Below are 57,671 nucleotides of genomic sequence, written 5' to 3' on the forward strand. Positions count from 1 at the left end.
AATGAAATGTCTTTGCGTAAGTTTGAATCCAAGTTCATGTACAATATTGACAAAGATTTTTCGTACGCATTTAAAGGAACTTCGGTATTTTCTGAGATTAAGAAAGAGTTGCATTCTATAGGAGTTGAAATAGAAAAACGAGAAAGTATAAATTATCAATTAAAGTATATTTTATGGAGCCTCTTTATTCAGCCTTCAAAATACAGAACCAAGAAGTCGATTGATGGATCTAGATTTTTTGATAATCTACATTTTTATGTAGCAGATACCTATTTTAGGTTAGTTGTTTTTTATTATATTGCTAATATGCTAAATATTAACCAAGTAAATGAATTTAAGATTGAATTCAACTAAAGTATTAATATTTCAACGATGTCTACCATATTAAAACAATAATAATAAGTATACAGCGTTGAAAAGTCTGGAGTCTATAATTAATCACACACCGTCATTGAAATTCAATTCAATAAATCAACATCATGCGGAATTATTAAATTTATATACAATGATCGAATGGGCCTACTTTTGGGTAATTATAGACATTTCCAATGCTCTAAAAATAATTTCTACTTCATCATAATCCCATTTATTTCTCCTTCCCAAACTCATTTCTTCTTTCAGCGCATAAACTAAATTATACGCCGGGGAGGATAAAAATGCAGGAAAGCAGATACATCCGCTGGTTCAGTGAAACCACGATAGAAGACGTGCCGCTTGTGGGCGGAAAGAATGCATCGCTTGGGGAAATGTACAGGGAACTTACCGGCCAGGGAATTAAGATCCCGAATGGCTTTTCAGTTACGGCCGAGGCCTACTGGCATTTGCTTGAGGAGGGCCAAATCCTTGATAAACTGAAAGCATCCCTGGAGGGCCTGGACATCTCGGACGTTCGGGACCTTGCCCTCAGGGGAAAAGAGGCCAGGGACCTGATCCTTGAGGCCGGGATTCCGGATGGGCTCTGGAGAGATATTAAAAACGCTTACGATCAGCTCTGCGAGGAATACGGGCCTGACGCTGATGTCGCTGTCCGGAGTTCGGCGACGGCCGAGGATTTGCCCACGGCCTCCTTTGCGGGGCAGCAGGAGACTTACCTGAACATCCGGGGCTACCCGTCCCTCAGGGATGCCTGTATTCGCTGTTTTGCATCCCTCTTTACGGACCGGGCGATTTCTTACCGGGTCACGAACGGCTTCGACCACTTCAAGGTAGCTCTCTCAATCGGGGTCATGAAAATGGTCAGGTCCGACCTCGCCTCAAGCGGGGTTATCTTTACCCTGGATACCGAAACCGGTTTTAGAGACGTCGTCTTTATCACGGGGGCCTATGGACTCGGGGAAAACGTTGTGCAGGGGCAGGTCAACCCTGACGAGTTCTATGTTTTCAAACCCACCTTCCGGGAAGGCTTCAGGCCCATCATACGGAAAAAGGCCGGGAGCAAAGAAATAAAAATGATTTATGGGCGGGGGGACTCGAAGGTGCTTACCCGGAACGTCGAGGTCCCGGAGGCTGAACGGGTGCGCTTCTGCCTGGACGATGAGGAGGTTCTGACCCTTTCCGGCTATGCTATTGCAATTGAAAACCACTACTCGAAAAAGTACATGGAGTCCAGGCCCATGGACATCGAGTGGGCCAAGGACGGGCAAACCGGGGAACTCTTTATAGTGCAGGCCAGACCCGAGACCGTCCAATCTCAGAGGCGGATGGACGTCCTTGAGACCTACGTGCTTGAAGAAAAGTCCGAAATCCTGGTCCGGGGGAGCAGCGTGGGAGACAGAATCGCCACTGGAAAAGCCCACGTTATCACGGACGTCTCGGATTTGCCCTCCTTTCGGCCGGGGGAAGTCCTGATTGCCGATACCACAACCCCGGACTGGGAGCCGGTCATGAAAACGGCTGCTGCTATTGTTACGAATAAGGGAGGACGGACCTGCCATGCGGCCATCGTGAGCCGGGAACTGGGGATTCCGGCGGTCGTTGGAGCGGGAGATGCAACCGAAGTCCTCAAAAACGGCATGGAGCTTACCGTGAGCTGTGCGGAAGGGGATGCGGGGTTTGTGTATGAGGGGGTCCTTCCTTTCAGGATAAACTCCCTGAGCCTGACGAAACTCGAACGGCCCAAGACCGAAATCATGATGAACCTCGGAAACCCAGACGAGGCCTTTGGTTTCTCCCAGATCCCGAACGACGGGATAGGGCTTGCCCGCCTGGAGTTTATCATAAACAGTTTCATCGGGGTCCACCCTATGGCCCTCGTCCACCCGGAAAAAATCAAGGATCCTGAAGTACTCCGGAAAATCGAGGAATTGACCCGGGGCTACGAGAGCCGGGAAGATTATTTTGTTGAGCGCCTTTCCGAAGGAGTCGGGACGATTACGGCCGCCTTTTACCCGAAACCCGTGGTTGTCCGCCTGAGCGATTTCAAGACCAACGAGTACGCGAGCCTCCTTGGGGGAAGCTATTTTGAGATGGAAGAAAACAACCCCATGATAGGTTTTAGAGGAGCTTCCCGCTACTTTGACGAGCGCTACAGGGAAGGCTTTGCTCTCGAGTGCAGGGCCATGAAAAGGGTCAGGGACGAGATGGGTCTGACGAACCTTATCCTCATGATTCCTTTCTGCAGGACCCTTGAGGAAGGAAAAAAGGTTCTCGCCGAGATGAAAAAAAACGGGCTTGTGCGAGGAGAAAACGGACTTTTAGTCTATGTAATGTGCGAGATTCCAAACAACGTCCTTTTAATCGACGAGTTCAGTGAGCTCTTTGACGGTTTTTCCATAGGCTCCAACGACCTGACTCAGTTAACCCTGGGGGTTGACCGTGACTCCGAACTCCTGGCCGCCGAGTTTGACGAGCGGGACCCCGGGGTCATGAAAATGATTTCCCTGGCCGTGCAGGGCGCAAAAAGAAATGGAAGGCACAGCGGGATCTGCGGGCAGGCCCCTAGCGACTATCCGGAGTTTGCGGAGTTCCTTGTAAGGGAAGGAATCGAGTCCATATCCCTTAACCCTGATTCCGTGATGAAAATCACCTTGAAGGTGCTGGAAGCGGAAAAGAAGCTTGAGAGAAGTTAATGAATGTTTTGAGTTTGTTTTCCCGGTTTTTATTTTTATAATATTAAGTTTGTGCATAACTATATATAATATTAAGTAGGAATTGTATTGGTGCTTACGTGCAAACAATCTCACAGTAGCGCACAGGTGTCAATATTTCAGAGTATATTTGAGTGGCTTCTTATTATCATATCCAGGATTTAGAAAAGGAGGACAGAAGAGATGACTTGCCTGAAAACCTGCCCGGAATGTGGTTCCAAACTTGAAAACCAGTCTTTTGTTGAATATCAGTATTGTAAGGTCTGCGGATACTGGACAAAAAAAGATACGGTAAGGCTTGAACCTTTCCTGATCCTGGAATGATGTGGAACATGACAGATTCTCCCGATACCTGCGTAGATGTGGGTGCATAACCTCTGTGTCGTCCATATTTTCTCCTGTTCAGCAAATCGCGGAATGTTAAAAAACAGAAAAACGAAAGCTTCCTCCATTGTTAAATATTTTGTGCAGACCTTTCCGGCTCTCAAGACCCGGATGATATGCTTGTTATTTTAGATATTATCGATGATTCATCCCCTTGACCCCTTTTTTGAATGCAAGGTTTTTTTAGAGGTTGCTCTTTCTAAACTTTCGGTATGTCGGATTTTTCTTACAAAATCTTTGACTATGGTGTAGCCGCCTTCAAATCCCATTTCCTGAATTTCCCGGTATAGTTGAGCAGCGGTAAAAGGCCCTCCGTTTACTTTTCGGATAATATATTCCCGGTATGGGTCAAGTTTGCTCTTCCTATACCGGTTTTTTGCTTTTGGGGGCTCCTCTGAATTGATGTACTTCTTGACAGTTTTTCGGGCATGGCCTGTCTGTCTGGCTATTCCACTGATGTTCCAGCCTTTTGAGTTCAGGTCCTGTATCAGAATCCATTCATCAATTTCAAGCATTTCAATGTCCTCTTTTTTTTGAATGTGCCTGATAAGAATAAGAAGCTTCCGGATATTCCTGGTTTGAGATGATATGGGTTCGGGGTATTTGGTCAGTAGAATCCGGAGTTTGGTGGAGGTTCCTGAATATCAGGAAACTGGGGGTGAGAAAAAGGATTGCTGATTATATAAAAAAGGAAATCGAAAGGCTTCACTCCATCCCTGGAGCAAACCCAATCAATAAAATAAAAAAGAAAGCTGCAAAAACAGCTTTTAATTTTGTTTAAATATTCTGGTGGTCAGCCGACTTCAGAAACTTCATTCCTCCGGGAGTGGGCCTGAATCCAGATCATTCAACCAGTAATAGATGATCTCTTGCAGTTCAGCTGTCGTTATTCGCTTACCCCCATCCGAACGGGGATCAATCCAGGAAATCCAGTTGGTCTCTGACTGTACACAAATATAGTTTTCTTTTGTTTCACAATCACTTTCTCCTGCATTGCTAACTGTGAGCGATACCGTATAGTCCCCTGAGCTAGAGTAAACATGTAAAGGATTTTCTTCAGTGGACACATCTCCATCTCCGAAATTCCATTCCCAGTTAAAAGGACCTCCTGTTGAAAGTGAAGTGAATTTAACTGTTAGAGGAGCTGAACCTCCTGTTTTATTTGAGCAGAAGTCTGCTTTGAGAATCATTTCATCTTTTACCCTAACTTCACTATCTCCGCCTGTATCCGTTGTCACTCCTGCTCCATTTACCTCTATGAGAGTATTGCCTGTGATATGATAACTTCCTTCTTCGGCATCTTCCGGGATGAAAACCGAATATTCCACGATTTTAACAGTACCTGCCTCAAAAGAGGTCATAAGCCAGACCCATTCAGTGGAACTGCCTGTGGTTCGCCTGGAATTAGCGTCATCGTTTTTGGATGTTAGAATCCAACCCTCAGGCAAAGTTTCTTTTAAATTAAATGAGGAGAGAGCTTCATTCAGGGTAAGCTCTACAGAAACATTGAATGTATCTCCCGGTTTTACTTCCTGATCCGGAATATTTCTGTTTGAAGTCAAGGGGGATTCAGAAATAGCTTTTTTTACCCTAACTTCACTATCTCCGCCTGTATCCGTTGTCACTCCTGCCCCATTTACTTCTATGAGGGTATTGCCTGTGATATGATAACTTCCTTCTTCGGCATCTTCCGGGACGAAAACTGAATATTCCACGATTTTAACAGTACCTGCCTCAAAAGAGGTCATAAGCCAGACCCATTCAGTGGAACTGCCTGTGGTTCGCCTGGAATTAGCGTCATCATTTTTGGATGTTAGAATCCAACCCTCAGGCAAAGTTTCTTTCAAATTAAATGAGGAGAGGGCTTCGTTCAGGGTAAGCTCTACAGAAACATCGAATGTCTCTCCCGGTTTTACTTCCTGATCCGGAATATTTCTATTACCTGTTAGCTCTCCAGCGGCCATGGAAGGTGTTGTGAACGTACTAATCAAAAGTATCAGAATACCTGCTACATCTATTAAGGTCCTGACCCATCTCCTCTGTTTCATATAAGCATTAATCTTCATACAATCCCTCCTTTCTAAGATTAAGCTGGCTCATTTATCCGCAGGCACATTATTCTGCCAGCAGTTTGCAAGGTATAGTAATCTAAGGGTTGTCATTTCAGCTCCTGTTTCTGGAACAGTTTCATCATTTTGCCAGGTATTTGCCGCTTTTAGCAGTTCAAGAGTTGATATTTTATCTCCCTCTTCCGAATCTGGATCGTTCCAGGGGTTCCAGTCAGAGGCTACGGGATTTACGGTAATCTGATCGGAGGCTGTTTTTTCTGTGTAACCTGTAAGAGAGGCTTTTGAGGAAATTGTATACGTTTGAGACCCTGAAACTACGGGAGCTTTATAGGTGGATACGAAATTTCCATTTGAGTCGGTTGTCCCACTTGAAGGAGTAAGACTACCTCCATTTACCGAAATTATCACTGTTGCTCCATATACAGGAGTATTCCCGGTAGAGGTGACATGCGTGGTTACTTCGGTACTCGATTCGGAATTCACAAGATCCTGAGCTTTAGATATTGTAACGTAGAGAGGCTTCTCAGGTGCATTTATTTTAAAGTTAGAATTACTTACATCCTCTCCTTTGTTCCCTGCCGCATCCTTTGCCACGACTTTTACTCAGCTTTCAAAGAAGAGCTATTTTTGCCTTGATTTGCCACAAAAATCAGTGGCAAGGAAGATCCGTTAAAAAAAATATTTGTAAGGCCTAAGTTCTAAATTACATTTAAAAAGCCTATTGTATCTGTTTTTTGAAGAAATATCTTTATATACGTAGAACCTAAATTTATATCATGGTTTTTTTAAAACAGAAAATAATCAACGGTAAAAAATACTGGTATATTATTAAAACTGGCAGAATTGATGGAAAAGTGAAAACTATATTTCAGATATATTTAGGCAATGCCGAAAAAATATTTGAAATGAAAAAACAGAGTGAATCATTGCCCTACATGAAACTGAAATCTTTTGAGTACGGCAAACTTGCCGCACTTCTTCATGTGAATGAAGAGCTTGGATTCGTTGACATAGTGAACAAGCACACTATGAAAAAATCAATCGATGGTTTAAGTGTCGGAGAGTATCTTTTACTTGATATAGTGGGGAAATCTCATGGAGTTTTAAGTGAAAACGGTATTGGGGAATGGTTCAAAAAATCGGCCTTATCTTTTAAGTGGAAATTCCCTCATAAATTAAATTGTCAGAATTTTTTGAATCATATGAATTACATTGATTCCGACACAATGAAAAATATTGAAGACGATTTGTGCCGAGTTCTCATCGAAAAAGGACTAACCCCTTCAGTACTGTTTGTGGATGAATCAAACTGGTTCACTTATGCTACCAATTATGATGAAAAAAGTGAATTGCTTCATAAAGGGTATAACAAAAAGCATCGTAAAGACAAAAATCAGGTATCTGTAGCGCTGGCTGCTAATGATTACAACTTACCTTTTATTCACGAGACATATCCAGGAAATGTGCATGATTCAGAGGAATTTTCAGGTCTGGTTGACAAAATAGTAAACCGTCTAACCGAATTGAATATTTGTTCGGAAGACCTTGTTCTTGTTTTTGATAAGGGAAACAATTCAAAGGACAACATTGAAAAAGCAACTTCAAAGATGAATTTTGTAGGGGCTGTAAAAGCAAATCAGGCAGATGATCTTCTTGAAGTGCCATTATCTAAATATCAATTTTTATATGAAAGCTCAGAAGGCCACAAAATTTATGGCTATCGGACAAAGCATCAGTTTTACGGGACAGAATTTACAACAGTAATTACTTTCAATGAAGGAACTCACAAACTTCAAAAAAGAACTTGTGAGTCAAATATGTCAAAAATAACTGAGAATCTGGAAGACCTACAGAGGAGACTGGAAAGCAACAGAGGAAAAGCAAGAAACAGGAGCAGTGTAGAAAAAGAGGTTGCAGACATTATTATCAAAAAATACAGAAGTATGGTGAAATATGAAATTACTGATGCTCCTGAAGGTAAGAAAAAACCTCAGTTAAAGTTCTGGATTGACGAAGAGAATAAAAATAAGCGCGAAAATTCATTAGGAAAAAATATACTATTTACAGATAAGCACCGTTGGCACACTAAAAAAATTGTGCAAACATACAACAATAAAGGCGCTATAGAGGATGATTTTAACTTTACTTTCAAAGATGCATGTTTTTCCGTTATCAAGCGGCTTTGTTTGTGTGGGCCTAAGGAATGAATAATCCTACTGATGACGTTTTTATTGGGGTGGCAGGTAATTACCCAGGTTCAAGAAAGAAAATAATGATGCTTGCTTTGTACTCATCTCTTCCAGAATAATATTACACTTATTTGATTCTTTATCCTGGATAACTGCCAGCCTAATTTCGGACAAATTTTCAATTAGTCTTCTCATAGAAAGACCATATCTCTTTGTCTCCCAGGCTAAATATCTGTAGAAAAGTAAGCCAATTATAGACAGAAATACGTGAACTTTGATATTTTCATCTTTGTGGTGGTACACCGGTCCCACAGGGACAAGCAGGTGATCATTCAATAGCTTAAAATCATCCTCTATAGCGCCTTTATTGTTGTATGTTTGCACAATTTTTTTAGTGTGCCAACGGTGCTTATCTGTAAATAGTATATTTTTTCCTAATGAATTTTCGCGCTTATTTTTATTCTCTTCGTCAATCCAGAACTTTAACTGAGGTTTTTTCTTACCTTCAGGAGCATCAGTAATTTCATATTTCACCATACTTCTGTATTTTTTGATAATAATGTCTGCAACCTCTTTTTCTACACTGCTCCTGTTTCTTGCTTTTCCTCTGTTGCTTTCCAGTCTCCTCTGTAGGTCTTCCAGATTCTCAGTTATTTTTGACATATTTGACTCACAAGTTCTTTTTTGAAGTTTGTGAGTTCCTTCATTGAAAGTAATTACTGTTGTAAATTCTGTCCCGTAAAACTGATGCTTTGTCCGATAGCCATAAATTTTGTGGCCTTCTGAGCTTTCATATAAAAATTGATATTTAGATAATGGCACTTCAAGAAGATCATCTGCCTGATTTGCTTTTACAGCCCCTACAAAATTCATCTTTGAAGTTGCTTTTTCAATGTTGTCCTTTGAATTGTTTCCCTTATCAAAAACAAGAACAAGGTCTTCCGAACAAATATTCAATTCGGTTAGACGGTTTACTATTTTGTCAACCAGACCTGAAAATTCCTCTGAATCATGCACATTTCCTGGATATGTCTCGTGAATAAAAGGTAAGTTGTAATCATTAGCAGCCAGCGCTACAGATACCTGATTTTTGTCTTTACGATGCTTTTTGTTATACCCTTTATGAAGCAATTCACTTTTTTCATCATAATTGGTAGCATAAGTGAACCAGTTTGATTCATCCACAAACAGTACTGAAGGGGTTAGTCCTTTTTCGATGAGAACTCGGCACAAATCGTCTTCAATATTTTTCATTGTGTCGGAATCAATGTAATTCATATGATTCAAAAAATTCTGACAATTTAATTTATGAGGGAATTTCCACTTAAAAGATAAGGCCGATTTTTTGAACCATTCCCCAATACCGTTTTCACTTAAAACTCCATGAGATTTCCCCACTATATCAAGTAAAAGATACTCTCCGACACTTAAACCATCGATTGATTTTTTCATAGTGTGCTTGTTCACTATGTCAACGAATCCAAGCTCTTCATTCACATGAAGAAGTGCGGCAAGTTTGCCGTACTCAAAAGATTTCAGTTTCATGTAGGGCAATGATTCACTCTGTTTTTTCATTTCAAATATTTTTTCGGCATTGCCTAAATATATCTGAAATATAGTTTTCACTTTTCCATCAATTCTGCCAGTTTTAATAATATACCAGTATTTTTTACCGTTGATTATTTTCTGTTTTAAAAAAACCATGATATAAATTTAGGTTCTACGTATATAAAGATATTTCTTCAAAAAACAGATACAATAGGCTTTTTAAATGTAATTTAGAACTTAGGCCTTACAAATATTTTTTTTAACGGATCTTCCTTGCCACTGATTTTTGTGGCAAATCAAGGCAAAAATAGCTCTTCTTTGAAAGCTGAGTTTAAGCTATTGAATGATCACCTGCTTGTCCCTGTGGGACCGGTGTACCACCACAAAGATGAAAATATCAAAGTTCACGTATTTCTGTCTATAATTGGCTTACTTTTCTACAGATATTTAGCCTGGGAGACAAAGAGATATGGTCTTTCTATGAGAAGACTAATTGAAAATTTGTCCGAAATTAGGCTGGCAGTTATCCAGGATAAAGAATCAAATAAGTGTAATATTATTCTGGAAGAGATGAGTACAAAGCAAGCATCATTATTTTCTTTCTTGAACTTGGGTAATTACCTGCCACCCCAATAAAAACGTCATCAGTAGGATTATTCATTCCTTAGGCCCACACAAACAAAGCCGCTTGATAACGGAAAAACATGCATCTTTGAAAGTAAAGTTTTATTCTGCAGTTTTCGGAGGGGTCTGATGGAACGGTCCATTGATAACTTCCATCATTCGGTTCACTGGTTGTGACCTGTTTCCAGGTTGAACCACCGTCAGTGGAATAAGATATATCAATGGAAGTCACTCCTTTATTGTCGGTTGCTGTCCAGAAAATATAATGATCTGTAGTGCACTCCCAATTTTCTCCACCTGATGGAGAACTAATTATCACTGAGGGAGCTGTATTGTCCGTTTCACGGATTTCAAACTGGTGGGACCCGTAATTACCCCAATTTTCGGCTTGATCCTGGGCTTTGACATAGAAAGTATGAATTCCTTCCTGTTGCACTGGCAGGGTTACGGATCTTGAAGTCGTCCACTGGTCCGATCCGCTGTCTACCTTATAATAGTAACCTGCAATTCCGCTTGAATCTGAGGGAGCATTCCAAGAAAAAGTAGGTGTGGTATCTTCATTGGGTCCTGAAACTTCATCGTCAGGCGAAGGAGGTGAAGGTGGGGTACTATCAATTTTTATTCTGTAATAGTCTGTACTTCCCCAGGTTCCCATGCTGTCCTTTGCCTTTATGTGGAAGTACCAGGTCCCGTCTGCCTGGTTCGAATATGATTTACTGGTTCCTGTTGTCTCAACTGTTGTATCGGGTATTGTTGAAGAAGAGTGATCAAGAATGTAACTATATCCTGCAATTCCGGATGAAGTTGAGGGAGTTGTCCACCTGAATGAAGGGTCGTTGTTTTTGTACGGGATATTTTGATTGGGATGCGTTGAAGAAGAGATCGAAGGCGTTCCAGGGGGAGAAGGTAAAACCGGAGCATCTGACTTGGTCTTAAAGTCATTGTTTGAAGGATTGTAAACACCTATATTGTCATCTCCATCTCCATCCCAGTCTCCAATTATTGGTTTACCGATGGTATTTTGATACTCATATTCATCAAGATCAAAATTATGTCCATTTAAACGAAGATAAAAGTGGAAAGTGTTTGTGTTCTGGCAAGGATCATTTTCCCTCATTATACCCAGATCGTCCTTCTTATCCCCGTTCCAGTCACCGATAATTGGTAAATCACCTGCCTCTCCAAAATTAACATTTTCATTAAGAGCTGTTACAGACGAAGCCCCTAAATTTAATTTATACAGGTAAAATACGCAATTGCTGGAATAAAAACCTCCAACATCATCGTCGCCATCTCCATCCCAATCCCCTGTAATAGGTATATTTTCAGGATAAGGCCCAAATAGTATTGATTTATCCGCCTCTCCAACCCTTTCACTCAAATCATTCCAATGTCTGGTAATAAGGAAGAAATAAGAATTTCCTTCATGGTCTGGTCGGTAAATGCCTATTTCGTCATAGCCGTCACCGTTCCAATCCCCAATAACGGGCAAATCTCCTCTTTCTCCAAAAATTACTGTTTTCCCATTAAAAATAAACTCGTTGGTTTCGGGATCGAAAGTTCCTTTTATATCATTCCCATCTTTATATAAATCGCCAGCAAGTGGGGTTTTTTCAGAGGCTGTATCAGTTATTGAGGGCGTTAGTGGAGGATATGCCCATCCTATGTAGAGGATATTGAATCATATTGTGATTTTTTTACTGAACCGTAGGCATGAATAATTTGTCCATTACCTAAAGATAAACCAACGTGCCCCCAATTTTTGTAAACTCCATCTATCGTTCCATACCAGTTATAAAATACGAAAGCACCTCTTGGTGGCAAATCTTTATTATTTTCGGCATGTAATGCATCTGCGGCTGCTTTTGCATATCCATATCTTTGTATATTCGAATTAGCACCTGTTTGATAAGCATCCTGAACAAATTTTAAACACCAATAATTATAACCAGTTGAGCCCATATAAGACTCTGACCATTCAATGGCTTCTGCTATTCGTTCGTCTTCTGCAGAAGCAACAGACATACTCATTACAACTCCTAATAGTATAATCGCTGTAATGCATACTTTTTTGATCGATTTATTTCTCATATTTCCCCCTTGACGTCAAATGTGCCGTCAGGTTTCAGAATTTGAAATTTTTTGTCCTGATGATTGGATTTAATGTCAATAGCAGTTCTAAATACACCCGGCATTTTCATGGTAAGTAAATACAACCCAATGTAGTTGATTTACTTTATTCAGAGAGTGGCCCCGCAGTCAGATCATTCATCCAGTAATAGATAATCTCCTGCAGTTCAGCAGTTGTTATCCGCTTACCCTCATCCGAACGGGAGTCAAACCAAGAAATCCATTCTCCTGAATCGTAAAATACCTGGACCTTGACTGTTTTTTCGTTGCCTGCAAAGTCTTTTGCAACAACTACGACGCTGTTTTCACCTTCAACAAGTTCGATTTCAGCACTCCATTCTTCTTTACCGGATGCAGGAACCCCATTTACGCTAACTTCCATAAGCCCAGAATTGTCAAAAGCCGTTCCTGAAACCGTAATGAATCGATCAGACACATTTTGTCCCTGCAATGGATAATTGACAGTAAGCTCAGGGGCTTTCAGGTCAGAAGAACTTACAGCAATACTTCCGTTGCTGATTTCAGGAATTATGAGTGTCCCGCTTTCATCATTCAAAACGGCATAAGAAAACAGAATATCTGTGTTCCCGCCCGTAATCCCTCTAAAAGTGATTTTTGCCAGAACGGCCTTGTTTTTGTTTACGGCCTCAGAGTCAGCGGCGATCAGTTTAACCCAGCCTTCCGAATTATTGATTAGTGATTGTGGATTTCCAAAATCACCGGAAGTTATGTTTTTCGCAGTGACTATATCCGGGTCAAAAGAAATCTTTACAATGCCTCCTGCCACAATTTCAGCATCATTGACCACTACAGGAACTGAAACTTCCGAATCCAGATTTACCGAATAGTCTCCAAGGCTTACACTCTGCGCAGAAGCGGATGAAATAGTACATAAAAGTAAAAAAAGGAGGGAGAGGTTCTTCATGGCAAGAACTCCAGAATCCTTTGCATCAAAATTGTTACATCGCCACTGTCGAGTCTTCCATTGTTATTGAAATCTCCAAAAAGGAACCCTTTACCCTCCGGGTTCACAAGATAACCCTGAACCGTATCATTTTCCAAGTCCCAGACATCAACTATTCCGTCTCCGTCAGCATCAGTAAAGTTCCCCTCAACATAATAGAAAACTTTGATACTATCGTTTCGGCTGTAAGATGTGTTGGTTACAGCTTCCACGGTTATCGTATTGACACCGATTGAAAGCGGGACTTCAGCACTCCAGGAAGTGTTACCGTTTGCAGGAACCCCGTTTACGCTCACATTCGTGACATTGTTTGGAGACAGGGCGCTACCGTGCACGGTTACCGGGGAATTGAGAACAATATCCCCATTATGTGGAAAATCAATTGTCAGCTCCAGGTTTTTCTTTTGAATATTGTCTGTATCTTCAAGTGGTTTATATGCGATATAATCTGCATATTTCACCACAATTATGCCAGGACTACCTTCAAGGTGTTCAACTTCAGCGACTTTTTCAAGTGAACTGGAGGCAATCACGTCGGCATACTTGACTACCATTACACCTGGATCACCTTCAAGGTGTTCAACTCCAGCGGCTTTTTCAAGTGAACTGGAGGCAATCACATCAGCATACTTGACAACCATTACGTCGGGTTCACCATCAAGATGACCAACTTCAGCAGCAGCATCTAACGTCAGGTTCCAGACGTAATCAGCATCTATAACCGAGATTTCCTCTGCGTTAGCCACAGTCGTGTTAATTAAGAATAATAAAATAATTATTCCCACGACTTTACTCTGCATACTCCAGCACCAAACCTACTCTTCCGGTTGCATCGTCATCTGTTTTTATTGTTATTATTTGTTCTACACCATTCTGGACCTGTCCGGTGAATGAACCATAATTCGTGTCCGTTGTAGCTAAATAACTTATTGAAACTCCATTCAAGTATGCATAACTTTTGCCGTAATTGGAATTAGATGTATATTCATCTTTATTGTAGTGTGACCAATCAACTGCATAAGTCTGGAAAGTGGTAGGAATAGTAAACTTGAAAAAATTTGTTCCATGTTGAATGGACTCGGTAATGATCATCATTTTGTTCGCATCTTCATACCTGAAATCATAGTATTTTACCCCGCTCGAGGTTCCTCCAACTGCTGTAGCTACTTGTCCTACAGCCTTGCTTAATGTGGTCGAAGATACAGCGCCACCACTGTAATAAGCCCAAGGCAATATCCAGCTTGAAGGCCTTTCATTGGGATAGTAAGCTACCACCCATCCATCGGTGCTTACGTAGACATGAGGGTATTCTTCTTCGGCATGCAAATAAAGGGCAACTGTGCCTATTATATAATCTGGGGTTTCCCTTTCAATACTTGAAAAAGCAGATTTTGCAGAATTTAAATCAATACCGCTTGGTTTAGCATGAACATAAGCAGAAATTCCTGCCTCGTCTGCCGGGAAATCAACTGCTGCACTGGCACTCCCCATCAGGAATAAAATACCTAAAAGTGCAAGTGGTATCAATAATCTCGTTCTAATTTTCAAAAGTTATCACTCCTTAATCAATAAATGGCGGTTTTTCAAGAGAAATTGCAACAGGGCCTGAAGAAGCGTTTTTACTTCTGTTGAAGTCCTCTTCCGAAGAAACCGTGGTGTTCTCTTCAGGATTTTCCAGACTGCCTGTGCTGCTGTTATTCAATGATCCGTATTCGGCTCCTTTTTGCTCTGAATAAGTATTCTCATAGGCCGGAAACGTTAGTACAACTATGAATAGTATAAGAAAAAATCCTATTTTCAAATACAGTTTTATCCTTTCACCTTCTTCAGTATTTTATCCAAAAAATTCGTTTTTTCGGGGCGTTTGAGTTCATTTCCCGGCAGTAAGAGACTTATTTTGTGAACAATCGGGATTTTTATTCAATGATTAGTGAGTTATTCCCCTTTTTACATCCCCATTCTACATATTCCGATGATTATGGAATACATCTAAACATTTCAAGAAACCATGTAACATGTTAATTGCAACAATATAACATTTTCTAAATTCTATGCAGGATATATTATTTATCTGAATAAAAATTCCAAAAATTAAATATGATGGATTTTAAAGGTCGTTAATAATGTTATTATATAAAAATTTTAATATAGTAAAGCGCTACATTTTATATAATTTCAAATATAATATATGAAATATTCATTCAGGCTTACGGATAGAACCGGGAGATGAGGCAAAACCATGAAAAAAACGCTGAAAACCCTTGATAAAAAGGCCGAGGAGAACTACAGTAAAGCGAAAGTATTTTTCCAGATGAAAAGGTATGAAGAAGCCCTGCAGGCCTACAGAGACGCCGAAACTGTCTGGCAGCAGGTGGCGGCCCTCCTCTCTGAAAACGGAAAAGAAGAAGATAGTCAGAAAGTCCTCAGCCTGATCTGTGAGGTCCGGTCCAGTGCCGGCATGGCCCTTTTTAAAATCGGAAGATATGACGAGGCCCTGGCAGTTGTTGACGAGACCCTCGAAGCAAAACCTGAAAGCCCTACCGAGTGGTCCAACAGGGGTTTTGTACTCTCGGCCCTTGGCCGCTACGAAGAGGCCCTTGAAGCTTTAGATAAATCCCTGGCTTTAAACCCTGATTCCACCGAAGTCCTGACCAGCAGGGGTATAGTCTTCTTCAGGACTGGTCAGCCTGAAAAGGCTCTGGAGGCTTTCGAGGCAGCTCTGGCTGTGGAGCCAAAGAGTGCTTCGGACTGGGCCTGTAAATTACCGAGGTTCAGCTTCTTTTCCCGGAACAAAGCCCCGGTTCTTCGCCCGAATAAGGCCGAACCCTGGTACTGGAAAGGAAAGGTCTTTGAAAGCCTGGACGAAAAAGAAAAGGCCCTCGAAGCTTACAAAACAGCCCTTGAAAGTGATCCTGAACACCTGAATTCTCTCCTCAGCGGAGGAGACCTGCTCTGTGAATTCAGGGAATACAAAGAAGCTTTCAAATGTTATACAAGGGCCCTTAGACTGAGTCCCGGAAACCCCGTGGCAAAGGCCGGAAAGGAACTTTGCGAGCAAAGTATTCCTTAAGGAAGCTTTCCAGAACCGGGCCCTTATATCTCCGGTTTCCCCGGCCTCTGCGGTCTCTGCATTTCTCCTTCCGGCTCTTCTCCCCTAACTGTATATATAGGGGCTGTACAATTCTTATGTCTATGAAGAGCCGTGAATCCGTAGATTCGATTTCAACTAAAAAATCATACAAACAACCAGAGCAAAAGCCGCAGGTCGCATCCTCAGTTTCTCCGAACTATGAATCGGCAGCCTTCGCAAAGCCGGCTCTTGACCAGTACCTGGGCGTGTTTCCCGACCTGAACCGGCGGCTGTCTCCTGAAAGGGACCTGGGGCTCTCTCCCGCAGGCCAGCCCAGACTCAGCAGCGAGGCTCACCCGAGGCTCTTTTCCGCCCGGGTGGAGGGGCTTTCCACCGCTATACCGACAGCGGGCGCTGAAATCCGGCCTGAAGTCCCGGTCAGGGACAGCTTTGAACTGGAGCCAGGCCTTCCGGCCTTTACGGTTACGGAAAGGTTCGACAGGACTCTCGGGCTTGGGAGCGATCCTGTACTAAGGTCCGTTGAGAGCCGGTTTTTTGAAGCCAGGCAAGAAAAAGAGAACAAACTGGATAAGCAGGAAAAAGAGATCTGAAGTTAAGACAGGGGGCTTCCCCACCTTTAATTTTTTTTCGTTCCTTTTTCTTTATTTTTTCGTTACTTATTCTTTCCTTTTTCGTTACTTATCCTCCCCAATCTCTTTTTCTATATATTTATCACAAAATTTTAGTGTATTGTTTAAACACTTGCCGATTTTCCCTGTATTATAAATATTCAGAATATATATCCCTTAAAGGAAACATTTATATAGAAGGCAGCCAGTTAACTATTTCCTGTCAGGCTATTATTGCTAATGAAAATTGGTCAAATATGTCAATACCCCCCAATATGTAGAGGAGCCTGAGGAAGTACCTAATCAAGCTTATTGAATGAGTTAAGTACCTGAATATTCAAACTTAAAAAGAAGGGATAAATAATGAAATCATCATCATTAGAAATGAATCCAAACAATCTGGTACAGTACCTCAAGAAACCCGCAAGCGAGTTCACAAAGGATGACATCATCAAGTTCGTTAAGGGAAACGGCATCAAGATGATCAACTTCCGCTATGTGGGTGGAGACGGCAGGCTCAAGGCCCTCAACTTCGTACTCACCAGTGAAGAGCACCTTGACACCCTCCTTTCCACCGGAGAAAGAGTGGATGGCTCAAGCATATTTTCCTACATTGAAGCTGGTTCAAGCGACCTCTACGTTGTCCCCAAGTACCGCACAGCTTTTGTGAACCCCTTCGAAGAAATCCCTACTCTTGACATCCTCTGTTCATACTTCGACAAGGATGGAAACCCCCTCGCAAGCTCCCCTGCAAACATCCTGAAGAAGGCCCGTCAGGTTCTGAATGAAAAGACCGGCTACGACCTCGAAGCAATGGGCGAACTCGAGTACTACGTCATCTGCGACAAGGACGATGTCGACATGGACTTCCCTGCAGTAGACCAGAAAGGATACCACGAAGACGGTCCCTTCACCAAATTCGGACAGCTCAGAAAGGATGCCTTACTGGCAATCGCTCAGGCCGGCGGACTTATCAAATACGGCCACTCTGAAGTCGGAAACTTCACCGACGAAGAGTTCTACTACGAACAGAACGAAATTGAGTTCGAGACAACCGACATTGAGGACTCCGCAGACCGTCTCATCATCGCAAAATGGATGCTCAGAATGATCGGGCAGCAGTACGGTGTCAAGATCACCTACGCCCCCAAGATCACTGTCGGAAAGGCCGGAACCGGGCTCCACATCCACATGAAGCTCACCAAGGACGGAAAGCCTGTCATGATCGAGAACGGTGAACTTACCGACCCCGCAAAGAAGGTAATCGCCGGTGTGCTCGAAGTTGCCGCAGGAGTAACCGCCTTCGGAAACAAGGTACCCACTTCCTACCTCAGGCTTGTGCCTCACCAGGAAGCTCCCACCAACATCTGCTGGGGAGACAGGAACAGATCTGCCCTTATCCGTGTACCTCTCGGCTGGGCTGGCGACGCAAGTGCAATGATCACTAAGGCAAACCCCAACTACTCCGAAGATCTCAGGGACTACTCCGGAAAGCAGACCTACGAGTTCCGTGCAGCCGATGGTTCCGCTGACATCTACGGTCTCCTCGCATCCCTCTGTGTTGGTGCCCGCTACGGTCTTGAGATGGAAAACGGGCTTGAACGTGCAGAAGAGCTCTACATCGGCAACAAGAACATCTTCGAGGAAGAGCACAAGGACACCCTTGAAAAGCTTGACAACCTCCCTGCTTCCTGCTGGGAATCCGCAGAGGGCCTCATGGCTCTGAAGGACATCTTCATGCAGTACGATGTCTTCACCGAGGGTATGCTCGAAGGGGCCGCAGCAGACCTCAAGAAATTCGACGACTACCAGCTCAGTGAAAAACTCTACGGCAAGAATGACGAAATCAAGGCCCTTGTGGATGCTCACATCCACTGCGCCTGAGTTCGAATATTTCAAAAAACGAAAAGGAAAGCTTTTTTCCTTTTCCACATTTCCTTTTTTTAACTCAGCAGGGTTCCCTCCTATCTGTCACATATCGGAGGGGCCCTGCAACAACCATCGTTTCTAAAAATTAGTGTCTTTTTCGTGACCGATTTTCCGGAAAATTAGAATATTTTGCAATTATTCCTGATTTTTATACAGTTTCCCGGAGACAATTATCTCTTCCGAACAGTTCTCTGCACACTACCCGCAGTGGAGACAGAAAGCCGTTTCTATCCAGGACTGTGGAAAACTTTCCTACCTCGTGAACTATGTAAAAAAGAAGTGAAAGATGATTCTGAGTGGGGGATAGGACATCTGATTTTTAGGAGGTGGTTTGATGGGTGGGGGGAAAGATGTTTGGAGGAAATTACTTGAGAAAAAAAGCTTTTCTCAGATGCCCTACTCTATAATAATATCCAATATTATATAAAATTAAAGAAATAATGATTTATTGCTCCATTTTCCGGAAGTACTGTGAATAAAACCTGACTTTGACAGCACTTTTATACTTCAATCTTTCCTGAAAATTTGCTTGGCTTTTTCTTCCCAGACCTTCAGGTCAGCCCCTTCAAGCTCTTCTGAAACAGCCTCAAGAAGGCCCGGTATGTCCAGGTGCTGCGGGCATTTTTCTAGGCACTCTCCACACTTCAGGCAGAGGGATGCATAGCCAGGAACTCCGCCTCTTATTATTCCTCCGGGTTTTGCCGCATACATGAGCTTTGCTTCAGCTTCATTTCCGGAAAGGTACATGTTGTCGTATATCTCAAAACAGTAAGGAATGGCCACTCCGTTCGGGCAGGGCATACAGTACTGGCAGCCGGTACAGCCTGTTTTCATGAGTTCCCGGTACTTCTGCTCGACTCTCTCTACAAGCTCCAGTTCGGTTTCCGTGAAGGAATTCGGGTGGGCCTCGCCCGCGATTTTCAGGTTTTCCTCAATGTGGGCTTCCTCGTTCATACCGGAAAGGACGACCGTAACCTCCGAATGGTTCCAGATCCAGCGCAGGGCCCATTCCGCAGGGCTCCTTTTCAGGAGGCTTTCGTTCCAGATTTCCTGAACTGAAGAGGGTATGGGTCTGGCCAGTTTGCCCCCGCGCAGAGGCTCCATGATAATCACGCCCAGGCCCTTTGAGGCTGCGTATTCAAGGCCTTCGGTTCCGGCCTGGCTCTTTTCGTCCAGGAAGTTATACTGGATCATGCAGAAGTCCCAGGGGTAGGCGTCCACCACCCGCCTGAAGTCCTCAGTTGAACCGTGGAAGGAAAAACCGGCGTTGACTATGCAGCCGTCCGCTTTTGCCCTGTCAAGGAACTCGAGCACATCAAGTTTTTCCATTTTGTCCCAGAGGACTCCGACAAGCCCGTGGATGAGGTAGTAATCTATATGGTCGGTTTTGAGCCTTTCAAGCTGGGTGTTGAGTATCCGATCCATGTCTTTCCGGCTTTCCACTGTCCAGGAGGGGAGTTTTGTTGCGAGTTTGACTTTTTCACGGTAGCCGTCGGCAAGGGCTCTTCCGAGGAAGGGTTCGCTTTTTCCCATGTGGTAGGGCCAGGCCGTGTCGATGTAGTTTACGCCGTGGTCTATTGCATAGCGTATCTGCTTTTTGGCTCTTCCCTCATCGATTGCTCCGATTTTATTAACCGGAAGGCGCATGCAGCCGAAGCCGAGTATGGAAAGCTCGTCTCCGTTTTTCGGGATTTTTCGATATAACATTTTTTAACACCCAGATCCTGATTATTCCGTAATATAAACCTTAATTTCTCAGTAACCTCAATAATACAGAGGTAAAGAAAAGTGTTTTGTACCAGCGAAAAGAAGGTTTTATCATGAAGCGTTCAATCGGAGCAAAGCCTCTGGCCTTCCCGGCCCCGGCCTGGGTTATCGGGACTTACGACCGGAACAGAAAAGCAAACGCAATGACCGCGGCCTGGGCCGGGATCTGCTGCTCGAAGCCTCCCTGCGTCAGCGTGTCCCTGAGAAAGGCCACCCACAGCTATGCCGCTATTCTTGAGAATAAGGCCTTCACGGTGAACATTCCTTCGGAGGCTTATATAAAAGAAACCGATTACTTCGGCATCGTTAGCGGGAAAAATGAGGACAAGTTCGAAAAAACCGGGCTTACTCCTGTTAAAAGCGAGCTTGTCCAGGCTCCTTATATCGAAGAGTTTCCCCTTGTCCTTGAGTGCAGGCTCCTCAACAACTTTGAAATAGGCCTCCACACCATTTTTGTGGGAGAAATTCTGGATATTAAAGCGGAAGAGGCCGTGCTGGATAAAAAAGGAAAGCCGGATATTGAAAAAATCAGGCCGATGGTGTACGGGACCGGAGATAGCACTTATTATGGGATTGGAAAGGCCCTTGGGAAGGCCTTCTCGATAGGAATAAAAAGTTGAATAATAGGGAATAGGGGGATAGGACATCTGATTTTTAGGAGGAGGTGTTGATGGATGGGGGGAAAGATGTTTGGAGGAAATTACGTGAGAAAAAAAGCTTTTCTCAGATGCCCTAATTCATAATAATGCACGATATTATATAAAATTAAAGAAATAAAGAATTATTGCTCCATTTTTTGGAAGTACTGTGCTTATTGCCCTTAATCCGGCAGGACATTTATATTTTCAGCAAATCCCCATGTACCCTTAACCACTCTTTTTTTTCCTCATAGTCCGGCAGGACCTTTCGCAGCTCGTTCCAGAAGGCTTTTGAATGGTTTTTGTATTTCAAATGGCAGAATTCGTGTACTATTACATAGTCGAGAACAGAGGTTTTTGCAAGCACAATCCGCCAGTTAAACCTGAGCTGGTTCGTCTTTGAACAGCTCCCCCACTTGTTTTTGAGGCCCTGGATTTTGATCAGGGTAGGCTCTTCTTCAAAATACCGGAGGTCCTTTTTGGCCCTCTGTCTGACGGCCTTTTCGGCTTTCATATGGTAGAAATCCAGAAAAAGGGGCCGGAACAACCTTAATAGTCGTATCAAGGTCGAGCCTGTACGCACGTAGTGTGGCCTTTTCGAGAAATCCACACAGAAAAGAGCTTATTTCAATTGATTTTAAAAAATTTTATAAAACGGCGAAAAAATTCAAAAACGTTATATAGGAGTAAAATGGTGTAGGGTAGTAGTTAGCAAAACATAATTTAGAAGTAGAATGATAGGAACCTTTGTTTCGCGCCATCAGTTCCTATCGATGATCCAACCCCGAGATTAAGAGAAAACCCATTAACTCTCAATCTACAATCTTTCTTACGACTTCTCGATACTTAACATAAACGCCGTGAAATATTTATTATCATGAAATTATTTAATTATATTAAATTATATGTATATATTAAAATATTTAATAGCATCAAATATTTCAAAGGCGTTAAATACCCGAGTTTCGCTTCCCGAGTTCCGCTTCGGGAGCACGGGGTCCGTTTCGCTCGCTTCGCGAGCTCAAGCAGACTAAAAAAAACCAGAACAACCTTAAATATCGTCTTCCTGCATTCTTTTTCCGTGTGTTCCGTGTGTTCCGTGTGTTCCGTGGTTTGGATGCACACACCAAATGTCTCAATCTACAAAAATACAACCTGTATGGGTATAAAGTGATTTCCTGACTGAAAATATGAAGTCGTTTTTCAGCCATTCCTTAATAATCAGAATGGAACCTTAAGCTCCTTTTTTCTATTTTTTGCTGTGGTCGGAATCAACCTGAACTAAGGGTTCAAAAACACAAGCAAAAGACACATTGGATATTTGACCATAAAAACATCAACCATGCAGCACTGGACTATCAAAATAATAACGTTTTATACGAACTTGAGCCCCATTATTCCCGAGGCGATTAGCATGATGCAGAAAAGCCTTCCAATGTTGGTCAACTACCCCACGCTAAAGAAGCTGTCCGACAATTCAATTTCAGGCAAAAACAGGTAAAAAGAAGGCATATAAAGCCTTTAAATCGAAAAAAACGGAATTTCGATATTACTGATAGTAATTGTCGGACAGCCTGTAAAGCAGTGGGGCTTGTATAAGCCCTAGTTGACCAGCCTAAGTCTTAATTGACTACGTTGGAAATGTCATGATACCTGCGAATGCTTCCTCAGTTTGCAGCTCTATCGTGTAGTATTAAAAGTCCTGAGAGGTAGGGACGGTGTGCTACGCATGACAAGCGTTTCCAACATTGGCGAGGGGAGACAATTTAAAAATTGCGTTACCTGCTATGGAAATTTGTTTCCAGCGCAGAGAGGAGAAATCCAGCATGATATTTATACTTAATAAAAACAAAGAGCCGTTAAGTCCCTGCCATGAAGCAGTTGCAAGAAAACTGCTTAAAGCGGGAAAAGCGGTTATTCACAAAAAATATCCCTTTACAATTCGACTCAAAGAGCTGAAAGAGTCTAAGGACAATTCGGCTTTTAGACTGAAAATAGATTACGGAAGCCGTCACACGGGTCTTGCTATTCTGAAAGGTTCAAATGTTGTCTGGGTTGCACAGTTGCACCACAAAACAAGCATAAAAAAGAATATGGATAGCAGAAGATCAATGCGGAGAACACGGCGAAATCGAAACACCCGTTATCGAAAACCGAGGTTTCTGAACCGGAAAAGGCGGGAAGGCTGGCTGCCTCCATCCCTGCAAAGCCGTGTAGATAACATTGAAAATTGGGTCGAAAGGCTCAGAAAACTCTGCCCTCTGACTCATATTTCCTATGAAAACTGCAAGTTTGATACTCAACTCATGCAAAACCCTGAGATAAGTGGAATCGAGTACCAACAGGGAGAGCTGCAAGGGTATGAGATAAGAGAATACCTGCTTGAAAAATTCGGTAGAAAATGTGTCTACTGTGGAGCTGAAAACGTTCCTTTACAAATTGAGCACATTATTCCTAAAATCAGAGGAGGCTCAAACAGAGTCTCCAATTTAACATTGGCTTGTAGAGAATGCAACCAGAAAAAAGGAAGTCAAACTGCAGAAGAGTTTGGACATCCTGAAGTGCAGAACCTGGCCAAAAAGTCGCTTAAAGATGCTGCGATTGTAACAGCTACCAGATGGAAAGTTTTCGAGGCATTGACTAAAACAGGACTTCCGGTAGAATGCGGCACGGGTGCAAGGACAAAAATGAACCGAATCAGGGCAGAGCTGCCAAAAGATCATCATTTCGATGCTATTTGTGTAGGAGAATCCACTCCAGAAAAAATCAATTTTGCAACAAACAACGTCCTGCATATCAAAGCAAAAGGAAGAGGGCAATATAAAAGAACAAATCTCGATAAGTACGGCTTTCCTCGTTCATACCTTCCCAGGCAAAAAACCTTTTTTGGTTTTCAAACTGGCGATACAGTCAAGGCGGTTGTACCCAAAGGCAAGTACAAAGGGACATGGTTTGGTTCCGTTGCTTGTAGAAAATCGGGTAGTTTCGACATCAAAAACAAAGAGGGGAAAAGGATCTCAATTAATAAAAAATACTTCAAAGTATTACAGAGGACAGATGGTTATGAATATTCGACAGAGAAGTGCGGCATTCCTCCCGGCGCTAAAGCAACCGGGCTCCCTGCCTGAATTTTTGTGGATTCGCCAAAAAGAATAATTCCAAGCAGCGTTGTGCCAATAATTCCAATTCCTGTCCATACGGCATATCCCGTCCCGATGGGTATTACTCTCAGGGCTTTTTCCAGAAGGTACATGCTCAAAAAAAGGCTAACTGCTGTGAACAGGGTCGGGTAAAATCTGGTGAAACCGTTACTGTACTTCATTCCGATGGCCCATCCGGTTTCGAAAATGCCTGCAATTAAAAGATAAATCCATTCCACTTAAATTTCCTCCGTTTTTTCCGGTATTTTCCACGATCATATATATAAAAATGTTGTAGAATCCAGGAAAGTCAGTTCTCCCAGGGCCAGACGGGAAAAGGAAGGAAGCCTCAAAGCAAAAAAAAGAGAGGACATGAGGGCTCATATCCCTGTTTTAATCAGGTACGCAAAAGCTCTGCGCATTATATTTTCTTGAGCATCAGGGACATGATTCCGCCCCTGGAAGGTTTTCCGGACCCTCCGGCTTCGTCCGAAAAACCGGGCATCCCCATTCCGGACCCTCCGAATAACTCGTTATTGAAGCGCTCGGTTATTTCATCGTAGATCCGTTTGTATGCAACACAGTGGGTGTCAACACCGTTTATTTCCCCGTTGTTGGGGGTGATGGCATTGTAGGGACAGCCACCCCGACAATAATTGATGTGGGGACAGTTCTTGCATTCCTGATCCACGTAGTCCTTATACGCGTGCATGAGCTTCCAGGCCTCGGATTGGGCCAGGTCTTCGACGCTCGGGTTGTCGTAGACGTTTCCCATAACGTATTTTGGCATTCCCACGAAGCGGTAGCAGGGGTAGATGCCTCCGTCGGGCCCGATTGCGAAAGTATCTCCCATACAGTCCACGAAGGTGCAGACCGTACCCCGGCCGGTAAAAACGTTTTTGCAGAGGTGGTCTATGTTCATGACCTCGACCTTGCCCATGTTTTCCAGGTACTTGTCCAGAAGATAAACCAGAAGTTCCCCATATTCTTTCGGGTCAAGAGCCCATTTCTCAGGCTCGTCTCCACGTAAAGAGGGCAGGCAAGCGTGCAGCTTAAGGGTCTGGCCCCTTTCCATGTTGAAATTGAATATTTCTTCCTTGTATTTTATAGAATGCGAGGTGAAGGTGGTGATGAACCTCACATTGAGACCATGGGCCTCTGCGATTTCAGCACCCTTTGTGGTCTTTTTAAAATAACCCTTTCCTCTCTGAAAATCGTTTAACTCCTCCGGGCCGTCAAGGCTCGAGCCTATGGGAATTTTATATTCCGCAAAAATCTCGGCTATTTCCGGAGTCATTTTCCAGAGGTTGGTCTGTATGGCAAAGGCCAGGTCCCGGTCACTCAGGCCTTTGGAAAGCAGGGGCAGAGCTTGCCGGTAAAAATCCGCGCCTGCAAGGAGAGGCTCCCCCCCGTGGAAGGTAAAGGTTATCGAATCATCCCGGAAATCTTTGAGCCATTCAACCACCGCTTTGATGGTCTCAATACTCATTATCGGAGACCCTTCCTCGGAACTCCAGCAGTATTTGCAATTGGAAGGACAGCCCAGTGTAGGAATCAGCATCACGTGAAATGGCATTTTTAAAGCACCCTTATTTTGGACTTCTTCAATGTATTAATACTTTTCAAGTTATATTTATTTATGATGTAATAGTGTATAACTTACATATAATTTTTGCCAAAACTTCCTCCTGAATGTAAAAATTATTGGGTTCATTTGTCCAAAACAAAAGCTTTTTATTGGTGTCTTACGTACGTAATAATCCAATAATGCTCATACATGTGCATTTTGTTTATAATGCCAGAGGGCCTTACTATTATTATATACTCACCCAGTTTTAAAATTCGGAATTTTTGCATCAAAATACAAGGCAATACCCCAACATAATTCTGAAAACCAAACCTGTATGAATATAACATTAAAAGTCCTGAGAGCCAGTTTCAAAAACTACGTAATCTGCTACGGGAACCTGTTTCAAAAGCAGAGTGGAGAAATCCAAACGTGGAACGGAATGCCTGAAAGTTGACGGCATTCCTTCCACAAATAAAGTCGCAGGCATCCTGCCTGAGGAATCGTGAAAAGAAATGTATGATGCGTGTATGGAAGCTGAACTCGACCCTGCCGTCCAGCTTCACCCAAAACTTTCAAAAGACGACCAGCTTGGAAAATTGAAGGACCTTTTGGAGAGGGTGGCTGCCAGCAGTCCCTTTTACCAGAAAAAGTTCAAAGAGGCAGGGGTGGACCCGAAGAATATCGAAAGTCTCGATGATCTGAAAAACCTGCCCTTCACCACAAAAGAAGAACTCAGGGACGCCTACCCCCTGGGGTTGCAGGCCGTGCCCGATTCCGAGATTGTCCGAATCCATTCTTCCTCAGGGACCACGGGCAAACCCATAATCATTCCCTACACCCGGGGAGACATCGATACCTGGGCCCGGATGATGATGCGCTGCTATATGCTCGCGGGCCTCACGAACCTGGACCGGATACAGATCACCCCCGGCTACGGGCTCTGGACCGCAGGAATAGGTTTTCAGTTAGGAGCCGAGCGCCTGGGGGCAATGGCTATCCCCACGGGCCCCGGAAACACCGAGAAACAGCTCGAACTGATGACCGACCTTAAATCAACAGCCCTTGCGAGTACCTCTTCCTATGCCCTCCTGCTAGCCGAGGAAATCGAGAAGCGGGGCCTTAAAGACCAGGTTCATCTGCGGGTAGGGATCGTGGGTTCCGAGCGCTGGAGCGATAAAATGCGCCACAGGATCGAGACGGAACTCGGGATCAAGACCTTCGACATCTACGGTCTTACGGAAATCTACGGGCCCGGAATTGCCCTGGACTGCTCCTTCCATGAGGGAATGCACTACTGGTCCGACTACCTGCTCTTCGAGATTATCGACCCGATCACGGGTGAAGCTCTCCCTGAAGGCACTCTTGGGGAACTCGTGATTACGACCCTCACGAAAGAAGGAGGCCCCCTCATTCGCTACAGGACAGGGGACCTGACTCGCATCATCCCCGGCCTCTGCAAATGCGGTTGCCCCTTCCCGAGGATCGACCGCATCCTGGGCCGGACGGACGACCGGATCAAGTACAAGGCCGTAAACATTTATCCGGGCCAGATTGAAGACATAATTCAGAAAGTCCCCGGAGTCAGTAGCGAGTATCAGATCCTCCTGACCCGCAAAGAAGGCCGGGACTCCATGGACTTCAGGGTGGAAATCGAAGCTGCTGATGAGCCGGAAAAGAAGGCAAAGACCGAAAAGGCTCTGAAAAAGGCCTTCAAGGACTTTATCGGAGTTACGGTGAACATCGTCGGAGTAAAAATAGGAGAACTCCCCCGCAGCATGAAAAAGACAAAAAGAGTGATTGATGAAAGGGACCTCTGAAAAAGTTTCTCTGATAAATGTCCCCTACGTTTTCTTTTATAAGTGAGCCGGGCCCGGCTTAGAGTTTTCAAAAATCAAAACGGGGTTGGGTGGGGAGGGTCTCGCTTTCTGGGGTGCCGGGAATTTTGCCGGGCACCAGCCAGCAGGCCAGCCATTTTTTTCTGGGGAATTTACTCCCCGGCTGGCTCTTTTTTCGGAATCGCCTCTTCTTCGAGGTCTTTCTTGTACACGATAGTCCTGTATGGGAATGGGATTTCTATGCCTTCCTGATCAAAGCGTTTTTTGATATTTTCTCTGATCTGGCAACCGGCATTGTATGCAAGGCTCCTGTCTCTGAACCAGACAAGCAGCCGCAGGTTCACGGCAAAGTCCCCGAGTTCGGTAAGGAGGACCTCAATTTTCCCGCGATCTTTCTGGTCGGGAGATATTTCCTTGAGTGAAGTATGGAAATCCAGAAATTTCGATCTTAACAGCTCGCTGCCTGGAAAAATCGGCTTCATCACACTGTATTCTTCTATTCCGGGGTGCATGACGTCCGGGTGCTTTTTTCCTTCCTCCATCATGATTCTGCGGGCCAGGTCGATGTCGGCATCGTAGCTTACCCCTATATCTATGGGCCAGATAATGGCCGGGTCTTCGATAGTCCAGTTAATGACAGCTTCATCGCTGATCACGGCGTTGGGGATGATCAGCCTCCTGTTGTCCCAGGTGGTGATTACGGTGTGTCTGAGGTTAAGATCCGTAATTTTGCCGTACTCTTCGCGGATAGTCACCCGATCTCCTACCCGGAAGGGCTGGAACACGGCAAGGGAGAGGCCGGCTATTACATTGCTCAGCGTGCTCTGGGCCGCAAAACCTATGACGACACCAGCAACTCCGGCCCCGGTAAAGAGAGCGACCGAGAGTTTCTCAAGGTCCGGGATCTGGGAGATGATCGCCATCAGGCCCAGGAAATAAATGATTCCGATAGTTATGTGCCTGAGCATCCTAAAAGCCGTCATGTCCACATTTAGCCGGTCACTTATCCTTTTAAAATAATTTTGCATCAAGTGGTCTGCGACTCTTGCAAAAAAAACAGTAATCAGGGATATGAAAATGATAGCAAACAGGGTGCTTATGTTGCCCGAAAGCCAGGCAATCGGTCGGGCAAAATTTATTCCCAAAGATGTCAGGCTTTTGGATGCGAGAAAAAAAGGAAGCATATATAGTGCCTTTATATACTATATGTATAAAAAGATTGGGAATTACCTAAAACCTTTGCATGATTTCAGGTTTTGAGATCGGGGGGTTTCCTTCCCCCCGCTTCCCATCCGTTTGCTAAAAAATAAACGGTTTGAGATTCTTTTTGTTTTTTCAACTTCTTATTTTCAACCTCTTATTTTCAACCTCTTAGTTTTATAATCCTTTTTTAAGAACTTGATTTTTCATTTTTTAATAAGGCTGCCAGCTCAGGCCAGGGTAGTCTCTTCGAGCACGTATACCCAGTATCCTTCATAGGGATCTACTGTGAAGTTGTCCGTTCCCACCTGATTTCCGTTGAGCATACCACTCTGTCCGTTGTAGCCCACATATGAATAGCTGCCGGAGCCGCTCTCATTCGGGACCCAGGGGCCCACGACCTTTGCATAATAGGCATCCATGGACGTAAAGGCAGCTTCTGCAGAGAGTGCGGAGAGCACCGGGGACCCAACAGCGTTCCAGCCCGGATACAGGTACAGGGATGTTGGGGTTACAGGCATTTCTTCTTCAATGGAAGCAAAGATTTCCGTTGTATTGAAATCGCTTCCTGCCGGCGTCCGAATCCAGTATCCTTTTAACGGTTCAATCTCTATTACGTTTTCATAAAGCCCGTCCGTGCTGTTGTAGTAGATCAGAGAATCATAATCCACGCCCGCAAGCAGGTAGTCTGCGGCAGGGTTCATCGCTTTCTGGGGCATTGAGAAAAAGTGCCAGACCCCGGGTTTCACTTCTTCCGGTGGAAGCAGCACGGCATCGATGGCATGGATAACCCCGTTGCTTGCCTGGATGTCCGACATTGTGATCATTGCATCATTGATCATGACCCCCTCGGCAGTCACGTTTACAGTGAGGTCACTGCCTTCCAGAGTTGTGATATTGGTCATGTTCATAATGTCGGATTTATTCAATTTTTGATCCGCAACATGGTAGGACAGGACCTTTTCCAGGGCGACCGTGTCGTTCAGGAGAGCAGCCAACGTACCCTCGGGAAAGGCGTCTAAGACATCATCCGTCGGGACAAAGACCGTGAACGGGCCTTCTCCTTTCAGCGTGTTGTTGAGTTCTGTGGCTTCCACCACTGTAACAAAGGTTGTGAAATTATTCGCTATTGCGGTATCGATTATATTTTGTAGTTCTGTAACATTACCATCCGTTTCATTGCCATCCGTTTCATTGCCATCCGTTTCATTGCCATCCGTTTCATTGCCATCCGTTTCATTGCCATCCGTTTCATTGCCATCCGTTTCATTATCATCCCCTGGTGGGAGCATCACAGTATCAATGGCATGGATAACCCCGTTGCTTGCCTGTATGTCCGAAATTATGATCGTTGCATTATCGACCATGATCACCCCGTCCGTTACGTTTACAGATAGGTTACTACCCTCCAGAGTTGTGACATTGGTCATGTTCATAATGTCGGATTCATTTAATTTTTGATCCGCGACATGGTAGTACAGGACCTTTTCGAGAGCTGCCGTGTCGTTCAACCAGGCGTCCAGCGTACCTGCAGGAAGGGCGGCAAAGGCATCATCCGTCGGGGCAAAGACCGTGAACGTGCCCGCTTCTTTAAAGGTGAAATTGAGTTCTGTGGCTTCCACCGCTGTAATAAAGGTTGTGAAATTATTCGCTATTGCGGTATCGATTATATTTTGTAGTTCTGTAACATTGCCATCCGTTTCATTGCCATCCGTTTCATTATCATCCCCTGGTGGGAGCATCACGGCATCGATGGAATGAATAACCCCGTTGCTTGCCTGTATGTCCGAAATTATGATCGTTGCATTATCGACCATGATCACCCCGTCCGTTACGTTTACAGATAGGTTACTACCCTCCAGAGTTGTGACATTGGTCATGTTCATAATGTCGGATTCATTTAATTTTTGATCCGCGACATGGTAGTACAGGACCTTTTCGAGAGCTGTCGTGTCGTTCAACCAGGCGTCCAGCGTACCTGCAGGAAGGGCGGCAAAGGCATCATCCGTCGGGGCAAAGACCGTGAACGTGCCCGCTTCTTTGAAGGTGAAATTGAGTTCTGTGGCTTCCACCGCTGTAACAAAGGTTGTGAAATTATTCGCTATTGCGGTATCGATTATATTTTGCAGTTCTGTAACATTACCATCCGTTTCATTGCCATCCGTTTCATTGCCATCCCCTGGTGGGAGCATCACGGCATCGATGGAATGAATAACCCCGTTCATCGCCTGGATGTCCGACATTATGATCGTTGCATTATCGACCATGATCACCCCGTCCGTTACGTTTACAGACAGGTTACTGCCTTCCATGGTTGTGATATTGGTCATGTTAATGATGTCGGATTCATTCAATTTTTGAACCGTAAAATGGTAGAACAGGACCTTTTCGAGAGCTTCCGTGTCGTTCAACCAGGCGTCCAGCGTACCTGCAGGAAGGGCGGCAAAGGCATCATCCGTCGGGGCAAAGACCGTGAACGGCCCCGCTTCTTTGAAGGTGAAATTGAGTTCTGTGGCTTCCACTGCTGTAACAAAGGTTGTGAAATTATTAGCTATTGCAGTATCGATTATATTTTGCAGTTCTGTAACATTACCATCCGTGGCGTTACCATCCGTGCCATCCGTGGCGTTACCATCCGTTTCATCCGTGGCGTTACCATCCGTGCCATCCGTGGCGTTACCATCCGTTTCATCCGTGGCGTTACCATCCGTTTCATCCGTGGTGTTACCATCCGTGGCGTTACCATCCGTGCCATCCGTGGCGTTACCATCCGTGTCATCCGTGGCGTTACCATCCGTGTCATCCGTGGAATTATTTTCATCTGCCATTAAATCGGCAGCTGAAACCGCGTATGCGGTAATTGATAACAGGAATAGGGCCATTATTAACCCTATTCCATACTTTGTTTTGAGTGTCGTATATTATTCCCCCACATTTTTATAAGAACGCAACAGAAAACCCCTGATTCTTTAACTCAGAGATAGTTGACGTATCTTCAGATCATAAAATACGTATTTTTAGATCGTAAAGCAGATTTCTTTGGACCATAAATTACGTATCCTCAAATCGTAAAATACGTATATTTATATAATAAAATGAGTATTTGAATACTACGAATTATATAAAATTACAAAGAATTATAATAATAATATATAATTGTGCCATTTCACCCCTCTGTTTCTCAGTATTAAAAATTCAATTTTCTAGAATATAATATGGGTTTTTTGAGGGGCCTTTTGATCCATATTTGCTTTTATGTGCTTCATTACTTTTTTATTCATTTTTTTATTTATGCAAACCTATAATTTACGAAATATAATATTAAATAATATATATATTATCTTATTTTATTAGGTACTCAAAAAATGATGTAAAATAATTAAGAATATCCAGTCAAAAACGCATCTTTTTAAAAAAATTAAAATTTTGAATTTCAGGTTTTGTAAAAAATATTTTTCATCCTGTTAATTTGAAATACACATCATAAATAAAGAAAATAAGATTCGAAAGGAGCTTTATCTCTGGTAGCAGAAGACTCCTTTCACAAAAACATTGGTCGTTACAAACTGTCCAACAATTACTATCAGTAATAACATAATTTCTTTTTTTCGTTTAAAGGCTTTAGACAGCATATTTTTTACATGTTTTGCCCTGAAATTGAATTGTCAGACAGCCTCGTTAGACAAAGGTATTAGGTAGGTGGAGTTTATTTCTTTTCTTTTGCGTATGCAACGATTGCTTCCTTGATCCCGTACTTGAAGGCGACCACGACGGCAATTCCCCAGGCGAGCGGCCCGAAGAAGAGGTAGAGGATTCCGGTGTCTATGAGCATGGTATCGAGGGAAAGAAGGACCACGACGAGGATTAAAAATCCTCTCAGCAGAGAAACTATAATATTAGCTCCTTCGATCTCCATGCCTTCGATTGTTTTTTCCAGGTAATCCATCACGATGTCAATTGCCAGGATCCCTATCATGAGGATAATGATGCCTGTAAAAAGGCGTGGCAGATACTCGGTTATATCGATAAGAAGCTCAGTGAACATGGAAAGCTGTAAGATATCCACCGCGGCCGTAATGAAGATCAGGTAACCGAAAAGTTTAATCAGGCCGGCTATGATTCCGGAGGCTGCCATCCCTCCTGCTTTTACTGAAGCTCCAACGGAACTTTTTTCAAATTTATCGTCGATTCCGGTGGCTATCACCACTTTTCTAACAATGTTGCTTATGAAATCAACAATCAAAAGGCCTACTAACAATACCAGGAAAGCCGTGAGAATAAGCGGGATGAACAAAATAATCCTGGTAATGAAGTCCGCAACAATCTGGATTTCCAGGACATCTATAATAATCACAGCGAATATAATATAAACAAACCACCTGATTACCGCTGCAAAAAAGCTTACGGTACTCATTTCAGCTTTTTTGATCATTCCTCCGATAGCTGTTTTATCAATGAGGTCGTCAAGCCCGATTTTATCCAGGATCTTTGACCCGATACTTCCGAGGATGCTTCCGAGGATCCATCCCACAATCAGCAGGACAATAACCGCCACAAGGGTCGGAATAAATGATATGAACTGATCTACCATACCTAACAAACTATTCATGATCTCCGATTGGACCAAGCCAAACACTCCCATCTGGTTTATTTTTAATTAACTTATTTAACTCTCCGGAACCCCTTTCCGGATGCGTTTTTATTATATATTCCGATTTATAATATCGCCTGTATAATACAAAAATCTATCTGAGATATATATAAATCCATGTCGGTAAATTCAGTTATACAAACTCATCTGCTATCATTATAATTTCCAAGGTGAAGTCACCGTGAAGCTCAGAAAATTCAAAAGCAAAAAATCAGAACTGGGACTTGCTCCCGGAACGCTTGTGCATGTGGGGGAAAAGAAAACTGAAAAAGTAGTGGTCAGGGTCTGGGCCTACAATGCGGATGAACTGGTGGAAAAAGAGCTGGAGGGTGTGGAGGAATGTTTGACCTTCCGGGAAAAGCCCGGCATGAAGCTCTGGGTTAATGTGGACGGGCTTTTTCAGATAGATGTGATCGAAAAGCTCGGGAAGTGCTTTAATATCCACCCCCTGACCCTCGAAGACGTCCTCAATACCGGACAGCGGCCTAAAATGGAAGATTACGAGACCTACATATATTCCATTTTAAAAATGCTCCTTTTTGATGAAAAAACCGAAGAGATAGTTATGGACCAGGTAAGCATAATCCTCGGGCCCGACTATATCCTCTCGTTTCAGGAAAGGGAAGGAGATGTCTTTAAACCTGTCCGGGAAAGACTGAAAAACCCGGGTTCCAGGCTCCGGAAATCCGGTGTAGATTACCTAGCTTATGCCCTGATCGATGCGGTAATCGATAATTATTTCCTGATTCTGGAAAAGTCAGGAGAGCAGATTGAAGAACTCGAAGACAGCCTTATTTCAGCTCCCAGGCCCGAAACCCTGCAAAAGATCCAGAGTTTCAGGAGAGATATGATTCTCCTCAGGAAATCGGTCTGGCCCCTCCGGGAACTCATAAACGGGTTGCAGAAGGTTGAATCGGAACTGATAAAGGACTCTACCCAGCTCTATCTCAGGGACGTCTACGATCATACGATTCAGGTCATTGACGGGATAGAAGCTTTCAGAGATATCCTCTCCTCAATGCTCGACGTCTACCTTTCAAGCGTGAGCAACAGGATGAACGACATCATGAAGGTCCTGACCATAATTGCAACGATCTTTATCCCCCTGACCTTCATAGCCGGGGTTTATGGCATGAACTTCGAGTACATGCCGGAACTTAAATGGGCCTGGGGCTACCCTGTGGCCCTTTTCCTGATGCTCCTGACAGCCCTGATTATGTTTGCTTATTTTAAAAAGGAGAAGTGGTTCTGAATTTTCCCGAAGCTCAGGGAAGAGCTTCCCGGATTTGCCTGACTGTCAACGACCCGGCTGTTCCTTTCATGTTATGGGGCGGCCATTCTCCTGATTTTAGCTCCTCCGAGTTCTCGTCGTGCTCATCCTCGATAAGCATGATAAGCTCCACATCGGCCGGGACCTCGTCCGCCTCAACCAGGTCTGCCCCACATTTTCCGAGTTTTTTCATGGCTTCTTTTCCTTTTTCTTCGTCAAAGGGGACGGTGCAGCCCCTGATAATTTTTGTCCGGATGCCCCTTTGAAGAAAGCCGAGGGCGTTGTGGTAAACGCAAATTTCCTCAACCAGGCCTGTTATGAAGACTTCCTCTATTCCGAATTCCCGGATTTTCTCGTCGAGTTCGGGGTTTGTGAAGGCATCATAGTGGTCTTTGAGAAGCCTGATTACCCTGGTGTTACCCCCGGAAATCACCTTTTTTGCAAGATCAACTATAGGCCTCACGATCGTTTTTCCCAGGGGAGCTACGAGCTGTCCTGCATATTCCCTGCCCTCATGCTCGTATTTCTCAAACACGAAATCGTTTGTCATATCTATGATGGCCAGTGCTTTCAAATTATTACCCTCTCAGATAAAAGTGATACTAATGAAAATGAAGATGCTGTAAAAAAGCTTTCCGTGGATTTCAGGGAAGGTGTCGGGAATCCTTATTGGAATGTTAAGGAATGGTGAAAATATAACTTCATGTTTTATTTTGGGAGTTGCTTCATACTCATACATGTTGTGTTTTTGTGTGAGGGGTGTTTGGTGTGTGTGCATTCAAACCACGGAACACACGGAATACACGGAAAAATACGGCAGGAATACAATATTTAAGGTTGTCCTGGCGTTTTTCAGTCTGCTTGAGCGAGCGTAGCGAGCGAAACGGACCCCGTGCTGTTGCACTTGCAGTGCAACTCCCAGGAAATCTTCGATTTCCTGTGATCCCGAAGCGAAACTCGGGAAGCGAAACTCGGGAAGCGAAACTCGGGAAGCGAAACTCGGGAAGCGGAACTCGGGGAAGACGGCAATTACGGTTTTTCCAGCATTTTTTAGTCCTCTTAAAAGAATCAAGGGTATTTTTTGAATCCTATTGTATAAAGATCCAACTTACTCACCGGCCATCAGGCCGGTTTCCGTGTCCTTCCGTGCTTTTCCGTGGTTAAGGAATGGTAAACAAAAATACTTGATATTATATTTGACTCATTCCTAAGCAAAAAAAGAGAAAAAGTGAAGACAGAATTAGTTCTGTCTCCTTTCTTTTCTTACAATGAATGCCGATCCCAGGATTCCTAGGGCAGCAAAGAGAGTTCCAAAGCCGGGGGTGCTTTCGGATTTCTCATCTGTTTCCTGTTCTTCTCCGAGAATCGTTTCTGTTCCTTCTTCCTCACCTGGAGTAATTGCTCTGGTTACCGCAGAAACTCCTGTTTCTTTCTCCTCTCCCGTGATTGCATACAGGGAAAAGCCCGGGGTTTCGGCTCTGAAGGTATAGAACTCTTCATCTTCTCCGGTCATTTTGGTTGAGAGGGAGTTCCAGGCTTCATCATGGTTTCTGTTAAGAGTAATTGTGGCCGGATCGATTCCATTTTCTTCCACCCAGCTTTTCGAGACACGGAACTCAATGTATGCTCCGTTGATATTGTCGGAACTTTCGAAGCGTTCGTTTCCAAGCTGGATGTTCATATGCTTGTAGACTTTGCCTCCGAGCTCTCCGGAGTTAGCCGCTTCACTTCCATCGCTATCTCCAACTCTTACGACAACCGTTCCGGAATACTGCTTTGATTCGAATCCTATTCCGAACACGTCATTTTTGGGGTTACTCAGTTCGACCTTTGTCGGGATACCTGCAGAAACTCTTGTCTGTGTGGCATCAATGTTGCCAGTGCTGCTTGACATTGGAGCGGGGATATAGTTAGGAGAGCTGCTGCTCACAGATTTGGAGGTATGGACAGCTGTAAGCGGGAAGTAATCGATATTTTCCGCATCTTCAGTGACGCTGTATGCAGATTCGCAGATGCCATCTCCATCGGTATCCACAGCTGTCTGGGAGAAGCCGTTTCCGTTCGGAAGGGCCCAGAAGTTCCCGCCAAGATAGGGACCACCAATTATGTTCAAGCCGGTGGTTTTTGTGATGCTCCAGATGTTGATTTCCTCTTCATCTCCTTCCCTAGCATCTACCAGAAATCCTTCTGCAAATCCGGTGTTGTTAATGTTGTTGAAGTAGTTATCGTAAATGGTGTTATTGGAGGAGTCACTCAGACACAATCCGGAATCGCTGTTGTTTTCAACAGTGTTGCTGATCAGGTAGTTTTTGCTGGAATCCTCCAGGTAGATGCCTGCCCGTTCCAGATCCATGCTCTCGCCCACCACAGGATATGAAGCTTTTACAATGCCAGGTTCTTCTGAATGCTTGCTGCATTCTTCCTTTTCATCCGAATTAACAATTAAGGATGCACGAAGATATTCTTCTTCTCCTTCTTCCAGGTATCCGTTTGACTTCACTATGTTTCTTTGTAGGGTCAGGTTTTCGGATTCGGAAAGAATAATTCCAAATATACCATTGTCAGTTACGGTATTACCGGTCACTTCACTATCAAACAGGTATCTGAAACCAATACCTATAAAATTATTACTGACAGTGTTTTCAATTACCGTATTATTGCCTGGTTCATCACAGGTCCCGACGAAAATTCCCATGTCTTCATTGTTGCACACGGTGTTGCCTGCAACATAGTTGTCCGAGCCCTTTACGCGGATACCGTTGCAGTCGTTATCGTTCACAACATTGTTTTCTATGATGGTGTTGTGCGAATCAGAATCAGAAATGACAATTCCGGAACCGTCGTTGAAGCTCACATTGTTGCCTGTGAGGTTATTGTAGCAACCTTCGATTCTAAGACCAACACACTCACTGTATGTTATAACGTTATCAGATACGGTATTGTAGGAACTGTTGTACAGGTGCAGACCCATAGCTCCACTATTGTTTACAGTGTTTCCTGTGAGGTTATTGTAGGAACTTTCGTATACATTGATGCCTTTACGGTTCTGGTTTACACTGTTATTTTCGATAATTGAATTATTGGTGTTGATCAGGGATATTCCATAGTAGTTGTTTTTCAAGGTCTGATCCCGAACTGTTACGTTGGAGCAGTTGATAAGGTATACTGTTCCTGCATTGGAGAAATAATCCTCCGAAATGTCCGATTCATTTACGAGATAATAAATTGATTTTCCATCTACGTGATTACTGGAGTCGATATCGTTGTTTAGTTCGTCTCCATCATCGCAGAAGTTGTATTCATTATTCTCCATTGTGTTGTTTCTCAACTCGTTTCCGTCAGAACCATAGAGGTACAGGCCATAAGAATCACATTCTGAGATTGTGTTGTTTCTCAACTCGTTTCCGTCAGAATAATGGAGGAGCAGGCCGTAATCATTACATTCTGAGATTGTATTGTTACTCAACTCGTTTCCGTCAGAATCATAGAGGCACAGGCCTTGATAATTACAATCTGAGATTGTGTTGTTACTCAGCTCGTTTTCATCAGAATAATAGAGGTACAGGCCATCAGAATCACATTCTGAGATTGTATTGTTACTCAGCTCATTTCCTTCGGAATCACGGAGGCGCAGGCCATAAGAATCACATTCTGAGATTGTATTGTTACTCAACTCGTTTCCGTCAGAATCATGGAGGTACAGGCCATAATCACATTCTGAGATTGTATTATTACTCAGCTCATTTCCATCAGAATTATAGAGGTACAGGCCTTGATAATTACAATCTGAGATTGTGTTGTTTCTCAACTCGTTTCCGTCAGAATCATAGAGGTCCAGGCCATAAGAATCACATTCTGAGATTGTATTGTTACTCAGCTCATTTCCTTCGGAATCATAGAGGTACAGGCCTTGATAATCACATTCTGACTTTACTTTCAAAGATGCATGTTTTTCCGTTATCAAGCGGCTTTGTTTGTGTGGGCCTAAGGAATGAATAATCCTACTGATGACGTTTTTATTGGGGTGGCAGGTAATTACCCAAGTTCAAGAAAGAAAATAATGATGCTTGCTTTGTACTCATCTCTTCCAGAATAATATTACACTTATTTGATTCTTTATCCTGGATAACTGCCAGCCTAATTTCGGACAAATTTTCAATTAGTCTTCTCATAGAAAGACCATATCTCTTTGTCTCCCAGGCTAAATATCTGTAGAAAAGTAAGCCAATTATAGACAGAAATACGTGAACTTTGATATTTTCATCTTTGTGGTGGTACACCGGTCCCACAGGGACAAGCAGGTGATCATTCAATAGCTTAAAATCATCCTCTATAGCGCCTTTATTGTTGTATGTTTGCACAATTTTTTTAGTGTGCCAACGGTGCTTATCTGTAAATAGTATATTTTTTCCTAATGAATTTTCGCGCTTATTTTTATTCTCTTCGTCAATCCAGAACTTTAACTGAGGTTTTTTCTTACCTTCAGGAGCATCAGTAATTTCATATTTCACCATACTTCTGTATTTTTTGATAATAATGTCTGCAACCTCTTTTTCTACACTGCTCCTGTTTCTTGCTTTTCCTCTGTTGCTTTCCAGTCTCCTCTGTAGGTCTTCCAGATTCTCAGTTATTTTTGACATATTTGACTCACAAGTTCTTTTTTGAAGTTTGTGAGTTCCTTCATTGAAAGTAATTACTGTTGTAAATTCTGTCCCGTAAAACTGATGCTTTGTCCGATAGCCATAAATTTTGTGGCCTTCTGAGCTTTCATATAAAAATTGATATTTAGATAATGGCACTTCAAGAAGATCATCTGCCTGATTTGCTTTTACAGCCCCTACAAAATTCATCTTTGAAGTTGCTTTTTCAATGTTGTCCTTTGAATTGTTTCCCTTATCAAAAACAAGAACAAGGTCTTCCGAACAAATATTCAATTCGGTTAGACGGTTTACTATTTTGTCAACCAGACCTGAAAATTCCTCTGAATCATGCACATTTCCTGGATATGTCTCGTGAATAAAAGGTAAGTTGTAATCATTAGCAGCCAGCGCTACAGATACCTGATTTTTGTCTTTACGATGCTTTTTGTTATACCCTTTATGAAGCAATTCACTTTTTTCATCATAATTGGTAGCATAAGTGAACCAGTTTGATTCATCCACAAACAGTACTGAAGGGGTTAGTCCTTTTTCGATGAGAACTCGGCACAAATCGTCTTCAATATTTTTCATTGTGTCGGAATCAATGTAATTCATATGATTCAAAAAATTCTGACAATTTAATTTATGAGGGAATTTCCACTTAAAAGATAAGGCCGATTTTTTGAACCATTCCCCAATACCGTTTTCACTTAAAACTCCATGAGATTTCCCCACTATATCAAGTAAAAGATACTCTCCGACACTTAAACCATCGATTGATTTTTTCATAGTGTGCTTGTTCACTATGTCAACGAATCCAAGCTCTTCATTCACATGAAGAAGTGCGGCAAGTTTGCCGTACTCAAAAGATTTCAGTTTCATGTAGGGCAATGATTCACTCTGTTTTTTCATTTCAAATATTTTTTCGGCATTGCCTAAATATATCTGAAATATAGTTTTCACTTTTCCATCAATTCTGCCAGTTTTAATAATATACCAGTATTTTTTACCGTTGATTATTTTCTGTTTTAAAAAAACCATGATATAAATTTAGGTTCTACGTATATAAAGATATTTCTTCAAAAAACAGATACAATAGGCTTTTTAAATGTAATTTAGAACTTAGGCCTTACAAATATTTTTTTTAACGGATCTTCCTTGCCACTGATTTTTGTGGCAAATCAAGGCAAAAATAGCTCTTCTTTGAAAGCTGAGTCTGAGATTGTATTGTTACTCAGCTCGTTTTCATCAGAATAATAGAGGCTCAGGCCTTTATAACCACATTCTGAGATTGTATTGTTTCTCAACTCGTTTCCGTCAGAACGATAGATGTATATGCCGTATCCAGTCGAGTTATTGTTTCCTGTGATGGTGTTGTCAAAAATCGTATTATTCTGACCCGAAATTTTTATCGCTGCTATGCTAGAGTTCGCAGGAATATTGATTTCAAACCCGCTGATGGTTACGTTATTTGCACTTACATCAAAAGCATGGTCGGAACCAGAAGCATTAAGAATCGTGTCTTCCGGATTGCCAGAAACAGACTTTATTGTCAGCTCTTTGTTTACTTCCACATTTTCCTCATACGTTCCCGGGTACACTAAAATCGTTTTATTAGTTTCATCTGCCGCATTCACGGCTTCCTGTATTGTGGAGAAGTTGCCTCCGGAGTCGTCTTCCACGTCATCGACGTAAAGGACGCCTGGAGTTGTCACTTCTGGCGTCACTTCTGGTATAATTGCTGTTGCTGTTCCTACCAGAAGCAGCAGGAGAACCATAAAAGGTAAAAGGGTTGGAATTTTGTTTTTAGTCATTTTAGACATCCTTTAGTTTTTTATGCAATTTGGTTATTTTTTTTAAAAATGTACGTAATAATTTTTGACACACTTCTAAAAATTAATAAATTATTATAATATACTTCATTTAAATCATTATGGAATGTATTGCGATAAATACATTATATGCAATAAATAATAGTATATGCTGTTTATCAAAAAATAAGCCTATTGATTCCGAAAAATAATATACCTACGACTTTTTTAATATTCAAAGGTTTCAAAAGAGTATTTTTTCAGGATGAATTGGTCAATTTTTAATAAGTTCAACATTTAGCAAATATTTTTAAAAAATAATATGTTTAATGCTGTCATTTTTGATAAGTTGCTTGAAAATCTGAAACAGTTATCCCAATTGTTGCTTTCAAAAAACGTATCTATTCAGGGTAAGGGTGGCACATTTTCAATCGCCGCATGAAGTGAACTTATAGTAGGTATATTATTCTTTATTAGTGTAGATATGTATCCCCTAATTCTAAAGAAAACGTATCTATTCAGCTACCTCTGTTTCTAACTTATATTTCGTATAAACTCAACAATTACTTTTTTCATATAGATTAATATAAAAATCATCGGATTTTGGAATGAGGTTTATGAAATGTGAAGAGATTCTTACTCAATGCCGTTCAGACCCTGAATCCATTGTTTCATATATTGAGGATCTTGAGTCTCGGTATGAAGATCTTGGATCTCGGTATGAAGATCTTGGATCTCGACACGAAGAGCTTGAATCTCGGTATGAAGATCTTGGATCTCGACACGAAGAGCTTGAATCTCGATATGAAAATCTTGAATCCGAAAACACCGAACTTCGAGAAAGACTTAATGAGTTAGAATCTCGCCTAAAAAAGAATAACCAAAACCAAAAAAGAAATCGACTTCCCTCTACTAACAATTCTACTGATAAAATACCTCAATCAAAAGGTTCACAAAAAGGAAGTTTTAGACGTCCTGGCGGCCAAAAAGGGCATCCTGGTTCTACATTAAGGATGATTAAAAATCCTGATAAAACAATCATTTATAAGCTACATAAATGTGAACATTGTGGTTGTAACATTGAGAAGATTGAAGTTATAAATTACGAGAAGAGACAAGAATTTGAAATAATTGTAAGGCGTAAAGTGACCGAACATCGTGCTGAGATCAAAAAATGTCCTTATTGTAACCGCAAAAACAAAGCTGCTTTTCCGAAATCAATTACAAAACCTGTCCAATATGGCAATATGGTTTTAACAATTGCAATTTACCTCCGAAACTACCAATTGATTCCCTATGACCGAATCAAGAAATTATTTAAAGATGCCTTTGGATTTGATATAAGCGTTGGTACAATAATTAGGGCAGAAAATAAGTTATTTCACAAGTTGAAAGGTGCTACAAACCACATCAAGAAGCAACTGATAAAAGAAAATGTCATCCATGGTGATGAAACTGGAATCGACGTTGGTGGTCAAGGGGAATACTGCCATTTAATCTCTACAAAAAAATATACATACTATTTCCATAATAGGAGTCGAGGATCAAAAGCAATGAATAAAATGGGAGTGTTGCCTAAATATAGAGGAATTATAGTCCACGATTTCTGGAAACCCTATTTTAAATACAAATGTGAACATGCGGCATGTAATGTCCACATTCAAAGAGAACTTAAAGACATTTATAACATATTCAAGCAAGTGTGGGCTGAGGAGATGTCTGATCTCCTATATGAAATTAAAAAATGCGCAGACTTTGCCAGAAAACAGGGCATACAAATAGATGAAGATACGCTCAAGACCTTTAAAGAAAAGTATCAGTCAATACTAATGAAAGGATTTGAGGACAATCCTCCACCTGAAATCTCGAAAGACAATGGGGTTAAAAGAGGAAGAAAAGCGCAGAGCGATGCAAAAAATCTCCTTGATAGACTTTCAAAGTATGAAAAAGAAATCTTGAGGTTTGCTACGGATCTAAGAGTTCCTTTCAGTAACAACCAAGCAGAAAGAGATCTCAGAATGATAACAGTTCAGCAAAAAATATCGGGAGATTTTAGGAAACCCCATGGAGCAGATGTTTTCTTTAGAATTAGGGGATACATATCTACACTAATAAAGAATAATATACCTACTATAAGTTCACTTCATGCGGCGATTGAAAATGTGCCACCCTTACCCTGAATAGATACAAGAAAACATCTGCTCCATGGGGTTTCCTAAAATCTCCCGATATTTTTTGCTGAACTGTTATCATTCTGAGATCTCTTTCTGCTTGGTTGTTACTGAAAGGAACTCTTAGATCCGTAGCAAACCTCAAGATTTCTTTTTCATACTTTGAAAGTCTATCAAGGAGATTTTTTGCATCGCTCTGCGCTTTTCTTCCTCTTTTAACCCCATTGTCTTTCGAGATTTCAGGTGGAGGATTGTCCTCAAATCCTTTCATTAGTATTGACTGATACTTTTCTTTAAAGGTCTTGAGCGTATCTTCATCTATTTGTATGCCCTGTTTTCTGGCAAAGTCTGCGCATTTTTTAATTTCATATAGGAGATCAGACATCTCCTCAGCCCACACTTGCTTGAATATGTTATAAATGTCTTTAAGTTCTCTTTGAATGTGGACATTACATGCCGCATGTTCACATTTGTATTTAAAATAGGGTTTCCAGAAATCGTGGACTATAATTCCTCTATATTTAGGCAACACTCCCATTTTATTCATTGCTTTTGATCCTCGACTCCTATTATGGAAATAGTATGTATATTTTTTTGTAGAGATTAAATGGCAGTATTCCCCTTGACCACCAACGTCGATTCCAGTTTCATCACCATGGATGACATTTTCTTTTATCAGTTGCTTCTTGATGTGGTTTGTAGCACCTTTCAACTTGTGAAATAACTTATTTTCTGCCCTAATTATTGTACCAACGCTTATATCAAATCCAAAGGCATCTTTAAATAATTTCTTGATTCGGTCATAGGGAATCAATTGGTAGTTTCGGAGGTAAATTGCAATTGTTAAAACCATATTGCCATATTGGACAGGTTTTGTAATTGATTTCGGAAAAGCAGCTTTGTTTTTGCGGTTACAATAAGGACATTTTTTGATCTCAGCACGATGTTCGGTCACTTTACGCCTTACAATTATTTCAAATTCTTGTCTCTTCTCGTAATTTATAACTTCAATCTTCTCAATGTTACAACCACAATGTTCACATTTATGTAGCTTATAAATGATTGTTTTATCAGGATTTTTAATCATCCTTAATGTAGAACCAGGATGCCCTTTTTGGCCGCCAGGACGTCTAAAACTTCCTTTTTGTGAACCTTTTGATTGAGGTATTTTATCAGTAGAATTGTTAGTAGAGGGAAGTCGATTTCTTTTTTGGTTTTGGTTATTCTTTTTTAGGCGAGATTCTAACTCATTAAGTCTTTCTCGAAGTTCGGTGTTTTCGGATTCAAGATTTTCATATCGAGATTCAAGCTCTTCGTGTCGAGATCCAAGATCTTCATACCGAGATTCAAGCTCTTCGTGTCGAGATCCAAGATCTTCATACCGAGATCCAAGATCTTCATACCGAGATCCAAGATCTTCATACCGAGACTCAAGATCCTCAATATATGAAACAATGGATTCAGGGTCTGAACGGCATTGAGTAAGAATCTCTTCACATTTCATAAACCTCATTCCAAAATCCGATGATTTTTATATTAATCTATATGAAAAAAGTAATTGTTGAGTTTATACGAAATATAAGTTAGAAACAGAGGTAGCTGAATAGATACCAAAAAACAAAAGTGGAAACCTTCTGTGAAATGACAAATTTTAAAAATACAGGTAACTATTCAGCCTAGGCAAAACAACATCAATAGCCATCTTTAGTAAGATTCAATGGGCAAATTTCAGCATATGCCTTTTCTTTAATTGTTGGCGGCTGATTGTGTTATTTCATTTTATCTCAGTTAGTAATAAGACATATCTAATGCGTCAAAATCAATATCAATAGCCTTATTTTGGTAGGCTGAATAGTTACAAATACAGAGAGTTAAGAGTACGCAGATCAGAATAATTCAACCTTCTGAGCAGGAGTCCCCCTTCTCGATGTTTCTAATTGAAAAATTAGAAACTCCTGTTAAACCTATGGTTTAACACGACAGCCAAAGGCTGACAGGTGGGGGGTAGTTGACTGGATATATGCGAAAAAAAACCTAAAAAAGAAAAAAGAGTAATAATTGAAGTAGCGTTTTGAGAGTGAGATCAATTATTGTCAGGTTCATCTCTCTTCACTTTTTTCTTTTAAATATTCAGTTTTTCAACCTCCGGCAACCGGAGGGACCAGGACAAGGACGTCCCCTTCTTTCAGTTCGGTCTCTATCCCCTTCAGAAAGTCAATATCCCTGCCGTTTACAAGGATCCTGATTTTCGGGATTCCGCCGGGATAGGTCCCGGCTGTAGCTTCCTTAAACTCAGGCCCGTAGCGGAATTCAAGGGCCCGCATGGTTTCCCATATGGTATTATTGCCCGGACGAAGCTCAAACTCAATAAGGGGTTCACCTGTGATTTGCCGGATTGTGGCGAGGAATTTTATAATTACTTTCAATGTTTTATCTCCGCATGAGGAAGAAGGAGAAGGGAAAGGAGGAACGGGTTATTGACCCCTCAGGCAAGCCCGAGTTCTTTCAACTTCTCTTCTGTGGGCTTTCCGTCAACCCAGCCCCGGAGCCTGTAGTATTCGTCGATCATTTCCGGGACTCTGGAGAGCTGACCTTTGGCGGGGCCTTCGGGAACCGGCTCTTCCAGAAGGCGTTTAGGCAAAGTGTCCTGTTTCCTGTCAAAGCCGTACATATTGTTCATGAGCCTTTCAAGGTTCGTAACCCTCTCCCCAATCTTCAGCAGTTTGTCAGCGTCAAGGTCCCAGCCCGTTGCGGCTGCAAGCATCCCGGCGTATTCGGGAAAGCCCAGAGCAAAGGTCGTGAAGAGGCAGACCCCCATCGAATTAATGGCCGAGGCCAGATCCTGCATGAGAATTGTCCACCCGGGTTTGTCCTCAATGGAGGCCGGGTCAAGTTTTTCGGGCAGGCCCAGGATCTCGGGGGAAATCATGTAGCCGTAGACGTGGTCGCCTCCCCTGTTGGCGGTTGCGTAGTTCAGGCCTATGCCCTGGATGGAGCGGGGGTCGTAGGCCGGAAGTTCCAGGCCCTTGACCGTCATTGAAAGCTCGGGAGCTCCGTATTTTTCCGCCAGTTTTTTCGAGCCAAGGGCCAGGTCGGCCCCGAAGCCTGCCTTATAGGCCGTCCTCCAGATGGCATCGAGCATCGCTCCGACATCTCCGAAACGCAGGTTCAGGCCCTGCAATTTCTCTTCCGGGATTTTCCCGCTTTCAACAAGTTCCATAGCACAGGAAATTGTACCCCCCATGGAAACTGTGTCCAGTCCGAACTCGTCACAGAGGTGGTTGGCCTTTACCAGTGCGTCCAGGTCCTTTATCCCGCAGTTGGCCCCGAACGCAAAGATGGTCTCGTACTCAGGCCCTTCGGAATTCCGGACGCTGTAGGGGCCCTCCGGCACGTCGGACTTTCTCCCGCAGACAATGGGACAACCCCAGCAGCCGGACCGGCCTGTCAGGTATTTATCTACAAGAGTCTCCCCGCTCTGCTCGTCGGCTTCGGGAAAATATGCTTCCTTGAAGTTCCTTGTGGGGTAGGCCCCGTGTTCGTTGAGAATATTTACAAGAACCGCGGTCCCGTAGGTGTTCAGCCCTCCTTTGGGGCCGGTAACCGGGTTTTCCTTGATTTTTGCCATTGAGGCCTTGACCCGTTCTTTAAGGAGCTCGGGGTTGGCAGGCTCGACCTTTTTGCTTCCGGTAACCACCACGGCTTTGAGTTTCTTGCTCCCCATCACAGCCCCGATCCCAGTCCTGCCCACGGTCCGGTATTTGTCGTTCATGATGCCGGAAAATGGAATCAGTTTTTCCGCCGCAGGCCCGATACAGGCCACGGAAGTCTTTTTCGGATCCCCGTTTATTTCGCTCAGTTCGTCCGTGACCGCAAAAACCGTCAGGCCCCAGAGTTCGGAAGCGTCCCAGAGTTCGGCTTTCCCGTCCACGATGTTCAGGTAAACCGGCTTTTCGGAAATGCCCCGGAAGAGGATGGCATCATATCCCGCAAATTTCAGGTAGGGTCCCCATTTCCCTCCTGAGTTTCCGCTGCCCACGGTTCCTGTCTGGGGGGACTTGCTACAGACGATATTATAGCGCCCGCCAGTCGGGATTTTAAGGCCCGTGGCAGGCCCGGTTGCGAAAATAAGCAGGTTGTCCGGATCAAAAGGCTGCATATCAGGCCTGAATTCGTCATAAACGAGTTTCAGGCCGAGGCCCTTTCCCCCAAGATACAGTTTTATCATTTCTTCATCAAGTGGCACGTCACTAAGCTTTCCGCTCCCCAGATCAACTTCCAGGATTTTCCCGATATAAGCTCCCAGCATAACCAGCCCCCGGTTAAAAATACAGATATAAAATTTGAATAAACAATATTTTCTTTTTTATAATTATACAGGGTTCGTAAATAAAAGTATTTGCACCTTCAAATCCGTTAAGGCTTCGTTCAGGCTTTAGTGATGCACTCGTAACGGACCTCGGCCCGCGTGATTTTTGGAACCTTTCCCCACATGCCGATGTACTCTCCCTGGACAACGACTGCCCCTTTAATCCCTGAGATCTCTTTCACAACTTCAAAGGCTTTTTCAACCGCTTCCCGTCCCACGTCCACGGCATTTCCAAGTGCCGTTGCCGCCGAGTCGGCCAGGGACACGTCATCGGAAAACACGACCGCAGCGTCTGCCATTCCGAAACTGATGGAAGGCCCGACGGTCCCGGCCGAGGTGCAGATGCCGGTAATCGTGTTTCGAGGTTCGAGCACGAAACCCAGGTTTTTTATGGGAGACTGCCCCGCATAAATCCCCACAACGACCGGCCTGTCGTTTATAAGGGCAATATCTCCCCCGTTATCCACGAGGGCATAAACGGCCCCGGAATCCACCATTGCTTCGACCGCCAGGGCCGAGACCGTACCCGCAACAGCACTCATGGGCCCGATCCCCATTGCGTTTCCGGCTCTGATCATCCGCCGGATGATTTCGGGAGCGTCTTCGGGACAGGTGTGGGGTTCGAGAGTGAGTTTGAAGAAGGGGTCCTTCAGGATATGGGTTTCGAGTTTTGCCCTGTGAAAGCGGATGGCCTCCTTTGCGGCTTCGATATGGGCCTGCTCGTCGGCCAGGATCGTGACGATTGTTTCTTTGAGCTGGAAGTGCTCTTTGATCGGGGGTTTTACGGGTCCTTTTTCGAGTCTGTTTTCAGTTTCTTTAGCGGGTTCTGGCATACTGCTCTGATAAGAAGATTATGGCTTAAAAAAGAAGTGCTTTTCGGGCTTTTTGAAACATTTCATTGACAATTAATACTTTAGTCCAATATATTTCATTGGCAATTAACAGTTTAATCCAATATATTTCATTGGTAATGAATGGCTGAGAAATAACTTCATATTTTCAGTTTTGGAATTGCTTCAACTTATACATCTTATGTTTTTGTGTGAGGATGTGTTTGGTGTGAGCATTCAAAAACCACGGAACACACGGAACACACGGAAAAAGAAAGGTCGGAAGACGGCAATTAAGGTTGTTCTGGTGTTGTTTAGTCCTCTTGAGGGAGCATAGCTCCCGAAACGGAACTCGGGGAAGATGACAATTAAGGTTGATCTGGCGTTTTTCAGTCCGCTTGAGCTCGCAAAGCGAGCGAAACGGACCTCGTGCTGTTGCGATTGCATCGCAACTCCCAGGAAATCTTCGATTTCCTGTGATCCCGAAGCGAAACTCGGGTATTTAAAGTCCCGGCGTACTCACCGGCCGCAGGCCGGCCTGTTCGTGACTTAAATGGAAAAATCGATCTTAAAAGAACAGACCGTTTTTGAAGAATTTGATGTCCAGTCAAACAAAAAAGGATGTGATTCAGTGATGTGTTTTCTTTCGTTCGACCCCACGGTTTTTAGTCAGGCTTCAATTTTCAGCTTCATTTTGAAAAGCCCGGCCTCCTTTGTCGGCCGTTGAGAGCGCCGGAATCGAAAATCGATTTATCAAAAAAAGTCCCGGATCTTGACAATAATTGCTAAAAAAAGAAGACAAGTCCGAGCTTTAAAACCCGGACCGCTTTTTGAGCCTTAAGCTCGATTTTAAATTGTTTTTGAATCGGCTCAGCTTATTAATTTAGAACTTGAGCTTTTTCATCCGTTCAACGGCTTCCTGAAGCCTTTTGACAGGTCGGGTCAGAGCAAACCTGATGAAACCCTCACCAGCGGCTCCAAAGCCCACACCCGGAGTTGCGACGATTCCGGCCTTTTCAAGGAGGAAAGCTGCAAACTCGATTGAGGTGAAGCCTTCGGGTAGGGGAGCCCAGATGTAGAAGGTGGCCTTCTGGGGTTTGACGTGAAGTCCCATTGATTTGAGCCCTTCGATAAGGGTATCACGTCTCTCTTTATAGATCTCATTCATCTCGGCCACGCAGGCCTGGGACCCGTTCATGGCGACTGCTCCCGCAAGCTGCACGGCTTCAAAGGTCCCGGAGTCGATGTTGGACTTAACTTTGTCGAGCCCCTTGATAAGGTTCTTATTCCCGACGGCGAAACCGAGTCTCCAGCCGGTCATGTTGTAGGTCTTGGAGTGAGAGTAAAGCTCGATTCCTATGTCCATGGCCCCCTTTGCCGCAAGGAAAGAAGGAGCCTCGTACCCGTCGTAGACCATCTGGCAGTAAGCGTTGTCGTGCACGGCGATGATGTCGTTTTTCTTACAGAACTCCACAACCTTTTCGAAGAAGGCCAGGTCCGCAACGGCTGCGGTCGGGTTGTTCGGGTAGTTGAAGAAGAAGAGCTTCGCCCGCTTCAGGATGTCCTCGGGGATTGCGTCAAGGTCGGGCAGAAAGTCATTTTCGGCCTTCAGGGGCAGAGGATAAGGCTCTCCGCCTGCAAACTCGGCTCCGATCTTGTACACGGGATAGCCGGGGTCGGTATAGAGCACGATGTCTCCGGGGTTGACAAAAGCGAGTGGAATGTGAGCTATAGCTTCCTTGGACCCGAGAAGGGCCAGGACCTCAGTGTTAGGGTCAAGCTTAACGTCCTTGTACTTCTCGCACCAGTCAGCCGCAGCCTTCCGGAACTCATAAAGCCCGTTGTGGGAGGGGTAGCTGTGGGTTTTCGGGTCCTTCACAGCCTCGCACAAAGCTTCCACGATGTGCGGATGGGTCGGAAGGTCCGGGTCGCCGATTCCAAGGTCGATAACGTCAACTCCCCTGGCCCGTGCTTTGTCCTTAGCTTCGTCGATCGCTGCAAAAAGATATGGAGGTAATGCGTTAATGCGGTCGGAATACATTATTAGAGTCACCTGATAATTTTGAAATTAAACAACATGTCTTTATTTGGCATAGAACGGCGATGGGAATATTAAAAGGTATGGGAAGGGAGATTTAATCATAACAAATAGAAATTCGCAAATATCGCAGAATCAAATTTTATTTAAAATGTTTTTTGGATCATTCCGCTCTTTTCACAGCTTTCTTGCATATAGTTATAATGATACATTTAAAAAAATAAAGCTCACACTCAGTTGTTATTTTTTATGAATAATTCATCTGATTTTTTTATAGGAATTTGAATTTGAATTCCAACTGGACCAGAATCGACAGAATCAACTTTTTCATCATGAACTTGAATTTCTAAAATATTAGTTTTTAGGTATCTGCTCCCTCTTTTTATTATTAATTCATTATTATTTTCGAGTTTGTGATGTAGATCTAAAGTAATAATTTCTCCTTTGCGATACAAATCTTTAGGTTTTCCTAATGAAACGCAGTTTTGAGGTGAAAATTCAATTAAACCATATTTTAATAAAGTTTTCCTTGCCTCTTCTTTTGAAATACACCCATTTTTTATTGAAAAGTACAAATTGAATAACTGCCAAGTAGTCAATAAACCTCTTTCGTCATTTTCCGCGTCTTTTACTTGTTGTTCTTTAAACGGAGGGTTTTCTCTCATTAACGGAGGCTGATGTCTTTGATGGTTGACTATATATAAGGCAAAAACATCGAAACTCTTTCTCTCCTTCATCCTTCGATTTTTTATTTTTTCAATCTGACTACATTCTTCATCCTTTGATGTGCCTCCAATACCCTTGATTTCTATTACAAGTAGCCCTTCTTCTGTCTCCACTTGTAAGTCTTCTTCTAATTTCCCTTCACTGATCTCATCCATATTCTTTACATTTTCAAAGCCTAACCATTCAAGAAAAGTCTTTACACACTTTACTAATTCTTCTCCACTCTCTGTTAATAAATGATGAAGGCATGCGTATTTATTATGGTTAGTTTCAATTTCTTTATCTATTTTTCCAATTTTTATTTCTAATTCTTCAATTAAATTTTCTCGTTGTTCAAGCAAATGCTTTTCCTTTGGTAGTATATATACTTCTTCTTCAAGCCATTTAAACTCCGAGTTATATGGAAATGTACGTGGAAATAACGTAGGCAGTTGATTTGTTAACAATTCGTCTAAAAAAGAACACTTTTCGTATCTATTCAGCTACCTCTGTTTCTAACTTATATTTCGTATAAACTCAACAATTACTTTTTTCATATAGATTAATATAAAAATCATCGGATTTTGGAATGAGGTTTATGAAATGTGAAGAGATTCTTACTCAATGCCGTTCAGACCCTGAATCCATTGTTTCATATATTGAGGATCTTGAGTCTCGGTATGAAGATCTTGGATCTCGGTATGAAGATCTTGGATCTCGACACGAAGAGCTTGAATCTCGGTATGAAGATCTTGGATCTCGACACGAAGAGCTTGAATCTCGATATGAAAATCTTGAATCCGAAAACACCGAACTTCGAGAAAGACTTAATGAGTTAGAATCTCGCCTAAAAAAGAATAACCAAAACCAAAAAAGAAATCGACTTCCCTCTACTAACAATTCTACTGATAAAATACCTCAATCAAAAGGTTCACAAAAAGGAAGTTTTAGACGTCCTGGCGGCCAAAAAGGGCATCCTGGTTCTACATTAAGGATGATTAAAAATCCTGATAAAACAATCATTTATAAGCTACATAAATGTGAACATTGTGGTTGTAACATTGAGAAGATTGAAGTTATAAATTACGAGAAGAGACAAGAATTTGAAATAATTGTAAGGCGTAAAGTGACCGAACATCGTGCTGAGATCAAAAAATGTCCTTATTGTAACCGCAAAAACAAAGCTGCTTTTCCGAAATCAATTACAAAACCTGTCCAATATGGCAATATGGTTTTAACAATTGCAATTTACCTCCGAAACTACCAATTGATTCCCTATGACCGAATCAAGAAATTATTTAAAGATGCCTTTGGATTTGATATAAGCGTTGGTACAATAATTAGGGCAGAAAATAAGTTATTTCACAAGTTGAAAGGTGCTACAAACCACATCAAGAAGCAACTGATAAAAGAAAATGTCATCCATGGTGATGAAACTGGAATCGACGTTGGTGGTCAAGGGGAATACTGCCATTTAATCTCTACAAAAAAATATACATACTATTTCCATAATAGGAGTCGAGGATCAAAAGCAATGAATAAAATGGGAGTGTTGCCTAAATATAGAGGAATTATAGTCCACGATTTCTGGAAACCCTATTTTAAATACAAATGTGAACATGCGGCATGTAATGTCCACATTCAAAGAGAACTTAAAGACATTTATAACATATTCAAGCAAGTGTGGGCTGAGGAGATGTCTGATCTCCTATATGAAATTAAAAAATGCGCAGACTTTGCCAGAAAACAGGGCATACAAATAGATGAAGATACGCTCAAGACCTTTAAAGAAAAGTATCAGTCAATACTAATGAAAGGATTTGAGGACAATCCTCCACCTGAAATCTCGAAAGACAATGGGGTTAAAAGAGGAAGAAAAGCGCAGAGCGATGCAAAAAATCTCCTTGATAGACTTTCAAAGTATGAAAAAGAAATCTTGAGGTTTGCTACGGATCTAAGAGTTCCTTTCAGTAACAACCAAGCAGAAAGAGATCTCAGAATGATAACAGTTCAGCAAAAAATATCGGGAGATTTTAGGAAACCCCATGGAGCAGATGTTTTCTTTAGAATTAGGGGATACATATCTACACTAATAAAGAATAATATACCTACTATAAGTTCACTTCATGCGGCGATTGAAAATGTGCCACCCTTACCCTGAATAGATACCACTTTTCTTCGATTTGTGGGAAAACAAAAAGTACATAGTTGTCAAATGCTCTTAAAAAAGACACAATCTCATCGTGAGAATTTTTGATCAAAGGTACAAATGTCTCAGATGTTTCATCAATTTTTGGGCTTTTAAAAACAATCTGATATGTAGCCCCTGCCGTATATTTGCTCAAAAAATCATATAGTTTCAAGTCTTTTGATTCTGTTTGTACTATCAATTCTTTACCGAATTTATTTATTGAATAAGGTATTTTTGAACAGAATGAATAATTACTCCATTTTTTTGTACTTCCAAATTTAATTCCAGAGTTTGTCGTTTTGGCTAATTGATATTCTTTCACTGAATCAACGGCAGCAAAAATCACTAGAATGGTTGGATTGCAATCGTTTTCAAGTAATTTTGATCTCAATATATAAGACCCATAAGGCTTTGGATCGAACAAATTTTCTGGGTATTCACTATAAAAAAAAAGATCTGATGATCCTTCTCTATATTTTTTACTATTTTGGTCTATATAATATGGAACCATTCCCTTATCTTCTAAATCTAAAACTATGACTTCATATTCATGAAGATTTTGGGGGAGAGATAAATTTAGGAGACATTTATGGTTTTCAGATCCAAATTCATTTTTATTTGGAACTTGAATTGCTTTACCAAGTGTTCCCTCAGTAACATTAAATCCTTTTTTCTTCAAACTATCTTTACTTTCATCTTCAATATCTATGAGGCATATTTGAGGTTTCTCTTGGAACAAAAATTCTTCTTCATTTTCTTGAATTATTTTGTCAGAATCTATACTTTGACTTTTTTTAGTTTGAAATCGTTTTCCTAACATTAGTTATCACATAAAAAATTCTATATGTTTTATAAGTATATAATACTGTAAATAAATTAGTTATGTTTCTATAAAAGATCATTGGTATCTATTCAGGGTAAGGGTGGCACATTTTCAATCGCCGCATGAAGTGAACTTATAGTAGGTATATTATTCTTTATTAGTGTAGATATGTATCCCCTAATTCTAAAGAAAACATCTGCTCCATGGGGTTTCCTAAAATCTCCCGATATTTTTTGCTGAACTGTTATCATTCTGAGATCTCTTTCTGCTTGGTTGTTACTGAAAGGAACTCTTAGATCCGTAGCAAACCTCAAGATTTCTTTTTCATACTTTGAAAGTCTATCAAGGAGATTTTTTGCATCGCTCTGCGCTTTTCTTCCTCTTTTAACCCCATTGTCTTTCGAGATTTCAGGTGGAGGATTGTCCTCAAATCCTTTCATTAGTATTGACTGATACTTTTCTTTAAAGGTCTTGAGCGTATCTTCATCTATTTGTATGCCCTGTTTTCTGGCAAAGTCTGCGCATTTTTTAATTTCATATAGGAGATCAGACATCTCCTCAGCCCACACTTGCTTGAATATGTTATAAATGTCTTTAAGTTCTCTTTGAATGTGGACATTACATGCCGCATGTTCACATTTGTATTTAAAATAGGGTTTCCAGAAATCGTGGACTATAATTCCTCTATATTTAGGCAACACTCCCATTTTATTCATTGCTTTTGATCCTCGACTCCTATTATGGAAATAGTATGTATATTTTTTTGTAGAGATTAAATGGCAGTATTCCCCTTGACCACCAACGTCGATTCCAGTTTCATCACCATGGATGACATTTTCTTTTATCAGTTGCTTCTTGATGTGGTTTGTAGCACCTTTCAACTTGTGAAATAACTTATTTTCTGCCCTAATTATTGTACCAACGCTTATATCAAATCCAAAGGCATCTTTAAATAATTTCTTGATTCGGTCATAGGGAATCAATTGGTAGTTTCGGAGGTAAATTGCAATTGTTAAAACCATATTGCCATATTGGACAGGTTTTGTAATTGATTTCGGAAAAGCAGCTTTGTTTTTGCGGTTACAATAAGGACATTTTTTGATCTCAGCACGATGTTCGGTCACTTTACGCCTTACAATTATTTCAAATTCTTGTCTCTTCTCGTAATTTATAACTTCAATCTTCTCAATGTTACAACCACAATGTTCACATTTATGTAGCTTATAAATGATTGTTTTATCAGGATTTTTAATCATCCTTAATGTAGAACCAGGATGCCCTTTTTGGCCGCCAGGACGTCTAAAACTTCCTTTTTGTGAACCTTTTGATTGAGGTATTTTATCAGTAGAATTGTTAGTAGAGGGAAGTCGATTTCTTTTTTGGTTTTGGTTATTCTTTTTTAGGCGAGATTCTAACTCATTAAGTCTTTCTCGAAGTTCGGTGTTTTCGGATTCAAGATTTTCATATCGAGATTCAAGCTCTTCGTGTCGAGATCCAAGATCTTCATACCGAGATTCAAGCTCTTCGTGTCGAGATCCAAGATCTTCATACCGAGATCCAAGATCTTCATACCGAGACTCAAGATCCTCAATATATGAAACAATGGATTCAGGGTCTGAACGGCATTGAGTAAGAATCTCTTCACATTTCATAAACCTCATTCCAAAATCCGATGATTTTTATATTAATCTATATGAAAAAAGTAATTGTTGAGTTTATACGAAATATAAGTTAGAAACAGAGGTAGCTGAATAGATACGATCATTGAACATTATATATTTATCCTATCTGTCAAGATTATTTTTCACATAAAGTACCACATGATTCGTAATTTTTATCTCCTGAATATTGAAGTGCTTCCCAAAAAATACTAATTACTATAAAATCCCCTAAAATTTCAAAAGTTCTAAATCTTTCAGAAAATGGGCGACTAAGAATTTTCGGCCATTTTCGTTAGCTGTAGATTAAATCTAAAAAAACAAGCACATTCTCTATGTATGAAAAAAATGCAGGGGTTTTGTCATGCTTACGTTTTTAAGTAACTTGCAGCCATGACTGACTTTTCATTTGACAACTCATTAACTATCATTATAACCCTCATTTCCAAACTCTTATATTATTCCATAAAAAACTGATGAAAATTTATATCCAATATCTTCCTACTTTTTATCACGACACCTTCACTATTATCCCCGCTGGAAATGCCAGCCATAAACGGCCAAAAAATGCCGCGGAATCTCTATGTCGTGCTCAGGAAGCCGTCGCTTCTTGCTGGCATGTCCTATCCGGGAGTGTTCACTCCCTGGAAAAAAATGAAGGCCGCCGGTTTTGCCGGAGTAGTTTGCCTCTGCGACTCCTGGATTTCTTATAATCCTTCTCCTCTCCGGGTCCTGTATTCTGCGGAGCTGGAAGACCTGCATCTGGAAATTTTTCTGCGAAACCCTGAGGCTCAGGAGGGACTCGTCAGACAGGCAGCCGCTTTGGTGGGAAGAAAGTCAGAGGTAAGGATTCGATACTTGTAACACTTGTAACACTTGTAACACTTGTAACTTTGTGCATTCATGTTATTCAATTGATTTCAAAAAAGAGCTGCCCTTCCCGGTAATTACATATTTTTGGAACTGGCTTCGGGGTTTTTCGGGGATAGTGTAAGTTACAAGTCCTTCCTGCATGAGGGGAAGGATATAATTTTTAAAGTTATGGTAAGTACTCTTCAGGCTAACTTCAGCCATAATTTCTTTTCTTGATTGAGCTTCCATGCAGAAGCGAAGGATTTCCAGTTTCTTACCTTCTAAAATGATTTGTTCATTCACCTTTTTATTTGCTTCCGGATGAACTTTGAAAATAGTCAAGAAGTAATTCCGGGCCTCATCGGTTTCGAAAATGGGTTCGGGGGAGCCGTTATTTTCCATTGCTCTGCGAATTTTCGGTATTCCCGTGCTCCGGCCTTCGGTAAGGTGCAGTTCTTTGAGGAAGTCCCCTATTCTTCTGTTGCGGTAGTCTCTGGCGACCACACGGGGCTTTTTAAGGTTTTCACTGTTTATCGGGGGAATTGGGCCGGGAAATGATAATATCTCTATGCAGTCGGGCCGGACGTTGATTTCTATGGGGTTTTGCAGCTCGTAGCTTTTGTGGTAGACTGCGTTTGCGAGAGCTTCTTCAAGGGCGACGTAGGGATAATTGAAAAACCTTCGGGCTTCGGCCTGGTCGGGAATTTTTCGCACTTCTTCTTTCAGGACATTGTTTTTGAGGTACTGAAGGGCATCCCTCAATTGAATGTGGAGAGGGCCTGAAAAAATCTTTTCGGAAAAGCTGTCGCCTATGTCGTTGTGGTACTCCACGATCTCGATCTGTGCTCCCCTGAAAAACTTATCCGGGTTTTCATTGAAGAAAAGCAGGC

44 protein-coding genes and 2 pseudogenes (2 of these 46 only partly in view) are annotated in these 57,671 nt (G+C 42.3%); 16 read left to right on the forward strand and 30 right to left on the reverse strand.

Annotated features, from left to right (window positions below):
- From ACZ5QV_RS13605 to ACZ5QV_RS13615, 3 genes are all read left to right on the forward strand, one after another.
- Positions 1–354: the final stretch of a metallophosphoesterase gene (locus tag ACZ5QV_RS13605; RefSeq protein ID WP_464600318.1), read on the forward strand. 3,453 nt of this gene lie to the left of the window's left edge; only the last 354 of its 3,807 coding nucleotides appear in the window; the start codon falls outside the window, past its left edge; the stop codon is at positions 352–354.
- Positions 355–656: 302 nt separating this feature from the next.
- The gene (gene ppsA, locus ACZ5QV_RS13610) at positions 657–3,068 is read left to right on the forward strand and encodes a phosphoenolpyruvate synthase (protein ID WP_464600319.1); all 2,412 of its coding nucleotides are present in this window, start codon (positions 657–659) and stop codon (positions 3,066–3,068) included.
- 201 nt (positions 3,069–3,269) lie between these two features.
- The gene (locus ACZ5QV_RS13615; protein WP_464600320.1) at positions 3,270–3,410 is read left to right on the forward strand and encodes a hypothetical protein; all 141 of its coding nucleotides are present in this window, start codon (positions 3,270–3,272) and stop codon (positions 3,408–3,410) included.
- Between the two features lie 206 nt (positions 3,411–3,616).
- Here the strand turns inward: ACZ5QV_RS13615 and ACZ5QV_RS13620 are convergent, their stop codons facing one another.
- The gene (locus tag ACZ5QV_RS13620) at positions 3,617–3,985 is read right to left on the reverse strand and encodes a hypothetical protein (protein ID WP_464600321.1); all 369 of its coding nucleotides are present in this window, start codon (positions 3,983–3,985) and stop codon (positions 3,617–3,619) included.
- 143 nt (positions 3,986–4,128) lie between these two features.
- On the opposite strand from ACZ5QV_RS13620, the gene ACZ5QV_RS13625 reads away from it, so the two are divergent.
- Positions 4,129–4,251 carry a hypothetical protein gene (locus tag ACZ5QV_RS13625; RefSeq protein WP_464600322.1) on the forward strand — a complete coding sequence of 41 codons (123 nt, stop codon included), beginning with the start codon at positions 4,129–4,131 and terminating at the stop codon, positions 4,249–4,251.
- A gap of 31 nt (positions 4,252–4,282) precedes the next feature.
- Here the strand turns inward: ACZ5QV_RS13625 and ACZ5QV_RS13630 are convergent, their stop codons facing one another.
- A complete protein-coding gene (locus tag ACZ5QV_RS13630; RefSeq protein ID WP_464600323.1) occupies positions 4,283–5,536 on the reverse strand; it encodes a PKD domain-containing protein in 1,254 nt (417 codons plus the stop codon).
- Between the two features lie 30 nt (positions 5,537–5,566).
- The gene (locus ACZ5QV_RS13635; RefSeq protein WP_464600324.1) at positions 5,567–6,133 is read right to left on the reverse strand and encodes an Ig-like domain-containing protein; all 567 of its coding nucleotides are present in this window, start codon (positions 6,131–6,133) and stop codon (positions 5,567–5,569) included.
- A gap of 182 nt (positions 6,134–6,315) precedes the next feature.
- Here ACZ5QV_RS13635 and ACZ5QV_RS13640 point away from each other — a divergent pair.
- Positions 6,316–7,677 (forward strand): annotated as a pseudogene (locus tag ACZ5QV_RS13640) (IS1634 family transposase); the annotation flags it as partial.
- Positions 7,678–7,767: 90 nt separating this feature from the next.
- Here ACZ5QV_RS13640 and ACZ5QV_RS13645 read toward each other — a convergent pair.
- A complete protein-coding gene (locus ACZ5QV_RS13645; RefSeq protein ID WP_464599431.1) occupies positions 7,768–9,432 on the reverse strand; it encodes an IS1634 family transposase in 1,665 nt (554 codons plus the stop codon).
- 171 nt (positions 9,433–9,603) lie between these two features.
- Here ACZ5QV_RS13645 and ACZ5QV_RS13650 point away from each other — a divergent pair.
- Positions 9,604–9,912, forward strand: a pseudogene (locus tag ACZ5QV_RS13650) (IS1634 family transposase); the annotation flags it as partial.
- 28 nt (positions 9,913–9,940) lie between these two features.
- Here ACZ5QV_RS13650 and ACZ5QV_RS13655 read toward each other — a convergent pair.
- The 6 genes from ACZ5QV_RS13655 to ACZ5QV_RS13680 all read right to left on the reverse strand — a co-directional run bounded on the left by ACZ5QV_RS13655 (position 9,941) and on the right by ACZ5QV_RS13680 (position 14,795).
- Positions 9,941–11,392, reverse strand: coding sequence for a hypothetical protein (locus ACZ5QV_RS13655; protein ID WP_464600325.1), 1,452 nt, complete (start codon positions 11,390–11,392; stop codon positions 9,941–9,943).
- A 170-nt stretch (positions 11,393–11,562) separates the two neighbouring features.
- On the reverse strand, positions 11,563–11,991 hold the full coding sequence (locus ACZ5QV_RS13660; RefSeq protein ID WP_464600326.1) for an NlpC/P60 family protein: 429 nt from the start codon (positions 11,989–11,991) through the stop codon (positions 11,563–11,565).
- Positions 11,992–12,136: 145 nt separating this feature from the next.
- Positions 12,137–12,838, reverse strand: a complete 702-nt coding sequence (locus ACZ5QV_RS13665; protein WP_464600327.1) for a hypothetical protein — start codon at positions 12,836–12,838, stop codon at positions 12,137–12,139.
- A 113-nt stretch (positions 12,839–12,951) separates the two neighbouring features.
- On the reverse strand, positions 12,952–13,794 hold the full coding sequence (locus tag ACZ5QV_RS13670) for a hypothetical protein (protein WP_464600328.1): 843 nt from the start codon (positions 13,792–13,794) through the stop codon (positions 12,952–12,954).
- On the reverse strand, positions 13,784–14,542 hold the full coding sequence (locus tag ACZ5QV_RS13675) for a hypothetical protein (protein ID WP_464600329.1): 759 nt from the start codon (positions 14,540–14,542) through the stop codon (positions 13,784–13,786). Before ACZ5QV_RS13675 ends, ACZ5QV_RS13670 begins: the two co-directional genes overlap by 11 nt.
- A gap of 13 nt (positions 14,543–14,555) precedes the next feature.
- A complete protein-coding gene (locus ACZ5QV_RS13680; protein ID WP_464600330.1) occupies positions 14,556–14,795 on the reverse strand; it encodes a hypothetical protein in 240 nt (79 codons plus the stop codon).
- A gap of 438 nt (positions 14,796–15,233) precedes the next feature.
- Here ACZ5QV_RS13680 and ACZ5QV_RS13685 point away from each other — a divergent pair, with 438 nt between their 5' ends.
- From ACZ5QV_RS13685 to ACZ5QV_RS13695, 3 genes are all read left to right on the forward strand, one after another.
- Positions 15,234–16,064, forward strand: coding sequence for a tetratricopeptide repeat protein (locus ACZ5QV_RS13685; RefSeq protein ID WP_464600331.1), 831 nt, complete (start codon positions 15,234–15,236; stop codon positions 16,062–16,064).
- 122 nt (positions 16,065–16,186) lie between these two features.
- Entirely contained in the window at positions 16,187–16,675 is a 489-nt protein-coding gene (locus ACZ5QV_RS13690; RefSeq protein ID WP_464600332.1) for a hypothetical protein, read from the forward strand.
- Positions 16,676–17,056: 381 nt separating this feature from the next.
- The gene (locus tag ACZ5QV_RS13695; RefSeq protein WP_464600333.1) at positions 17,057–18,577 is read left to right on the forward strand and encodes a glutamine synthetase family protein; all 1,521 of its coding nucleotides are present in this window, start codon (positions 17,057–17,059) and stop codon (positions 18,575–18,577) included.
- Between the two features lie 552 nt (positions 18,578–19,129).
- Here ACZ5QV_RS13695 and ACZ5QV_RS13700 read toward each other — a convergent pair.
- Complete coding sequence (locus tag ACZ5QV_RS13700; protein ID WP_464600334.1) at positions 19,130–20,329, reverse strand: aldo/keto reductase; 1,200 nt, start codon at positions 20,327–20,329, stop codon at positions 19,130–19,132.
- 113 nt (positions 20,330–20,442) lie between these two features.
- On the opposite strand from ACZ5QV_RS13700, the gene ACZ5QV_RS13705 reads away from it, so the two are divergent.
- Positions 20,443–21,009: a flavin reductase family protein gene (locus tag ACZ5QV_RS13705; RefSeq protein WP_464600335.1), complete on the forward strand. Its 567-nt coding sequence runs from the start codon at positions 20,443–20,445 to the stop codon at positions 21,007–21,009.
- Positions 21,010–21,226: 217 nt separating this feature from the next.
- On the opposite strand, the gene ACZ5QV_RS13710 is transcribed toward ACZ5QV_RS13705, so the two are convergent.
- On the reverse strand, positions 21,227–21,637 hold the full coding sequence (locus ACZ5QV_RS13710) for a M48 metallopeptidase family protein (protein WP_464600336.1): 411 nt from the start codon (positions 21,635–21,637) through the stop codon (positions 21,227–21,229).
- 1,216 nt (positions 21,638–22,853) lie between these two features.
- Between ACZ5QV_RS13710 and iscB the strand changes: the two genes are divergently transcribed.
- A complete protein-coding gene (iscB, locus tag ACZ5QV_RS13715; protein ID WP_464600337.1) occupies positions 22,854–24,155 on the forward strand; it encodes an RNA-guided endonuclease IscB in 1,302 nt (433 codons plus the stop codon).
- Here iscB and ACZ5QV_RS13720 read toward each other — a convergent pair.
- Both ACZ5QV_RS13720 and ACZ5QV_RS13725 read right to left on the reverse strand, forming a co-directional pair.
- Positions 24,089–24,406, reverse strand: coding sequence for a DMT family transporter (locus ACZ5QV_RS13720; RefSeq protein WP_464600338.1), 318 nt, complete (start codon positions 24,404–24,406; stop codon positions 24,089–24,091). The genes iscB and ACZ5QV_RS13720 overlap by 67 nt on opposite strands.
- A gap of 182 nt (positions 24,407–24,588) precedes the next feature.
- The gene (locus ACZ5QV_RS13725; protein ID WP_464600339.1) at positions 24,589–25,743 is read right to left on the reverse strand and encodes a TIGR04083 family peptide-modifying radical SAM enzyme; all 1,155 of its coding nucleotides are present in this window, start codon (positions 25,741–25,743) and stop codon (positions 24,589–24,591) included.
- 506 nt (positions 25,744–26,249) lie between these two features.
- Between ACZ5QV_RS13725 and ACZ5QV_RS13730 the strand changes: the two genes are divergently transcribed.
- Positions 26,250–27,554 (forward strand): phenylacetate--CoA ligase family protein, encoded by a 1,305-nt coding sequence (locus tag ACZ5QV_RS13730; protein WP_464600340.1) that lies wholly within the window; start codon positions 26,250–26,252, stop codon positions 27,552–27,554.
- 170 nt (positions 27,555–27,724) lie between these two features.
- Here the strand turns inward: ACZ5QV_RS13730 and ACZ5QV_RS13735 are convergent, their stop codons facing one another.
- From ACZ5QV_RS13735 to ACZ5QV_RS13745, 3 genes are all read right to left on the reverse strand, one after another.
- A complete protein-coding gene (locus ACZ5QV_RS13735; RefSeq protein WP_464600341.1) occupies positions 27,725–28,600 on the reverse strand; it encodes a mechanosensitive ion channel family protein in 876 nt (291 codons plus the stop codon).
- Between the two features lie 402 nt (positions 28,601–29,002).
- On the reverse strand, positions 29,003–31,600 hold the full coding sequence (locus ACZ5QV_RS13740; protein ID WP_464600342.1) for a fasciclin domain-containing protein: 2,598 nt from the start codon (positions 31,598–31,600) through the stop codon (positions 29,003–29,005).
- Positions 31,601–32,478: 878 nt separating this feature from the next.
- A complete protein-coding gene (locus ACZ5QV_RS13745) occupies positions 32,479–33,381 on the reverse strand; it encodes a mechanosensitive ion channel family protein (protein WP_464600343.1) in 903 nt (300 codons plus the stop codon).
- A 223-nt stretch (positions 33,382–33,604) separates the two neighbouring features.
- On the opposite strand from ACZ5QV_RS13745, the gene corA reads away from it, so the two are divergent.
- Positions 33,605–34,675: a magnesium/cobalt transporter CorA gene (gene corA, locus ACZ5QV_RS13750; RefSeq protein ID WP_464600344.1), complete on the forward strand. Its 1,071-nt coding sequence runs from the start codon at positions 33,605–33,607 to the stop codon at positions 34,673–34,675.
- A gap of 13 nt (positions 34,676–34,688) precedes the next feature.
- On the opposite strand, the gene ACZ5QV_RS13755 is transcribed toward corA, so the two are convergent.
- From ACZ5QV_RS13755 to ACZ5QV_RS13770, 4 genes are all read right to left on the reverse strand, one after another.
- Positions 34,689–35,267, reverse strand: coding sequence for a cysteine hydrolase family protein (locus ACZ5QV_RS13755; RefSeq protein WP_464600345.1), 579 nt, complete (start codon positions 35,265–35,267; stop codon positions 34,689–34,691).
- 666 nt (positions 35,268–35,933) lie between these two features.
- Positions 35,934–38,633 carry a NosD domain-containing protein gene (locus tag ACZ5QV_RS13760; RefSeq protein WP_464600346.1) on the reverse strand — a complete coding sequence of 900 codons (2,700 nt, stop codon included), beginning with the start codon at positions 38,631–38,633 and terminating at the stop codon, positions 35,934–35,936.
- Positions 38,634–38,709: 76 nt separating this feature from the next.
- On the reverse strand, positions 38,710–40,374 hold the full coding sequence (locus ACZ5QV_RS13765) for an IS1634 family transposase (protein WP_464599431.1): 1,665 nt from the start codon (positions 40,372–40,374) through the stop codon (positions 38,710–38,712).
- Between the two features lie 140 nt (positions 40,375–40,514).
- Positions 40,515–41,147 carry a right-handed parallel beta-helix repeat-containing protein gene (locus ACZ5QV_RS13770; protein WP_464600347.1) on the reverse strand — a complete coding sequence of 211 codons (633 nt, stop codon included), beginning with the start codon at positions 41,145–41,147 and terminating at the stop codon, positions 40,515–40,517.
- 614 nt (positions 41,148–41,761) lie between these two features.
- Here ACZ5QV_RS13770 and tnpC (ACZ5QV_RS13775) point away from each other — a divergent pair.
- Positions 41,762–43,324, forward strand: coding sequence for an IS66 family transposase (gene tnpC, locus ACZ5QV_RS13775; protein WP_464599444.1), 1,563 nt, complete (start codon positions 41,762–41,764; stop codon positions 43,322–43,324).
- Here tnpC (ACZ5QV_RS13775) and tnpC (ACZ5QV_RS13780) read toward each other — a convergent pair.
- The 6 genes from tnpC (ACZ5QV_RS13780) to ACZ5QV_RS13805 form a co-directional block, all read right to left on the reverse strand.
- Positions 43,275–44,819, reverse strand: coding sequence for an IS66 family transposase (gene tnpC, locus ACZ5QV_RS13780; protein WP_464600348.1), 1,545 nt, complete (start codon positions 44,817–44,819; stop codon positions 43,275–43,277). The two genes, tnpC (ACZ5QV_RS13775) and tnpC (ACZ5QV_RS13780), sit on opposite strands and share 50 nt — an antisense overlap.
- A gap of 634 nt (positions 44,820–45,453) precedes the next feature.
- Positions 45,454–45,741: a MoaD family protein gene (locus ACZ5QV_RS13785; protein WP_464600349.1), complete on the reverse strand. Its 288-nt coding sequence runs from the start codon at positions 45,739–45,741 to the stop codon at positions 45,454–45,456.
- 59 nt (positions 45,742–45,800) lie between these two features.
- Positions 45,801–47,624, reverse strand: a complete 1,824-nt coding sequence (locus tag ACZ5QV_RS13790; protein WP_464600350.1) for an aldehyde ferredoxin oxidoreductase family protein — start codon at positions 47,622–47,624, stop codon at positions 45,801–45,803.
- A 119-nt stretch (positions 47,625–47,743) separates the two neighbouring features.
- Entirely contained in the window at positions 47,744–48,517 is a 774-nt protein-coding gene (locus ACZ5QV_RS13795) for a UPF0280 family protein (RefSeq protein ID WP_464600351.1), read from the reverse strand.
- A gap of 880 nt (positions 48,518–49,397) precedes the next feature.
- On the reverse strand, positions 49,398–50,555 hold the full coding sequence (locus tag ACZ5QV_RS13800) for an LL-diaminopimelate aminotransferase (protein ID WP_464600352.1): 1,158 nt from the start codon (positions 50,553–50,555) through the stop codon (positions 49,398–49,400).
- 230 nt (positions 50,556–50,785) lie between these two features.
- Entirely contained in the window at positions 50,786–51,619 is an 834-nt protein-coding gene (locus ACZ5QV_RS13805; RefSeq protein WP_464600353.1) for a hypothetical protein, read from the reverse strand.
- A 236-nt stretch (positions 51,620–51,855) separates the two neighbouring features.
- On the opposite strand from ACZ5QV_RS13805, the gene tnpC (ACZ5QV_RS13810) reads away from it, so the two are divergent.
- Positions 51,856–53,418, forward strand: coding sequence for an IS66 family transposase (tnpC, locus tag ACZ5QV_RS13810; protein ID WP_464599444.1), 1,563 nt, complete (start codon positions 51,856–51,858; stop codon positions 53,416–53,418).
- On the opposite strand, the gene ACZ5QV_RS13815 is transcribed toward tnpC (ACZ5QV_RS13810), so the two are convergent.
- Both ACZ5QV_RS13815 and tnpC (ACZ5QV_RS13820) read right to left on the reverse strand, forming a co-directional pair.
- On the reverse strand, positions 53,369–54,268 hold the full coding sequence (locus ACZ5QV_RS13815; RefSeq protein ID WP_464600354.1) for a hypothetical protein: 900 nt from the start codon (positions 54,266–54,268) through the stop codon (positions 53,369–53,371). The two genes, tnpC (ACZ5QV_RS13810) and ACZ5QV_RS13815, sit on opposite strands and share 50 nt — an antisense overlap.
- 92 nt (positions 54,269–54,360) lie before the next feature.
- Positions 54,361–55,923, reverse strand: coding sequence for an IS66 family transposase (gene tnpC, locus ACZ5QV_RS13820; protein WP_464599444.1), 1,563 nt, complete (start codon positions 55,921–55,923; stop codon positions 54,361–54,363).
- Positions 55,924–56,472: 549 nt separating this feature from the next.
- Here tnpC (ACZ5QV_RS13820) and ACZ5QV_RS13825 point away from each other — a divergent pair.
- Positions 56,473–56,793: a hypothetical protein gene (locus ACZ5QV_RS13825; protein ID WP_464600355.1), complete on the forward strand. Its 321-nt coding sequence runs from the start codon at positions 56,473–56,475 to the stop codon at positions 56,791–56,793.
- Positions 56,794–56,835: 42 nt separating this feature from the next.
- Here the strand turns inward: ACZ5QV_RS13825 and ACZ5QV_RS13830 are convergent, their stop codons facing one another.
- On the reverse strand, positions 56,836–57,671 hold the 3' portion of the coding sequence (locus tag ACZ5QV_RS13830; protein ID WP_464600356.1) for an RNA-binding domain-containing protein. It continues 664 nt past the right edge of the window; the window shows 836 of its 1,500 coding nt (coding positions 665–1,500); its start codon lies off the right edge, out of view; it ends in the stop codon at positions 56,836–56,838.

This window comes from Methanosarcina baltica (assembly GCF_055394095.1).

Excerpts from the sequence above, each read along its gene's own strand:
- ppsA (WP_464600319.1), top strand. The coding sequence starts at position 657 with ATGCAGGAAAGCAGATACATCCGCTGGTTCAGTGAAACCACGATAGAA.
- ACZ5QV_RS13615 (WP_464600320.1), top strand. The coding sequence starts at position 3,270 with ATGACTTGCCTGAAAACCTGCCCGGAATGTGGTTCCAAACTTGAAAAC.
- ACZ5QV_RS13620 (WP_464600321.1), bottom strand. The coding sequence starts at position 3,985 with ATGCTTGAAATTGATGAATGGATTCTGATACAGGACCTGAACTCAAAA.
- ACZ5QV_RS13630 (WP_464600323.1), bottom strand. The coding sequence starts at position 5,536 with ATGAAGATTAATGCTTATATGAAACAGAGGAGATGGGTCAGGACCTTA.
- ACZ5QV_RS13645 (WP_464599431.1), bottom strand. The coding sequence starts at position 9,432 with ATGGTTTTTTTAAAACAGAAAATAATCAACGGTAAAAAATACTGGTAT.
- ACZ5QV_RS13660 (WP_464600326.1), bottom strand. The coding sequence starts at position 11,991 with ATGAGAAATAAATCGATCAAAAAAGTATGCATTACAGCGATTATACTA.
- ACZ5QV_RS13670 (WP_464600328.1), bottom strand. The coding sequence starts at position 13,794 with ATGCAGAGTAAAGTCGTGGGAATAATTATTTTATTATTCTTAATTAAC.
- ACZ5QV_RS13685 (WP_464600331.1), top strand. The coding sequence starts at position 15,234 with ATGAAAAAAACGCTGAAAACCCTTGATAAAAAGGCCGAGGAGAACTAC.
- ACZ5QV_RS13690 (WP_464600332.1), top strand. The coding sequence starts at position 16,187 with ATGAAGAGCCGTGAATCCGTAGATTCGATTTCAACTAAAAAATCATAC.
- ACZ5QV_RS13695 (WP_464600333.1), top strand. The coding sequence starts at position 17,057 with ATGAAATCATCATCATTAGAAATGAATCCAAACAATCTGGTACAGTAC.
- ACZ5QV_RS13700 (WP_464600334.1), bottom strand. The coding sequence starts at position 20,329 with ATGTTATATCGAAAAATCCCGAAAAACGGAGACGAGCTTTCCATACTC.
- ACZ5QV_RS13705 (WP_464600335.1), top strand. The coding sequence starts at position 20,443 with ATGAAGCGTTCAATCGGAGCAAAGCCTCTGGCCTTCCCGGCCCCGGCC.
- iscB (WP_464600337.1), top strand. The coding sequence starts at position 22,854 with ATGATATTTATACTTAATAAAAACAAAGAGCCGTTAAGTCCCTGCCAT.
- ACZ5QV_RS13725 (WP_464600339.1), bottom strand. The coding sequence starts at position 25,743 with ATGCCATTTCACGTGATGCTGATTCCTACACTGGGCTGTCCTTCCAAT.
- ACZ5QV_RS13730 (WP_464600340.1), top strand. The coding sequence starts at position 26,250 with ATGTATGATGCGTGTATGGAAGCTGAACTCGACCCTGCCGTCCAGCTT.
- ACZ5QV_RS13735 (WP_464600341.1), bottom strand. The coding sequence starts at position 28,600 with ATGCAAAATTATTTTAAAAGGATAAGTGACCGGCTAAATGTGGACATG.
- ACZ5QV_RS13740 (WP_464600342.1), bottom strand. The coding sequence starts at position 31,600 with ATGGCAGATGAAAATAATTCCACGGATGACACGGATGGTAACGCCACG.
- ACZ5QV_RS13745 (WP_464600343.1), bottom strand. The coding sequence starts at position 33,381 with ATGAATAGTTTGTTAGGTATGGTAGATCAGTTCATATCATTTATTCCG.
- ACZ5QV_RS13765 (WP_464599431.1), bottom strand. The coding sequence starts at position 40,374 with ATGGTTTTTTTAAAACAGAAAATAATCAACGGTAAAAAATACTGGTAT.
- ACZ5QV_RS13770 (WP_464600347.1), bottom strand. The coding sequence starts at position 41,147 with ATGACTAAAAACAAAATTCCAACCCTTTTACCTTTTATGGTTCTCCTG.
- tnpC (WP_464599444.1), top strand. The coding sequence starts at position 41,762 with ATGAAATGTGAAGAGATTCTTACTCAATGCCGTTCAGACCCTGAATCC.
- tnpC (WP_464600348.1), bottom strand. The coding sequence starts at position 44,819 with ATGAAATGTGAAGAGATTCTTACTCAATGCCGTTCAGACCCTGAATCC.
- ACZ5QV_RS13790 (WP_464600350.1), bottom strand. The coding sequence starts at position 47,624 with ATGCTGGGAGCTTATATCGGGAAAATCCTGGAAGTTGATCTGGGGAGC.
- ACZ5QV_RS13795 (WP_464600351.1), bottom strand. The coding sequence starts at position 48,517 with ATGCCAGAACCCGCTAAAGAAACTGAAAACAGACTCGAAAAAGGACCC.
- ACZ5QV_RS13800 (WP_464600352.1), bottom strand. The coding sequence starts at position 50,555 with ATGTATTCCGACCGCATTAACGCATTACCTCCATATCTTTTTGCAGCG.
- tnpC (WP_464599444.1), top strand. The coding sequence starts at position 51,856 with ATGAAATGTGAAGAGATTCTTACTCAATGCCGTTCAGACCCTGAATCC.
- ACZ5QV_RS13815 (WP_464600354.1), bottom strand. The coding sequence starts at position 54,268 with ATGTTAGGAAAACGATTTCAAACTAAAAAAAGTCAAAGTATAGATTCT.
- tnpC (WP_464599444.1), bottom strand. The coding sequence starts at position 55,923 with ATGAAATGTGAAGAGATTCTTACTCAATGCCGTTCAGACCCTGAATCC.
- ACZ5QV_RS13825 (WP_464600355.1), top strand. The coding sequence starts at position 56,473 with ATGCCAGCCATAAACGGCCAAAAAATGCCGCGGAATCTCTATGTCGTG.